The sequence below is a fragment of the Paraburkholderia sp. GAS38 genome (genome assembly GCF_050434965.1).
GTDB classification, from domain to species: Bacteria; Pseudomonadota; Gammaproteobacteria; order Burkholderiales; family Burkholderiaceae; genus Paraburkholderia; species Paraburkholderia phenazinium_A.
The window spans coordinates 859,339-917,009 of record NZ_JBNDJO010000001.1; the positions used below are offsets into that span (position 1 = coordinate 859,339).

Sequence of the window (57,671 nt, forward strand, 5' to 3'; positions counted from 1 at the left end):
GCCGGGTGACCGGCAATTGGGAGACGCAACATGGCAGTTCGCACGACAGGCCGGCATACCGGCGACACGAAGTCACGCATCCTCGACGCCGCAGAAGCGCTTTTTATCGAATGCGGCTATGAGGCCATGTCGTTGCGCCAGATCACCTCGCGTGCCGAGGTCAATCTCGCAGCGGTCAACTATCACTTCGGCAGTAAGGAAGCGCTGATTCACGCGATGCTCGCGCGCCGCCTCGATCATCTCAACCAGGAACGGGTCAAGCTGCTCGATCGCTTCGATGCGATGCTCGGCCCGCGGCTCACCTGCGAACACGTGCTCGGCGCGATGTTCATTCCGGCGTTGCGCCTCTCGCGCGACCCGCGGGTGGGCGGCAAAGCGTTCCTGCGACTGCTCGGGCGCGCTTACACCGATCCGTCGTCGTTCATTCGCGACTTCCTGAACGGGCACTACGCACTGGTGGCCGAGCGCTTCTTCGATGCGTTCCAGCGCGCGCTGCCGCATCTACCGCGCGACGAACTCGGCTGGCGTCTGCACTTCGCCATCGGCGCGCTGTCCGGCGTGCTGGCCGGCACGGACACCGACAGCCTCATCACTGAGTTCTCGCAGGGCAAGTCGATGAACGATCTGCAACTGATCGCACGGCTTGCGTCGCTGATGGTGGCAGCGCTCAAGGCGCCGCTGCCCGACGCCAACCAGTTGGCCGCTTTCGCGGCCGTGCTGGGCGACGCCACCGACGGTACGGCCGACGGCGCAGCCGACGGTCAGGACGGTGCTTGCGGCGGCCTGTCCGGCGCCGAGGCGAGCGCCGCGGCGTCCAACGTTCAGTCGCACGAACCGGAGCGTCACGGCGGTATCGGCAGCGGCTCGGTGCCCTTGCGGCACCTCGCACACGGCGCAGCCTGAACCGGGCGTGCCTGGGTGGCTTAGAGGTTGCCACCCAGGCACCGCGGTGCACCTGGCACCGCACGTGCTGTCAAACAATCAAGGCGAGCCTTCCGCATCCAGCGGAAGCGTCCGCACGCACCATGAAAACAGGAGGAAGGGTTATGTCGTGGTTCTTCTTAGTGCTGATCATCGCCGCTGCGGCGCTCGTCTACGTTCAGGCTCGCGCCTCATGGTGGCTCGCCTTCCTGATCGTCTGGGTCGCGGCCGCGCATCTGAGCGGCGCGGCAGGACCGCTCGCCACCGCCCTCCTCGCTATCGTCCTTGTATTGCCTGCGCTGGTTCTGACGCTTAGGCCGCTGCGCCGCGCGTGGCTCGCCAGGCCCGTGCTCGAAATCTTCCGCAAGATCCTGCCTGAGATGTCGCCGACCGAGCGCGATGCCATCGAAGCCGGCACGGTCTGGTGGGACGCCGCCTTATTCTCGGGACGTCCGCATTGGGACACGTTGCTCGGGCACGGTCCCGCCAGGCTCACGGCGGAAGAACAGTCGTTTCTCGATGTCGAATGCCAGCACCTGTGCGATCTCGCCAACGACTGGGAAACCACCGCCGTATGGCAAGACCTCTCGCCGAAGACCTGGCAATACATCAAGGAGCGCGGCTTCCTCGGCATGATCATTCCGAAGCAGTATGGCGGCAAGCAGTTCTCCGCCTACGCGCATTCGCAGGTCATCATGAAGCTCGCCACGCGCTGCTCGGCGGCGGCCGTCTCGGTGATGGTGCCGAACTCGCTCGGCCCGGCCGAGTTGCTGATGCACTACGGCACCGAAGAACAGAAGAACTACTATCTGCCGCGTCTCGCGCGCGGCGTGGAGATCCCCTGCTTCGCGCTGACGAGCCCCTATGCCGGCTCGGATGCCGCGGCGATTCCCGATATCGGCATTGTCTGCCAGGGCAGCTTCGAAGGCCGCGAGACGCTCGGCTTTCGCGTGACGTGGGACAAGCGCTACATCACGCTGGGACCGATTGCGACCGTGCTAGGCCTCGCGTTTCGCGCGCTCGATCCCGATCACCTGCTCGGCTCCGCGGACGAGCCCGGCATTACCTGCGCACTGATTCCCACCTCGCACCCCGGCGTGAACATCGGCCGCCGTCACTGGCCGCTCAACGCGGTGTTCCAGAACGGTCCGAATTCAGGCAAGGACGTGTTCATCCCGCTCGACTGGGTGATCGGCGGACGCGCGCAAGTGGGCAACGGCTGGCGCATGCTGATGGAGTGTCTCGCTGCCGGCCGGGCTATTTCGCTGCCGTCGTCGAACGTGGGCATGGCGAAGATCGCCGTGCGCGGCACCGGTGCGTATGCCGCCGTGCGGCGCCAGTTCCGCACCGCCGTCGGCAAGTTCGAAGGCGTGCAGGAAGCGCTCGGCCGCATGGGCGGCAACCTGTACGTGATGGACGCGGCGCGGCGGCTCTCCGCGCATGCGGTCGACCTTGGCGAAAAGCCCTCGGTGATCTCCGCGATCGCGAAGTATCACATCACCGAGCGGGCCCGCAAGGTCATCAACGACGGCATGGATGTCGCCGCCGGCAAGGGCATCTGCATGGGCCCGTCGAACTTCCTCGCGCGCGCTTATCAACAGGTGCCGATTGCGATCACCGTCGAAGGCGCCAACATTCTGACGCGCTGCCTGATCATCTTCGGCCAGGGGGCGATCCGTTGCCATCCGTATGTGCTGAAGGAAATGGCCGCGACGCGCGAAGCCGATCGCGGCAAAGCCCTGCGCGATTTCGACGCGGCGTTCTTCGGCCATGTCAGCTTTACGCTGTCGAACGTGGTGCGCAGTTTCGTCTACGGCATCACGGCCGGCGCCTTCATCCGCCAACCGCAGCGCGCCTATGCGCCGCTCCTGCCGTACTACCGCGCGGCGACACGCATCTCCACCGTGTTCGCGCTGCTCGCCGATGTCTCGATGTTCGTGCTGGGCGGCGATCTGAAACGGCGCGAGCGGATTTCCGCGCGCCTCGGCGACGTGCTGTCGCAGCTCTACCTGATCTCCGCGACGCTCAAGCGCTTCGAAGACGAAGGGCGTCAGGAAAGCGATCTGCCGCTCGTGCGCTGGGGTGTCGAGGATGCGTTGCATCAGGCGCAGGAAGCCATCGACGGCGTGCTCGTCAACTATCCGAACCGGCTTGCGGCGGGTCTCGTGCGAGTGCTGGCGTTTCCGTTCGGCCTGCCGCATCGCGCGCCGTCGGACCACCTCGGCGGTGCGATTGCCGAGTTGATGCAAACGCCGGGCGCCGCGCGCGAGCGGCTCGTGTCCGATTCGTATGTGCCGCACCCGGACGTCGATCCGCTCGGCTACGGCGAACTGCTGTTCGCGCTCAATCCGCGCATCAATGCGATCGACCAGAAACTGCGCGAGGCGGTCAAGCAAGGCTTGCTCACACCGATGCCGCAAAGCCTCGCGCACCTCGCCGCGTGGACGGAACAGGCGCAACAGCAGGGCCTGATCGACGCCGACGAGCGCCAGGTGCTCGACGACTATGCGCGCTATGGCGCCGAGGTGGTGAAGGTCGACGACTTCGCGTCCGACTTCGGCATGCTCGAGGATCTGCAACAGCGCAAGGAGGCGCTCGAAAAAGCGATGCAGCTTGCGGCCTGAGTGTCGCGCCGTGCACACTGAGGCAAGGCCGCCGTGCATACTGAGGCAAACCCTTGAGACGCCCCTGATGCACCCTTTGATGCACCCCTGAAACCCTACGACGCAACCCCGACCGGCCAGCGGAGCAACCGACGATGAAAGACACCTACCTGAACTTCGTCAACTCGCCGTTCGGCGCGCGCCTCGCGCATTCGATCGGCTTGCCGAAGCCCGAGGTATTGCGCCGCTATCGCGCGGATCAGCCCGAGTTCGACGGGCTCGTCGCGATCGGTGCGGGGCGCGAGCCGCATCTGCTCGATGCGCTGGCGGGTGTGATCGCACGCAGCGGCTTCACTAGCGTCGCACATGAAAGCGCCGGCCTGTGGATACCGCTCGCCGCGCGCCACGCTCTGATGACAGGCCGCTTCGAGCCGGCCGACGCCGGGCCGCACGGACGGCTCGCCGCGCTGATCTTCGACGCGAGCGGCATCGAAGACAGCAGCCAGCTCGATAGTCTGTTCGCGTTCTTCCACGACACGCTGCGCTCGCTCGGCAAGTGCGGGCGAATTGTTGTATTGGGGAGGCCGCCCGAGGCCTGCGCGAGTCCGCGGCAATGGACCGCGCAACGGGCGCTCGAAGGACTGACCCGTTCGCTCGGCAAGGAAGCGCGGCGCGGGATCACGGCCAATCTGGTGTATGTCGCGCAAGGTGCCGAAGACGAGGCCGAAGCGACGTTGCGCTTCTTTCTGTCGCCGCGTTCGGCGTATGTCTCGGGGCAGGCGGTGCGGATTGGCGCGCATGGTCATGCGGACCCGGATGCCACCGCCGGCGCCGGTGCAGTTGCCGCCTCTGGCACAACCACCCTCAACTGGTCCCAACCGCTCGCCGGCAAACGCGCCGTCGTCACAGGCGCGGCACGCGGCATCGGCGCGGCCATCGCCAACGCGCTCGCCGCCGAAGGCGCGCATGTGATCGGCATCGATATCCCGTCCGCCCGCGAAGCGTTAGAGACGACGATCCGGCCGCTCGCCGGCACCGCCCTCGCCTTCGATATCGCCGCTCCCGAAACGCCCGCGCAAATCGCCGCCGCACTCGACGAACTCGGTGTCGACATTGTCGTGCACAACGCGGGCATCACCAAAGACAAGACCATCGCGCGCATGACCGAGGCCGCGTGGCACAGCGTGATCGACATCAACCTGTCCGCGCAGGAACGCCTGGACGAGGCCTTGCTCGCCGCCGGCACGCTGCGCGACGGTGGCCGCATCGTCTGCGTATCGTCGATCAGCGGCATCGCCGGCAACCTGGGCCAGACCAACTATGCGACCTCGAAGGCCGGCGTGATCGGCCGCGTGCAAAGCATGGCGGCGCAGCTCGCCGCACGGCGCATTACGATTAACGCCGTCGCACCGGGGTTCATCGAAACCCAGATGACCGCGAAGATTCCGCTGGCGATCCGCGAAGCCGGCCGCCGCATGAATTCGATGAGCCAGGGCGGCCAGCCGGTGGATGTAGCCCAGACCATCGCATGGCTCGCGCATCCCGGTTGCGCAGGCATCACCGGCCAGGTGGTGCGCGTGTGCGGCCAAAGTCTGATCGGAGCATGAGCATGGGCGAGCCCTCCGGCATCGGTCAAGCCTACGGCGCGGCGCGCCCCCGCACCGTGGTGGTCGAACAGTTGCCCGCGCCCGCCAGGCTGTATGCGCGCGCCTTGTCCGGCGTGATCAAGCGCGGCCGCCCCGCGCAGTTGCCCGCGCTGCGCCTCGTGCGTCCCGCGGCGCCGCTCGAACCCGCGGCCATCGAACGCTATGCGCGCGTCTGCGGCTTTATCCCGGAGCACGGCGTGCCGCTGACCTTTCCGCATCTGCTCGCCTTCCCGCTGCATCTGCTGATGCTGACCGACCCCGCCTTCCCGTGGCCCGCGCTCGGCCTCGTGCACCTCGCCAATCATGTGCGCATGCGACGCCCGCTCGCGTACAACGAAGTGCTGCGCGTCGAGGTCGAATTCGGCGCCTTGCTGCGTCATGACAAGGGCCAGGCGTTCGTGCTGCACACGCGCCTGTATCGACGCGGCGAAGCCGTATGGGACGGCGACAGCGTGTATCTGAAGCGCGGCGCCGCGCCGGTGGGCGACCCGCTGGCCGCGCTCGAAATCGAACGCGGCGCGTTGCAGCGCGTGGCGCGCTGGCAGCTTCCCGCGCAACTCGGGCGCGACTACGCGCACGCGTCCGGCGACTACAACCCGATTCACCTGACGACACTGTCCGCCAAGGCGTTCGGCTTTCCGCGCGCGATTGCTCACGGCATGTGGACCCTCGCACGCGCGGCCGCCGCGCTGCAACCGCCCAAGCCGCTCGCCGAAGCGGTAATCAGCGCCGAGTTCAAGCTGCCGATGCTGCTGCCCGGCGACGCGTCGTTATGGACCAACATCCCCGCAACGGCCGCGGCAGCGATCGCCGCGACGACCACGCGCGAACTCGAAGTGCGCGACGCGGCCGGCGACAAACCGCATTTACGCGGCCGGTTTCAGTGGACCACGCTATGAACCCACGCCCCTTCACGAGCTGGCGCGCGCCTGCGTTCATCCCGTAACGCACGGCGCCAAAGCACCCACCCTCAACCCGCCTCGCCCTCAAAGGAGTTACGCATGTCCCACCCGCTTCCCGCTGTGCGGCGCGTCGCCATCATCGGCGGCAACCGGATTCCGTTTGCGCGTTCGAACACGGCCTACGCGAACGCCTCGAATCAGGACATGCTGACCTTCACGCTGCAGGGCTTGATCGACCGCTTCAACCTGCACGGCGAGCGTCTCGGCGAAGTGGCGGCGGGCGCGGTCATCAAGCATTCGCGCGACTTCAACCTCACGCGCGAATCCGTGCTCTCGACCACCCTCGCGAAGGAGACCCCCGCCTACGACGTGCAGCAGGCCTGCGGCACTGGTCTCGAAGCGGCCATTCTGGTAGCCAACAAGATCGCCCTCGGGCAGATCGAAGCGGGCATCGCAGGCGGCGTCGATACGACCTCGGACGCGCCGATCGGCGTCAACGAGCGGATGCGCAAGATCCTGCTCGAAGCGAATCGCGGCAAGACCGCCGGTCAGCGCGTCGGCGCGCTGACCAAGCTGCGGCCGGGCATGTTCTTCAAGCCGCTGTTGCCGCGCAACGGCGAACCGCGCACCGGCCTGTCGATGGGCGAACACTGCGAACTGATGGCCAAGCGCTGGGCAATCGCGCGCGAAGCCCAGGACGAACTGGCCTACGAAAGCCATCGCAAGCTCGCCGATGCCTACACACGCGGCTTCCTCAACGACCTGATGACGCCGTACCGCGGCCTCGCGCGCGACAACAACCTGCGCGCCGACCTGACGCTGGAGAAGCTCGCGGGCCTGAAGCCCGTATTCGACCGCGACGCCGGCACGCTGACCGCCGGCAATTCCACGCCGCTCACCGACGGCGCCTCAGCCGTCCTGCTCGCCAGCGAGGCGTGGGCCGCCGCTCATGGTCTGCCGGTGCTCGCGTACCTCACCTGGTCGGAAACGGCCGCGGTCGATTTCTTCGACAGGAAAGAAGGCCTGCTGATGGCCCCGGCCTACGCCGTGCCGCGCATGCTGGCGCGTGCTGGCCTCACCCTGCAGGACTTCGATCTTTACGAAATTCACGAGGCGTTTGCGGCCCAGGTGCTGTGCACGCTCACCGCCTGGCAGGACGACGAGTATTGCCGCACGCAACTTGGCCTTGCGGGTCCGCTCGGCGCCATCGATCATACAAAACTGAATGTCAACGGCAGTTCGCTCGCCACCGGGCATCCGTTTGCCGCGACCGGCGGACGGATCGTCGCCGGACTCGCGAAGATGCTGGCGCAACTCGACAAACCCGCCGGCACCGCGCGCGGCCTGATTTCGATTTGCGCCGCGGGCGGCCAGGGGGTCGTCGCGATACTTGAGCGCTAGCGCGCCAGCGGTATTTTTTATGCGTCATCGCAGCATCGATACAGCAGCATATAAACAGACACAGACGAAGCGTTGCGCTTCAGGAGACATGCAATGAACCAGCCTACCCAATCGGCGCCGATTCCATCCGTCGAAGCCAAACCGGCGCCGCGTGCGCCGAACACCGACGGCATCTGGTACGCCTCGTATCCGCCTGACGTGCCGCACGAAATCGACGTGCGGCAGTACGAGTCGATCGTGCAGTTCTTCGACGAATGCACTGCACAGTTCCGCGAGCGGGTCGCCTATGTGAGCGTCGGCGCCAACCTGACCTATGGCGAGCTGGCGCGCAAGGCCACCGCCTTCGCGGCGTATCTGCAGAGCATCGGTGTCAAGCCGGGCGAACGCGTCGCCATCATGCTGCCGAATACGTTCCAGTATCCGGTTGCATTGTTCGGCATCCTGAAAGCCGGCGCGGTGGTGGTCAACGTGAACCCGCTCTACACGGTGCGCGAACTCGCGCACCAGCTGAAGGACAGCGGTGCGCAGACCATCATCGTGTTCGAAAACTTCGCGAAGACCGTCGAAGATGCGTTGCCGGGCACGCGCGTGCAGAACGTGATCGTCACCGGTCTCGGCGACCTGCTCGCCGACGGGCTGAACCTGAAAGGACGGATGCTCAATTTCGTGCTGCGGCACGTGAAAAAGATGGTGCCGAAGTACCATTTGCCGAAGGCCGTGCGCCTGCTCGATGCGCTCGCCACTGGGTACAACAGGCCGCTGACGCCAGTGCGCCTGACGCATGGCGACCTCGCGTTCCTGCAATACACGGGCGGCACCACCGGCGTCGCCAAGGGTGCGATGCTCACGCACCAGAACATCATCGCCAACCTGCTGCAGGCCAAGGTGTGGTCGCAGGGGCAACTGACCGGCGACATCGAAACCGTGCTCACGCCGTTGCCGCTTTATCACATCTATTCTCTCACCGTGAATGCGATGATCTTCATGGGACTGGGTGGGCGCAACATCCTGATCGCCAATCCGCGCGACACAAAGCGCGTGATGATGATCATCCGTCACGAGAAATTCACCGGCATCACGGCGGTCAACACGCTCTACAACGCGTTCCTCGAAAACGAAGAGTTCAGGAAGCGCGACTTCTCGGACCTGAAACTCGCGATGGCCGGCGGCATGGCCACGCAGAAGGCCGTCGCCGAACGCTTCAAGGCCGTCACCGGACAGCCGATTATCGAAGGGTATGGGCTCACGGAGTGCTCGCCGATCGTGTCGATGAATCCGGTCGACCTGAAAAACATGCGCGATTTCGAAGGCTCGATCGGCCTGCCCGCGCCTTCCACCCAGGTGCGCTTCAGGAAGGACGACGGTAGCTGGGCCAATATCGGCGAGCCGGGCGAATTGTGCGTCAAGGGTCCGCAGGTGATGAAGGGCTACTGGAACCGTCCCGACGAAACCGCCAAGGTCTTCGACGAGGACGGCTGGCTCGCCACCGGCGACATCGGCGTAATGGATTCGCGCGGCTTCATGCGGCTTATCGACCGCAAGAAGGACATGATTCTGGTGTCGGGCTTCAACGTCTATCCGAACGAGATCGAAGACGTGATCGCCATGCACCCCGACGTGCGCGAGGTGGCGGCCATCGGCATTCCCGATGTCGCGCAGGGCGAACGCGTCAAGGTGTTCGTCGTCTCGCGCAATCCGGCGCTCACCGCCGAGCAGGTCATCGAACACTGCCGCAAGAATCTGACCGGCTACAAGGTGCCGAAGGTGGTCGAGTTCCGCGACGAGCTGCCGCAAACCAACGTCGGAAAAATTCTGCGGCGTGCGCTGCGCGACGAGGAACTCGCCAAACAAAAGCCTGCCTGACAAGCAGCACCTATCGAGCACCCGTCGAACGGCGACAGTGCGGTCGGTTCCGCCGATTCTGGATCTGGAGGGCAATGAATGAAGCATCGTCTGTTCACGCGTTCGCAAGCTGCGCCGGCCTTCGTGCGCTTGAAGCGCTCAATGCGCCCGATGCGCTTTGGCAACCTGAACCTGTTGCGGCCGTGGCTCGCGGGCACGGTCCTCGCCTGTGCGTCGGCGGTGGCATTCGCGCAAGCCGGCTCGCAGCCGGCCAGTGTGGTCTCTGCTGCAGAGGCAGCGGCAAACCCCGCGGCAAACCCCGCAGCCGACACCGAGGCCGCCAGCGCCGTGCAGGCGCCGTCCACGCCACCGGCGCAGGCGGGCAAGCTGACGCTCGACCAGCAGGTGCATTGGCTACGGCAAGCGCAGCAAAGCGGCGCGCTCGAGAAACTCGACGATGCGCAGCTCACGGCTCTCTTCCAGTCGCTCGATCCGCTTACGCTGCCGCGCTATATTCAGGAAGGGCCGAACGGCTATCCGTCGTATGAGTTCAGGATGTTGCGCTGGGAACGCATCAAGGGCGAGTGGCCGGACAAGCCCGATCACATGCTGGTGCGCATCGCCCACGATCCGCTGCGCATCTACGCCAGATGGCTGCCGGATGGCGCGCACGCCGGCCAGGAAATCATCTACGACGAATCCAAACGGACCGACGAAATGTACGGGCACCTCGGCGGCCTGCTCGGCGTCGTGCCCATCTGGACCTCGACGACCGGCGCGCTGGCCCGCGCACAGTCGAACCACCAGGTGCGCGACCTCGGCACCGGCTACATCGCCAACCAGTATCTCGCCGAGGGCAAGAAGTACGTCGAAGCCGGCGTGCCGCGCTCGACGCAGATCGCCGTGCAGACCATCGAAGGCGTGCGGGTCGTCACCTTTACGTACGAAACGCCGATCGGCCAGCCGCAGTTCTACGCGAAGAAGGAAACGCTCGGGCTCGATCTGCGCCATCCGTATTTCCGCACGGTCGAATCGTACGCGAACGACGGCAAGATCTTCGAGAAGATCGTGTTCGAAAGCGTCACGCCGAAGACCCTCGACGATGCGACCTTCGATCCGAAGAATCCGGCGTACAAGTTCTGAGCGACGTTGTTCTTCAGGCCCCGGACGTGCTTCGTATGACGCGGGTCCCGCGGGACCCACGCGTCGCCTTCGTGGCAGGTCCAAGCAGGAATGCCACTGGCGTGCGCCGGCCCGCGCATCGTTCGCAGCGGTGTTCGACCAGGCCCGTTGAACGCAACGCGAGTTCTCCAAGCACAAAGTAATCGGACGCACGCACGACGCCAATCACGAGACCGGGTGCCGCAGCGAGGCGCGGCGCCAGGGTCGTGTACCAGAGCGTGCCGATGTCGTTGCCGGCGTCGTGGTCGATTTCGAAGACGGCTATCCCCCTGCGCGCGGCATCGCGAGAGAACGCGCGTGCCGATGCGAGGCTCGTGTCCACCAGCGCCATCGTATTGCGCGTCGTGGCGGCGTGCGTCTGCGTCGGCGTTTGCGTCGTCCACGGCAACGCGCCGGTCGTCGCCGAAAACCACGCACCGGTCATCATAAAAGCGCGTCTGTCCATGGGCTGTTTTCGGCTCTCTCAATCGCAAGTCAGAACATCATCGCCGTCCATCGCAACACACCACACCACACCGCGTCACGTATAACCGCGCCGATCGCGCCACGCTGCCGGCCACACGCCCTGTTTGCCCGGCGACAGGATGCCGGCCGGGTCGAGCGCATCCTTGATCGTCTCCGACAAGCGCAGCAACGCACCGTCGTTGAAACTGTACTGCGCGGCCGCGAAATCCATATACGCCAGATGCGCCCGATATTCGCCGTAACCGGCCGCACGCGCATCGCTCATCAGCGCGCGCAGCAGATCGCCCGCCAGCTCCGCCTGCCCGGCGTTGTCGCGGTCGAAAATAGCCGCAAAGATATGATTCAGATGACGCGTGCCGGCCGTGAAGCCGCCGTAGTAATCGAAGCCGTATTCGGCGGCGCGGGCCTTCGCCATCGTGTACTGGCGTATCGCATCGCGCCCGGTCGCCGGACACACCGGCGAAAAATCGACGTGCGCGCCCGCGCCGCCGCGCCAGTCGAGCATCCGGAAGGCGCTCATGGCGGGAATGCCGGCCATGTTGCGATCGCCGCCGCCAGCGGGCTGCTCGTCGCCGCGATAGAGACGCGCGAGCAGCTTCGCCTGCGGCACCCGCGCGAACGCCTGTTGCACGATCGCGTAACGCGCGTCGATCAATTCGGGCGTACCGTATAGCGCGAAATGCAGATTCCACCGCCCCACTTCGAGCTTCTTCAGCATCGCCTCGATCGCAGGCTCCGGCATCGGTCCCGTCCCCTCGTACCATTGCGCCCGCGGCGTCAGACCTGCCGCGCGGCGCAAGCCACCCTCGATCACGGCATTGTTGCGGATGGTTTCGTCCAGCCGCAGCGGCCGCAGAATCTCGACGATCGCTTCCAGATCCTCCTCGCGGCGAAACTGGATTTCGCCGAGCAGATACGCCGGCGGCGCAGGCATCAGCCACACGCCCATCTTCGTGACCACGCCGTAGTTCGACTGCATGAACATCGCGTCGAACGACGGGCCGTAGCCCGGCTGAAACGCCTGCCATGACGTGCCGATCTCGATCGCCCCCATCCCCGTGCGCACGACCTCGCCATTGGCCAGCACCACTTCCATGCCGCACTGGCTGGCCGCATGATCGCCATACGACGTATAGCCGAAACCGCGCTCCAGCGTATTGCCGATCACGCTGCCCCAACCGGCCGCCGGCGGATCGACCCACAAGCGATGACCGTTGTTGCGCAGGTACGCATACAGGTCGAAGTAACTGACGCCGGGTTCGACGAGGGCGTAAGCCAGCGTTTCGTTCACCTCAAGAATGCGGTTCATCCGCTGCAGATCGAGCACGACGGAACCCGTCAGCCGCGGCGCGGCGCCGCCGTACGCAAAGTTGCGGCCGGTGGAAACGGTCCAGAGCGGAATGCGGTACTGCGTGGCGATGCGCAACACGGCGCGGATAGCCTCGACCGAGTCCGGCCGCAGCGCGGCGGACGCGGCGAACGCCGCGGCCTGGCCCGGCGCAAACGGATCGCGATACGAGGCCAGTTCGGACCCGGACGACACCACATGCTGCTCGCCCAGCACCGCGCTCCATGCGGCGAGCGCCCGGTCGAACTGCGCTTGCGAAACGTTCGGCGGCAAGATACGTGTCAAGGCGACTCCTTTGACTGCGACGGCCGGGGGACGGCCACCCGGAGTGCGGCCGCGCTCAACGATGCATCCCGCCCCCACCGCCCCAGCCGCCATGCATTCCGCCGCTGCCCTGCCAGGTGCCGGCACCCCCGTGCCAGCCGCCCGTGCGCACCCGCGCGCCGTACGACGCACGGCTGAAATGCACATAACCGATCGGATAGCGATGATGAAAGCGGTCGACGAAAACAAACGTCCCGCCGAATCCGACTGAAACGACACCGCCCCAATACCATGGATCGTAGTACGGATAGACCGGCGCCGGATACAGCGCCACGGTATTGTCGGCGCCCTGCACGATCTGCCAGGTACCGTCCGGTTGCTGGCACGCGAGGCCTGTGATCTGCTGCATCGTGCCGTCGATCTCGGCCTCACCCGCGATCGTCTGGCACGGCGGCGCGGCATTCGCCACGCTGTCCGCGGCGGACTGCGCCGCCACCGGCGCCGCACACGCCAGACACAGGCATAGTACGGTGCAGCGCCCTTTGATATTACGCATGATTCGTCTCGCCCGACGGTCCGGCGTCGCAACCGCCCACGCGGTCGTCACCGTGAAGACCCCATCGTTTGCCTCGCATCCGTCCGCTCCGCCGTCTGCGTGAAAACGCAGCAGCAGCACGGACCCGCACTATCTAAACGAGGCGCCGCACCGCACTATTCCGGCTGCGCGTCAGTCACACGACGCGTGTGCGTTACAGCATGTTTCAGCGCGCGACATACCCGGCAGAATCCGGGCAGCACGCTGACGGGGACCTACTGCCAGGACTCCGGCTTGCCGCCGAGCGCGCTGCACACGTCAATGGCCATCGTGCGCAGCTTGCCCTCCGAGATCGGCCCGGACAACGCATAGCCCATGTGATCGCTGACCCAGTAGAAGGTGCGGCGATTGCCGTCGCGAAACAGACGGAAGGCGGTTTCGTCGTCGGGAATGCCGGTCACGTAGAGCGTGAGCCGCGAACCCGTGGGGTTCTCGTACATGAACTGCGCCGCCGGCCCCGCTTCGCCCGGCAGCAGACGTCCGCCCACCAGCGAATAGCCGTACTCCTGCAACGACGGCACCGAGAGCGGCCGGTTCAGGCGTTTGGACAACCAGGTAATCAGATGTTGTTCCTCGCTCGCGGCAACCTCGACCGGATGGCGCTGCTCCGGCGTATAGACGGCGTAGGCGATGTCGGCGCGCTGCGCGAGGCCCATCGGATCATGGCCGATCAAGCCGCCCGAGAGGCGCGGCGCGAGCGGCCCTAACACCAGCGCGAGACCCGCGCCGGCAACGAGCCAGCACGCGGCGAGGCCGGCACGCCGCCACCATGGCACCGGCGCACGCAACACGATGAACGACGGCTCGTGAGCGAGCGGCGCTCCGCACAAGGCCTTGAGCGCCGCCTTCTGCGCGCGCCACGCCGCCGCCTGCGCGGCGGCCTGCGGATCGCGCGCGAGATGGTCGAGCACGACGGCGTCCGCCTCGTCCGGCAACTCGCGGTCGACGAACGCCGACAGCGCCTCCAGGTCAGGCGGCTTGGGCACAGCGGGATCGTGGTCGTCGTGGCTCATCACGGATTTCTCACTACTTTGAGCGGCGCGGATTTGCGCGTCGGCCCTTCGATCAGAAGCACACGCATGTGCTCGCGCGCACGCGACAAACGCGACATCACCGTGCCGACCGGCACGCTGAGCGCAACCGATGCTTCCTGATAAGTCAATTCCTCCACGCAAACGAGCAGCAGCACTTCGCGCTGCTCGAGCGGCAGACAGTACAACGCCCGTTGCAGATCGCGCAGCACGAGGCCGTCGACTTCGCCCGGCGGCGCTTCCAGATTGCGCCACGGTGCGCTCTCGTCGTCAACCGCGATCTCGCGGCGGGCCCGCAACTGGTCGATGTAGAGATGGCGCAGAATCGTCAGCAGCCACGCCCGCAGATTGCTGTTAGGACGAAACGCGGCCCAGCGCGCCAAGGCGCGCTCCGCGGTGTCCTGCACCAGATCGTCCGCCCATGCGGAATCGCCCGTCAGTGCGCGCGCATAGCGGCGCAACTGCGGGAGCCATGAAATCACTTCCGCTTCGAACTTCACGCGGCAAACGCGACGCGCGGGCGGTCAGTAACCGCCAGTGCTGCTGGTCGAGCCGGTGCTGCTGCTGTTGCTGGAACCGGAGTCGCCGGGCGAGGTGCAGCCGGTGACGGCGAGTGACGCCAAACCGAGCGCCACGAGCATGCATGCAGTCGAAAAAATACGGAATAATTTCATAGAATGTCTCCTGGAGGCGCTCGGCGTCGCCGGCGTGGCGTATTGCCGCGCAGCGGGCGCAGCAAGCCGTCGCAGCCTGCGTGTCCGGCGGCTCGCCCAACGTGGGCCGCCAGACAGTGCGAAGCCGAATTGCAGCCCACGATATGTGCGCTGCTATAAGGGATAAACGTACCCAGGAGAGGTTTTATTCCGCGCCCTTACAGATATCTCTGACCCCGGCGCTGAACGGTCAGCGTTTGTCGGCCAGATCCCTAGCCAGATTCGTAACTCAACGTTACGAGGGCCAGTTATCAGATGCTTCCAGGCGCGCAAGCCGTTATAGTGGACCCACATCGCTCCCCCCCGCGCGCTTTTCCCCGAAAAGGGTAGAATCGCGGCGAGCAACTGTCCTTCTTACCTGACTTGTCCATGGCATCCGCAGAATCGCATCCGCAAAACGACTTCATGAACGCAGCGCGCAAAGAACGAAAGCGCGTCGAAATCTATCTTGTCAATGGCATTCGCCTGACGGGATGCATCGAGTCGTTCGATCAATACCTGGTGATGCTGCGCACGCCGGTCGGCTTGCAAGGCATCTACAAGCGCGCCATCTCCACCGTCCAGCTGGACACCGGCACCCGGCCCGCGCCGCGCGCCGGCCGGCCGTCGCACGGCGAACACACCACGCGGGGCCCGCATGGTTCGCGCGAACCGCGTGAGCATCGCGAGCCGCGTGAACCCCGTGAACCGCGCGAGTCGTACGGCGCCCAGCCGCCTGCCGAACGTACGCCGTCGTCCGAGCGCACGCCGTCGGACGGTCCGGTGGTCGTCACGCGCCGCCGGCGCCTGTTCGGCACCGGCAATGGCAATGGCGACGGGAATGGCCACGGTAACGGCGGCGGCAACAACAACGGCCACGAATAAGGCCTGGAAGCGCGGCGGGCTACTCCACCGGGTCGCCCAGCCGCTGCAGGATCTGTTCGATACGCACCCCCTGCTGGTGCGTCAGTTCGTAGGCGGCTTTCACCGCCAGCACGCGGCGCCGCCAGTAGTCGGCGCTGAACATGCGGACCATCGGTTGCCGCGTGGCCCAGTCAAGATGTTCCAGTTCCGCCTCCACGACGTGTGACGCGTTAAAGCGTTGCGCCTGCCGCGACCCGTTAGATTCCATAGCTGCGCCACCTCGTCTCGTTGCCGCCCGGCGGCGGCCCGTGCAGGCCATCTCCCGCGACACACCCAAGACGAGTCAATCACCGTCAATTTCAAGGAATTTTGTGGCGTCGTGTGGCTCGGCGCGGCATGCGCGCAGGCAGGGGTGCGAGCGGCGGCAGGATTGCGCTATCCTGACTGCTCGATACCCTATGCGGAGGACCCCATGACCAAGCCGAAGCCCCACGCGCCGCCCCCCGGTGAAACGGCCGAAGACCGTCTCGACGAGGCCCTCGACGAAACCTTCCCCGCCAGCGACCCGATCGCCGTCGATCCGACCGAACGGCCGCATCCCGACAAGGCACCGCACTCGCCCGCCAAAGAAAAGAAACATCCTTAGACGCATTACCTGAACGACACGCTACGTCACACCACGCGGTGTGACGTAGCGTGACCGTAGCAAGCACGCCGACCCCTGCCCGCTCCCGCCAGAAGGAACGACAGCATGCCCAGCGACACCCCCCGCCCGCTCGCCCCCACCTCTGCGCGCTACCTGCGCGAACGCGACGGACACGAAGCCCGTGTCACCAACGTCGAACTGTTCTTCGACCTGATCTACGCGTTTGCGGTTACGCAACTCTCGCATCGACTGGTGCACAACCTGACTGCATTCGGGGCGCTGGAGACGCTGGTGCTCTGGTTCGCGGTCTGGCTCGGCTGGCAGTACACCTGCTGGGTGACGAACTGGTTCAACCCCGAGCGCATCCAGGTGCGGCTATTGCTGTTCGGCGTGATGGTGATCGGCATGGTAATGGCCGCGAGCCTGCCGCTTGCCTATGGCGAGCGCGGGCTCGTCTTTGCGATCAGTTACGTGGCGATCCAGGTGGGCCGCAGCCTCGTGGTGCTGGGGTTTCTCGGCCGCCATCATGCGCTTACTGCAAACTTTCGCCGCATCTGCGGATGGCTCGCAATCTCGGGCATCGCGTGGATCGCGGGCGGCCTGCTGGACGGGCTGCCGCGCTTCGCCTGCTGGAGCGTGGCGGTGCTGTGCGAGTACATTTCGCCGATGTTCGGCTTCCCGTTGCCCGTGCTCGGCCGCTCGGGCGCCGCCGACTGGCGCAGCACCGAGGGCGGCCATATCGCCGAACGCTGTCAGGCCTTCGTGATCCTCGGGCTCGGCGAGTCGGTGGTCGTGACGGGCGGCACGCTCTCGGATCTGGGCACGTGGAGCGCGCCGTCGATCATTGCGTTTCTGGTGTGTTTTGCCGGCAGCGTCGCCATGTGGTGGGTCTACTTCGACACCAGCAGCAGCGCCGGCAGCCGCGCTATCGCGCGCGCCCGCGAGCCTGGTCTGATGGCGGCGTATTTCCACTACGTGCACGTGATCCTGGTGGCCGGCGTGATCGTGTCGGCGGCCGCCGACGATCTCGTGATCCTGCATCCGCCCGAGCGCATCGACTGGCCGACGGCCTGGCTGCTGCTCGGCGGTCCGGCGATCTACATCGCGGGCAACGGGCTGTACAAGCGCGTCGTCTACGGCTGGTTTCCGCTGTCGCACTGGATCGGGCTTGGACTCCTCGCGCTCGTCGCGCCGTTCGCGTTCCACACCGATCTGCTGATGACGGGCGGCCTCACCACCGTCGTGATGATCATGGTGGCCGCGTGGGAAAGCGTCTCGCGGCGCAGGTCGGCGCAAGCCGAGGGACCGCTCGGCGCGGAGTAGCCGAACTCGCTGGAAACGACAAAACCTCGCGCGGCGAACCGGGCGAGGTTTTGGGTCTGCCGCCAGCCGTGCTGGCGACGCAGACTGGCTGCTGCCTTAGTGCTGGGTAGTCGGCAGACCGCTATCCAGCTGACGTTGCAGCTCCTGCACCTGACGTTGTGCTTCGCGCAACTGGGCCTGAGCGGCAGTCTTCTGCTGCGCAAGCGCCGTGGCTTCCGCGCGCGTCTGCTGCTGCTGGCTGTTGACGATGTTCTGTTGCTGATGGGCGACGTCGAGGTCGGCCTGCAGACGATTCGCACGGTCCTGCGACAGGGCGATCATGCGCTCCGTGAAGGCCTTTTGCGCCTCCAGGCGGGTGCGGCGGATTTCAACGTCCGACAACTGCATGGTCTGACGGACGAAGTCCTTGTAGATCATCTCAGCGCGCGTTTCGTCCTCGGTCTTGACGACCCGCCAGAAGGTCTTCTGCTGGAACAGCGCGACGTAGTACGTCATCTCCTTCGGGTAGAACAGCATGCTCGCGCCGTAGCTACCGTTGTACGTCGTGCGCAGCTCCTTCAGATCCGACCCCCGGATCATCTGCTGCAGTTCCGCAACGTTGCCGGCGGCGGATTGCTTCGCCTCGTCGGGCGTGAGCGCCGTCGACTGTCCCGCCTGGTCCTGCGTCGTGGCCGGCAGTGCTGTCGTCGTACCCGGCTGGGAAACAACGGCTGCGCTTGCCCCGCTATCCGTCAGAGCCTGCGCATAAACGCCCTGCACGGTCCCCAGCGCCACCAAAGCGCCCAAGGCAATCTGTCGAAGTTTCGACTTGTGGTCCATGTAAATCCTGCTTGAACAGTTTTTGTTTTAGTACATCTGTCTCATTATTACTCACTTTCGCGTGTTTCGGGCTCTTCGTCGAAAATTTGGTACTTACGCATTTTCTCCCATAACACCTTCCGGCTGATGCCTAGCGTACCAGCGGTATCCTGCCTGCGCCAACCGTTTGCGTCGAGTGCCGCGAGCACGCGGCTGCGTTCGGCCATGTCCCATTTGCTGCGATCGACCAGCACCTCCGCCGCACTCTCGGCGGGCACCGGCTGATTGCTGCGCGCGAGCGCCAGCAGCCGTTGCAGCCGCGCCGCGTCCCACGCGCCGATCTGCCGCACCGTCACGCCGATCCGCTCGGCAAGGTTGCGCAGTTCGCGCACGTTGCCGGGGAAATAGGTGTCGGCGACGGCGTCGGCCAGCCAGTAGGGGATGTCGGGCAAGGTCTCGAGCCGCTCCTGACCGACCACCGACGCGATGAACGCCTTGAAGATGGCGATCTTGTCGACCGCGCCGCGTTCTTCGAGCGACGGAATTTTCAATTCGATCACCGCAAGCCGGTAGTAAAGATCGGCGCGGAACGTGCCGTCCTTGACCAGTTGCGGCAGGTGCTTGTTGGTGGCGGCGACCAGACGGAAGTCGAGCTTGATGGGCGTCGCCGAGCCGATCCGCGTCACCGCGCTGTCTTCCAGCACACGCAGCAGTTTGACCTGCTGGTAGAGCGGCAGGTCGCCGATTTCGTCGAGGAACAGCGTGCCGCCGTCGGCCTGCTCGAAATAGCCCTTGTGGGCCACCACTGCCCCGGTGAACGAGCCTTTCGAGTGGCCGAAAAAGAGCGACTCGAACAGGCCGTCCGGAATCGCGCCGCAGTTGACCGGCACGAACGGCCCCTGACCGTAGCGGCGGTGCTTTTCGTGCAGCAGTTGAGCGATGCGCTCCTTGCCGACACCGGTCTCGCCATGCACGAGCACGCTGGTGTCGCAGTCGGCGAACGTGTCGACTTCGTGCAGCAGCGCCTGCATGCATTCGGAGTTGGCGACCAGCGCGCTCGACTCGAGCGTCTGCGCCGTGTGCGCGCGGATTTGCAACACCAGCTTGGTGACCATCCCGCGCAGTTCGGCGCAGGTGAAGTCGAGCGGCAGGATATGGGAATACTCGGACGGGTACATGGCGGGATCGTGATCGCGCGGCGCCGCGCCGACCCACACGACCGGCATGCCGTGCGCGGCCTGCCAGTCGCGCAGGATCAGCGCGCCGCTATCGATCACGGAAACGCTGATGATCGCAAGCGACGGCCGTAGCGCGGTGCGTTCGGGCGAAATCGCGATGTCGTCCGCGCGGATCACCTCGACGTCGAAGCTCGCCATGCAGCGCGCGACGCGGTCGACGATGTCGGCCTTGCCTTCCCAAACGTAGATATCGAGTTCGTCGATTTTGGCGGTGGTTCTCATTGGCGAAGAATCAGTAAACCAGTTGGGCCTGACCGCAGGCGAGTCCGAGGTCGTGGACCGTGACTTCGCCGATCTGGACCCCCAGCAGTTGGAGTAAAGGCACGAGCAGTCCGTCGAGTGCAGTCAGTAGCGGACTCAGCAACGTATCCACCGCAGTCAGCAAGGGCTGTAGCAGCGCCGCGACGATGGGGCCAGGATTCACACCGCCCACGGTGAGATAGAGCGACGAAAGCAAGCTGTTATTTATTTGCGTCAGGAGGTTGATCGCCACCGAGCCCACTGCGTTCGAGTTGGCGGTCTGATAGTCGTCGGAATCGCCCGAGATACCGTTGAACGTCAATGGGGTCGCCGCAGGAGGCTGTACCTTGAAGGACAACCCGGCATTGGTGGTGGGATTGCCGGCGTAAATACTGATCAACGAATACGTCCCCACCGTGGCATTGGTCACCAACGCCGCCTGATTGCACGTGGCTGTCGTCGTAGTATTGGTAAAGTTACTGATCGCGTCGTTACCGACGCAAACATAAGCGAGGCCAGGCTGCGCCGAGATCACGCTCTGGCTCGTGGCCTTGCTGGTGGTGCATTGCGTGCTCTGCAGCCACGCCGTGCCCGTTCCCACTTCGATGTAGATGGGCAGGTTTAACGCAGTCACCGTAGCCAGTCCCAGGTTGATACTGAGCAGATTGATGTTCAGGTAGAGCCGCACGTCTGCCGAGTGCGCGCTGGTGCGCCACGTGCCGTCTGCGTTCTGCCCTGCCTCGCCAACCGCAATCACCGGCGGTTCAATGATCTTCACCTGCGCCGTCACGTTGGCAAGCGGGCTCAGATTGAGCGCAGTGCCAAGGTTGACCGCGGATTGCCCCTGCGCGACCTCAGCGGCCACCAGCAACGTATCGAGCAGGTTCACGGTGGCGTTGACCGCCGCCTGTGGATCGTCGAGCGCCACCGTCAACAGACCGTTGGTAGTCGAGTTCGCGCCGAGCGCGACGTTCAGTCCGGATGGGATGGCGGCCTGGATCGTGCCCAGATCGGTAATCGCGGTCACCCCCACCGTCGCACTCTTGCCCGCAGCGGTAATCATCGCCGACACGAGTTTCGCGAGCGACACTTGCGTCCCGAGCAACTGGCTCATCGATCCGACGCCGAGTGCGGCCGCCAGATCGCCCAGCTTGATCTGGGTCGTGGCCAGACCTTGATACGACGCCACACTAAGATTCAGGTTGGCGCCAGGCAGCAAACCGTTCAATAGTCCATTCAGGAGGCCGCCCGACAAGCTCGCCACGGTTGGGGTCACCGAGAACGAGCGGACATTGGTCGCCTGCGCCGTGCTCACCGCCTGGATCACCCGCGCCGGCCCGGCGAAAAAATACGGCACGGTCTGGCTGACGGTGACCTGCACGGCATTCATCGGCGCACCGCTGGTCGCGAAATACGATTGACCGGCATTGACCGTCGGATCCCAGCGGCCGCACACCACCGTGACGGTAGCGCCGGTCGACAGACCGTTGCCTTTCACGGCATTGTTGTTCGCCGAGTTGGTGGCCGACGTGCAACCGCCGCCGTTGCTGATGGTCTGCGCGCCGGCCGCCGCCGCCAGATCGGCGGTCCGCTGCATCTCGCGACGCGCGAAATAGTAGTTGCCGACGTCGATCACCCCCAGCGCCGCGATCGCGAGGCCAATGCAGACCGCCGCCAGGATGGCGGTCACGCCGCGCTGGCGGCGCACGGACACATGGCCCGCGCGGCGCCGCTGCGCGAAGCGCCCAATCGTCGAGGAGGATGATTCGGAGACCGACATATCAGTTCTCAATTCTGCGGCAACGTGCCGCCCTGTGAACTGCCGCTGCTCGACTGCCCTATCGCGGAACCGTAGTAATCGGGGATCTTCGAATTGAACGACTCCAGGTAGCGCTTGTAGGCGAGGCTTGCTTCCGCGCCCAGCATCGGCTGGGCCGGTGCGGCCATTGCATTGCTGCGCTGAAGCGCGAGCCACTGGCTCGTCGCGTGGTCGATTTCGCTGTTCGGCACAGGCGGTTGGCTGGCGTCGTTCTGCGCGCGGGCCACGTTCGCGCCACCGGCCAGCGCAAGCGCGGCCAGGGTCAGCACGAGGCTCGCCAGACGGCCCTTGCTTCGATTGATGGATTGGTTTGTCATGTTCGCCCCCTTCTGCCACCCTGCTATTGTGAGAATCGCTGCAACAGGCGCGGCGCTGGTCCGGGCGCCGACGCGCTCGCGACCGGCGCGTTACGGGCATCCTGCTGCGTTTGCGCCACGCCCGGCCGCGCCATGCCGGCCACCGCAATCTTGGCCGCGTCGCGGCGGATCGCCGCGCGCACGTCCGGCGAGAATTTCTGCTGATCCATCAGCGTCGCCGCCCGCACGTTGTCGCCGTCGGCGAGCAGATACAGCGCGACGTTGCTGATGATCTTCGGATTGTTGTGATCGAGTTCCGCGGCCTTCATGAGCGGCACGCGCGCGCCGTTCACGTCGCCCTCGCGCAGGCGCGCGTAACCGAGATCCGACAGGGTCGGCGCATCGGTCGGCGCGAGCCGCGCCGCTTCCTGCAACTGCTGGGCGGCCCGCGGAAAATCGCCCGCCGCGCCCGCGATCAAGCCCAGTCCGCGATAGCCGCGCGCCGCGAGCGGCGTGGGCAGCAGTTTCGTATAGGCATCCGCGGCTGCATCCGGTTGATCGGTCATGCGCAGCGCGTCTGCGCGCATCAGGATTGTCTCCGGTCTCACGCCGTACTGCTTCTCGAAGGCGTCGATGTGGGCAAGCGAGGCGTAGTAAAGCCCCTCCGACTGCATCCGTCCGATCAGGTCGAGGTACACATCCGGCGTGTCGGGCGCCGGGTCGCGGCCCGCCTGCTGGATCTCGGCTGCGCGTTCGGCCTGCGGCCCCACGCCGTAACCCGACTCCTTCGACGCGCAAGCGCCGAGCAACGCGAGCGCCAGCACAGCGGTCGCGCGCCGGACCAGCCGCGCCCTGCGTGCCCCGCGCGCTGTGCGTGCTGTACGCACCGACGCCGCCTGCCATGCAGGAGCGGCGCCATCGAGGGTTAGGTCGTACGTCATTAGCATGGCTTACCGTCTCATTGAATTGAGCGAATGCGTCACCGCGAGTACGCCCGGTCCCGCGGTCACGATCAGAAGCGCCGGCAGCAGCGTCAGGATCATCACGCCCGTCATCTTCACCGCGAGTCGCCCGACCCGTTCGCGCAACATCGAGCGCCGCGTCTCGCGCAAGCGGTCGCCGAACTGCTTGAGCGGCTCCTGCACCGCGCCGCCGTGGCGGTCCACCTGCACCAGCAGCCGCACGATCGCGCGCATGTCTTCGTTGTCATAGCTCGAGGCCAGCCGCTGCAGCGACTGCTCGCGGGTGCGGCCCGCCGCGAACTGCCGCTGGGCGATTTCCAGCTCGCTCGACAGCACCGGCAGCACGCCGCGGAAATCGCTCACCATCACCTGCAAGCTCTGGTCGAGCGACAGGCCCACCCCTTGCAGCAGGCGCAACAGGTCGACCAGCATCGGCAGTTCTTCGATCACCCCGCGCCGGCGTGCACCCGCGCGGCGCTGGATAAAGAATTTCGGCAGCATGAAGCCGACGATCATCGCGCAGATCACCAGCGCGACATAGCGCTTGCCGTCGACATGCCCGCCTGCGAGCGTGCCCGCGAGCAACGGCAGGACGGCCGCGAGGCCGACCCGCGCGATCAGGAACAGTCCGCGTGTGCGAGTGTCGACGAAGCCGCATTGTTCGAGCAGGCGCCGGTCTTCATCGGCGACCAGTTGGCGCCCGAACGGCGTATCGAGCCAGCGGATGCCGGTGTGCGCGAAGCGCTCCACCAGGGCCTTGATACCGGTGGCGTGCTCCGCCTTCGTCGTCCTGGCAGCCGCGTTCGGGACGGCGTCCGTCCCCCGCGCCGTCGCACTGGCGGCCGCGAGCGCAGCACTTTGCAGCGCGCGTTCATCGAGTGCGTGGGCCAGCGTGCGCTCGCTGCGCCGCGCGGCGGCGAGCCGCGCCAGCAACACGCCGGCAATCAGCAGCAAGGCGAGCGCACCGAGTCCCAGCGCGATGGCGGCAACGTGATCGGCTTGCATCATGTCGCCCTCAGCCGCGTGAGGCGGTAGAGCAACCAGGCGCCGACCAGCTGCAAGCCGAACGCGAGATACACGAGCTCGCGGCCGGTCGGATCAAACCACATGGCGCCGAAGTAGCGTGGATTGGTGAGGATCAGAAAACCGCCGATACCAACCGGCAGCAGCGCCAGAATCCATGCCGACAGGCGCGTCTCCGCAGACATCGCGGACAGTTCGCGCTCGGCCTGTTCGAGATCGCGCATGAACGAAGCCATGCGGTCGAGCATCACATCCGCGCGGCCGCCGTACTTCACCGACAGGCGCAACACCGCGCCGACCAGTTCGAGCTCGCGGGCGCCGTACAGCACGGCCGCCTGCGAGAGCGCGCGGTCGATCTCGACGCCGGTGCGCAGCATGCGCGAGACGTGATCGAGACAATCGCGCAACGGCGCATCGGTGGTTTGCATCGCTCCCTGGAATGCCGCCGGCACGCTGTTGCCCAACGTGATGAGCCGCACGATGCCGTCGAGAAACGACGGCAGTTGCCGCACGATCGACTGGCGGCGCTTTTGCGTGCGCATCGACACCAGGAAGAAGACGAAACTCAGGCACGCGAGCAGCGTCACGGCCCCGGCCAGCACCCCGCCCTCGCGAACCGCCCAGAAGCACAGCACCGAGGTGGCAACCAGCATGATGAGCGCCGGCGTGCGGGCGTTCGCGATGCCGGCGCGACTCATCGTGTTGTCGATGGCAAAGCCCACTCGCGCTTTCAGGTAGGTCCATTGCACGCGCGAACCGGCGCCCTCCTCAGGGGCGTGCGGGGCCATACCGCCATGCGCCGCCGTGGCTTGCCGCAGCGGCGCGGTGCGCGCCGCGCTGACGCCGCCCGGCATGGTCGGCGCCATCCGGCTGTCGATAAAGCGCTCCGTGCTCGCCCGCTCCTCGCGTTGCGCCCCGCGCTGCAACAACAGCAGCGCGCCGGCCGCACACAGCACCGCGAGCGCCGCGATGAGCACGATCGCACTAGACATTGAAGCCCCCGCCGAACCCGCCACCGCCAAAACCGCCGAACCGGCCGGTCTGCTCCGGCGCGCCGCCGAGCGCCTGCCTGAAGCGCGAAAGCTTGGGCGAATGCGGGTGAATGCCGAGCGAGACCCATTGGTCGATTTCTTCGCCGTCCTGAGCAAGCACCGGCTCGTAGCGATACAGCTCCTGGGTGGCGATAATGTTGTCGGACAGGCCCGTCACTTCGGTGATGGACAGAATGCGCCGCCGCCCGTTCGAGAGACGGCCAATCTGCACGATGAAGTCGATCGCATTGGCGATCTGTCTCCGCAGGCTCGATTCGGTGCCCTGAAAGCCCGCGAAACCCGCCAGCATTTCGAGCCGGTACAGACACTCGCGCGGCGAACTGGCGTGCACCGTGCCCATCGAACCGTCGTGGCCCGTGTTCATGGCCTGCAGCATTTCCAGCACCTCGCCGCCGCGCACTTCGCCGACGATGATGCGATCGGGACGCATCCGCAAGGTATTGCGCAGCAGGTCGCGGATCGTCACCACGCCCGCGCCGTCGAAGCCGCCCGGGCGGCTTTCGAGCCGCACCACGTGCGGGTGGTTCAGCGACAGTTCGGCCGTATCCTCGATCGTCACGACCCGCTCGGGCTCGGGAATATGAAACGCCAGCGCGTTGAGCAGCGAGGTCTTGCCCGAACTCGTGCCGCCCGACACCAGCACGTTGCAGCGTGCCGCCACCGCCGCTTCGAGCAGCGCGCCGATCTCCGCGTTGTAGGTGCCGTTGCCGAGCAGATCCTCGGGACGCATCGGGTCCTTGCGGAATTTGCGGATCGAGACGATCGGCCCGTCGATCGAGAGCGGCTCGATCACCACGTTGACGCGGCCGCCGTTCGGCAGCCGCGCGTCGACCATCGGATTCGATTCGTCGAGGCGCCGGCCGATCGGCGCGAGAATGCGCCGCACGATGCGCAGCAGATGCGCGTTGTCGGCGAAGCGCACGGGGATCTTGGTCAGAATGCCGTGGCGCGAGACGTAAACGTCGTTGTAGCCGTTGATCAGGATGTCTTCGACCGCCGCGTCGTTGAGCAGGTCCTCGATCGGGCCGAAGCCCGCCAGTTCCTTGGTCAGCGCTTCGGCAATCAGCCGCACCTCGCTCTCGTTGATCGGAATCCGGCGCAGCCGCACGAAGCTGTCCATTTCCAGGTCGACGAACTGGTTGATCGCATTGCGCGACCAGCGGCCGAACTCCGCGCCGAGTTCCTCGATACGCGTGAGCAGATGTTCGTGCGCCGCGTTCTTGATGTCCTGGAACTGCTGGCTATGCGCGAACGAAGGCGCGTCGTCGGCAAATTCGATGTCTTTAGCCATCGTCTATGACCGCTTGTTGGAGGTTGGAATGAAGCGCTTGAGCGCACCGAGCGCGGACTTGCCGCGCGCCTGCGCCGCAGCGCTCGCCGCTCCGCCGAGCCGCTCGACCAGCGGCTCGAGCGCACGAACGAACGGGTCGCGCGGCGACGCGTCGATCAGCAGTTGCCCCTGATTGACGGCCTGCCCGAGCGGCACGCGCCGCTCGGGCAAGGTGCCGAGCAATGGAATATCGAGGCGTTGCGCGATCTGCGCAGCGGTAAGACCCAGATCCGGATCGAACTTGTTGACCAGCAGGCGCACCTGGCTCACGTCCACGCCCTCTTCCCGCAAGGCGTCGAGCACGCCGACCGCCGAGACGATCGACGCCACGCCCTGATCGCACAGCAGCCAGGTTTCGTCCGCGGCCTGCACGACATGCGCGATGAACTCGCTGTTGCTGAAGCCGCCCAGATCGACGATCTGCTGGTCGAAGAACGCCCGCAGCCGGTTGAACAGGCTGATCGAACTGGAGTAGGACACCTCGCGCATGTCGGCCAGATTCGGCGGCAGCGACGTGAGCGCGAGCCCGCTCGCATGATGCGACAGCGCGGTGTGCACGAAGGTCTGGTCGAAGCGGCGCAGATTGCGCACGGCTTCGACGAAGTTGAATTCGCTGCGTGTGTTGAGCAGCAGCGAGCCGTCGCCGGCCGGCAAGCCCAGGTCGAACAACGCGGTCTGCCGACCTTGCGACGCGTCGCGCCGGTGCAGCATGGCCGACAGGTTGGCGGCCAGCGTGCTCACGCCCATGCCCACCCGCGCACCGAGCAGCACCACCACATGGCCGTGCCGGCTGACCGGCTCGACCAGGTTGTCGATCACCTGGCGGGTGATGCGCAGCGCGTCTTCCGCCGGCGCCGACAAATCGATGAAATCGCGCACGCCGACGCGCAGCGCGGCGAGCGCACCCTCCGGCTCGGAGAGCGAACCGACCGCGACGATCTGCAGGCCCGGATAAGCGGCCCGTGCCGCACTCGCCGCGGCACTCGCCGCCGCGGCGCGGCCGCCGGAAAAGTCGACAAACACCAGCGACGGGTTGAGCGTCGCGATGCGCTGAGTCAGCATCGACGGATCGAGCGTCGCCTGTTCGACCGCACCGGCTGCCACCAGGGTATCGGTCAGCCATTGGACGTGTTCGTCGGCCAGCGACGCGAACACGAAGTAGTCGGTGATCACCCGTTCAGTCAATGAATGCGTTCTCGCGTTCATAGTGGACATCCCTTTGCAGCCTGAACTTCGCGGCCGCCGAATCGTACTGCGCACTGCTGCGGTTGGCCTGCGCCCATGCGCCGTCCTGCCCGCCCTTCCGGTTCGTCGCGCCGCGCGGCATCGGCCGCGCCGCGCGACGAACCACGTTCACTTCGAGAACCCCGGCGCCGCATCCGGCGACACGATGCCGCCCAGTACCGAACGCCACACCGCACCGTCGCGCTGCTCGGACTGCTCGCCGGGCGTCGTGGGCAATGCAGCGCCCTTGGCGATCGGCGAAACCAGATGCGGGGTCACGATGATGACCAGCTCCTTGTCGTTCTGCGAATAGCTCACCTGCTTGAAGAACGCGCCGATGATCGGCAGGTCGCCGAGCAACGGCACCTTCGACACATTCGAAATCGTCTCGCGGTCGATCAGGCCACCGATCAGGAAGCTCTCGCCGTCGCCCAGTTCCACGGTGGTATCGGCACGCCGCGTCGTAATGGCCGGCACCGACACGCCGTTGATCGTGATGGCGTTGGTAAAGTCCAGTTCGCTCGCCTCGGGCGCGACCTTGAGCGCGATCCGCTGGGGGCTCAGCACGGTGGGCGTCAACATCAGACCGACGCCATACGGCTTGTATTCGATCGACACCGTGCCGAGTGCCTGCGGCACCGGCACCGGAATTTCGCCGCCGGCCAGAAAGCTCGCGCTCTGTCCCGACAAGGCGACGAGTGTCGGCTCCGCGAGCACCCGTGCGAGATTGTTGCTCTCCATCAGGCTCAGATCGGCGCTGATGCCATGCGTGACCGAGTTGAACACCAGGTTGAAGGCCGATGAGATCGGCATGGTCGAGTTGAACGACGGCGACGCGCCGAAGGTCGCCGAACTGAGCGCCGAAGGGGCAAACGAGCCGAACGTGAAGCCGTTGTTCTGCTTGAGGATGTTCAGCCCGATCTGCTTTAACACCGAACGGCTGAACTCGACCACCCGCACGTCGACCTGCACCACCGAACGGGTCGCCACGGTCGAGGCGTCCACCACATTCGCGTCGGTGTCGCCCGCCGCGCCACCCGCCGCGGAGCCGCCCTTGCCGCCCGCGCCGCCACCCTTGCCGCTATCCAGACCGCTGCCGAGCGCGGCAGCGTGAGCGCGCGCCTCAACTTGCGCGACCGCCACGGCCCGCTGGTGCTGTTCCATCGTCGCGGCCGACCCGGAGATCAGCGCCGTATCGCCCGCCGTCTTCACCGACGGCGCGCCCGGCCCCAGCAACGCACCCGCTGCCGCACTCGTCACGTTGACCGTGTAGGACATCGGCGTGTCATGGTTGCGCTCCCACAGCATCAGATTGGTGCTGCCCGGCGATTTGCCGATCAGCAGCACGCCACCGCGCTTGTCGCCACGGATGATCAGCACGTCCGCGACCGTCGGGTCGCCAATCGCGATCCGCGTCAGGGTATGGCCGAGCGCCAGCGGCTGCTGCGAGCCCACCGTGATGTCGACAGTCTGCGGCGCATCGGCCGCCTCGCTAGCCGGCGCGACGGCCAGCGAGGCCATGCACAGCCACGCGGCCAACCCGCAAGCAAAGATCCGTTTTTTCATATTCTTATGGGCTCAACCGCCCGCCCGTTCCCTGAAACTGCTATCGAGCGACCGTTTCGGCGCGCCCACCCCGTATCACTTCAATACCGTCGTTCGCCGCACCCGCGACCCGCGTGACCGGCCGGGCGATGCGCGGCGCCGCCTGCGGATGCGCCACTGGATTGCCCGTGCTGCCGGACAGTTCGTCGAGCGCCACGCCGGCCGCGGCGCGTGTCGAGTCCTGTGCGGCGTCGCCCGCCGGTGCGTTGGCGGCGATCTTGAGGACGCCTGCCGTCGGCGCAAAAGCGGCCGGATCGATCACTTCGTCGTCCTTCGGATTGCGCAGGGCGAAGACAAGCCGTCCTGAGGTTTCAGCCAGGGTGAGCTTGTCGACGTCGGCAACCGGTACGGCAAGCACGGCGGTCCGCACCATGCCGTTCGCATCGCCCGGGCTGTCGGCTGCCGGCGTGGCGTTGCCGAAAGCCAGCACACGGACCTTCGACATCAGGAGGCGCGCCTGGCTGCGCTCGACTTCGGCGCCGTTGCCCAGGTTGCCGTCGCGTTTTAGCGTGAAGAACACGTCGACCAGATTGCCCGGCCGCAGCCGGTTGCCGACTGCGTTGCTTTCGTCGACGCGGACCGCGATCGCCCTCTGACCCGGTTCGACACGCTCCGCAATGCCCGACGACAACTGGCCTTCGAGCACCGGCGAATCCGCCCCGATGTCCGAGGTAGGTACGCGCCCGGCCAGTTGCGATGGGTCGCCGAATGCGCCGTTCGGATTGATCGGCAGCGTCTGCACGCGCAGCGCATCGACGGTGATCGGTTTGCCGGCGGGCAGCACGCGCGCCGCTACCACCACGGGGAAGGTGGCTTGCGTCACCGGCACGACCGGATGCGGCGCGGGCCGGCGCGAGAGCGTCCACGCAAAAACGCCCAGCAGCAGCGCGAGCGCGATCAGGACGCCGGCTAGGATGCGGGTCAGATTCGGCATGATGCGTCGCCCTGTGGTGTGAACGCGGCCCGGCAGCGGACCCGCTCAGGCGAATCCTGCGCAACCGGAAAGCGAGAAACGAATGCGTACGTCACAGTATGTTTTCCGGGTTGAGTTGCACCATCGCACTGCTCACCAGCGAGGCGGGCAAGACGAAATTCAGCAGCGGCAAAGTCGGCACCAGGGGTGCGCTGGCGTACTTGTAGGTCAAGGTCACCTTGATGCAATCCATCGTGGCGTCGTAACTGCAGGTCGTCGAACTCGATACACAGGTCGCGCTACTGATCAGCGAGGTCACCACGTTGCTTGCCGCCGTGCATGCGGCAGTCGTGCGTGCAGCAAGCGCGTTAGTCGTGCTCGTTGCCGTCTGGTAGTTCAGCGCGGCGCGGGCCCCCTCTTCAGCGGCCAGGGTCAGGTTCTGCTGTGCGACGAAGATCAGGCTGAAGGTCACAATCCCGTACAGGATCATGAAGAACAGCGGAAAAATCATCGCGAATTCCACGGCCGCGGTGCCACGCTCGCGGCGCCGGCGCAGCAACGCAACCCGCGGATGCGAGCGCGGAGCCGATTGGTAAGCAGTCCGGTTCATTTCATACCCGCAGCAAAGACATGCCACCCCAGCCACGCGATGGCCGGCACCGTCAGGCAGGCCGCGTACGGCGTAGAACGCCTTGCACCCAACTCGAAGGTCGGCCCACCCTGGCGTCCAACCGCCGCGAGCCGGGTATGCGTAGCGATCAGCAACCAGACCGCGTGAACGCCTGCTGCGAGGCTCGCGACAACCCATAGGCCAAGCAGCGCATGCACGCCGCACCAGGCGCCAAGCACCGCGAACACCTTGACGTCTGCGGCACCCATCACCCCGAGTGCAAAGAACGGCAGCAACGCCACCAGACCCACGAGCGCGCCGAGTGCCGCAGCCCCAGGCGAAACGCCAAAAGGACTGCATTGAAATAGCGCGCAGGCGAATGCCGCCACCAATCCGGTAGCGACGAGCGAATTCGGAATGCAGCGAGTACGGCAATCGCACACAGCGATCGCCAAGGCCCATGCGGCAAACAGAAACTGAGCAGTTGGCAAGTTCATATGGGACTCGACCGGCAACAAGAGTACCTGCGGACTGCAAAGCAGCCCGCATACGCTCTATTCGATCAGTGCTCTTAAAGGTGCTGGCTAACCGGCAAGCATGCCAATAGCCATCGCTCGCACCTAAACGAGCTACGTCGCCAACTACTTAGGAAGGTTGCTAGCGATGGTACTGAACAAGCCGCTCAGATCGGTACCCAGAGTCGTGACCGTGCCGACGATCGCAACCGCGATCAAACCGGCAATCAGACCGTACTCGATTGCCGTCACCCCTTTGTTATCTCTCAGGAATCTTGTAGTGAACTTTTTCATTTTCGCCCTCGGAACTTGCGGTATTCATTCGTATCTGCGCTGCATGTGATGAGGGTGTCGTCAGTGCCGTGGCCGATGATTCTCTCGTTCATCGACACGGGTCTTTTGCACTGCCACACCTTGTTCATCGCAGCCGGCTTCAAAGCGGTAAATTACATTTGGCCGTCTGTTCGATATCGCACCTCCCTCGTCAATCTTCGATGCTTTCGGCTTTTATAGCGTATCAATCGTATTTAAGCAATTGTCGGCTGTTGCGCGGGCGCTATTTTGTTTGAAGCCGTCTGTCTACGTAGATTAACGGCAGTTCGTGCGTTGCAGCACATAGGACTAACCATAGGTTAGATTCGCTCCACTAATTATCCGTTTGAACAAACCGTTTCAAGCAACACGCCCCCTCACGTTACGCACCCCACCGTAACGCCCGGTCCGGCTCGTTACGTTACGCCCGGCGCGGAACCGTTTTCAATGGCCGTCATTCACGCCTGATTCCGATTCGATAAGCGCTACATCAATCAGCCGCAAATCCATACCGCGTCTCGCTTTGCGCCATTCAAACAGAATTCATTGCGCATTCTCCAGTGGAAATGGCACGGGTGTTGCAGAGATAGGCACGCAGCACTATCCAACAACACATGCGATTCGAGGGCGACATGAACATTCAAACGGCTAATCTCACGGTACGGGCAACATTGATCGCGGCAACGGTGGCAGCGATGCTGTCGTTGAGCGCTTGCGGGGGCTCGGGAACCTTGAGTTCGGGGACGGGGGGCAGCGGTAGCGGCAGTGACGGGGGCGCACTGTCGACGACCAGCGGTGGTATGGGCGCAACATCCGGCGGCTCGGACGGTTCGGGTTCGGGCTCGAGTTCGGGGACGACCACGAGCAGCAACACCGGCGGCGGCACCACCACGACGGGCGGCGGTTCGACCACCACTGCAACCGCAAATGCACTCGGCACCGTAGCCGGCAACACGGGCAATATCGTCAGCAACGTTGGCTCGACGGTCTCGGGCATCGGCTCGGTGATCGGCTCGCAATCTCTTCCGGGCGTCAGCACGGCAACCACTCAAGCGGCTGCCGGCATCGTGGACAACGTGGGCGCAGCCGTCTCCACGCTCGGCAATGGTCTCACTGCAGGTCTCGGCCAGCTCGGCACCGGCGGCAACGCGATCGGCACCACGGTATCGAGCCTCGGCGGCGTGGTCGGCAATGTCGGCGGCGCGGTCACCAGCACCGGCAATCTTGTGACGAGCCTCGGCAGCGGCGCACTCGCCCCGCTCGCACCCGTGACGTCGCCGCTCGGCGGCGTGATCGACACACTCGGCGGCGCCGTCACCAACGGCGGCAGCACCCTGACCACGGCACTCTCGACCGGTCCGGTCGAGCAGGTCACGCAAACGCTCAGCACGGCCATCACGCCGATCACCTCGATGGTTGCGTCCACAACCGAAACCGTCGGCACGGCTACCGGTCTCGGCGCACCGCTCAGCGGCCTGCTGTCGACCGTCGGCAACGGCCTCGGCAAGGTCGGCAGCACGATCGCCTCGGCCGGCGGCAACCCGGTCACGACCGGTCTCGGCGGTGTCGTCACCAGCACCGGCACAACGGTGACCTCGGTGGGCGGTCTGCTGACGGGCGGCAGCACGAACCCGCTCGCCCCGCTGACCGGCCTGCTCGGCAGCCTCGGTTCAGTGGCCGGCGGCACCTCCAGCAGCAGCCCGCTCGCCCCGCTGACCGGCCTGCTCGGCAGCCTCGGTTCAGTAGCCGGCGGCACCTCCAGCAGCAACCCGCTCGCGCCCGTCACCGGTCTCCTCTCGAGCCTGACCGGCACGCTTGGCGGCGCCAGCGGCGGCAGCGGCAGCCCGCTCGCGCCCGTCACCAGCCTCGTCTCGAGCCTGACCGGCACGCTCAGCAGCGCCAGCGGCGGCAGCAGCAGCCCGCTCGCTCCGGTCACGGGCCTCCTGTCCACGGTCACCGGTACGCTCGGCAGCGCCACCACGACCGCCAGCAACGCGACCAAGAGCACCACCACCACCGCATCGACCGGCCTCGTCAGCGGCCTGACGTCGACAAGCGGCGGCGGCGCGGTGGGCAGCCTGTTGTCGCCCGTGACGTCGCTGGTCGGCGGTCTGCTCGGCGGGATTGCGAAAAAGTAACCAGGCAGATGGGCGGCCGCGCCTGCGCGGCTTCCCGCTTGACCTGACCTGAGCCGCGCCGCTCAGAAACGGTTGCACCGGCGCGTGGAGACCATCCAGTCAGACTCACAAGAGACGGAGGAGCACCCTATGTCCACCCCACGTTTTTTTGTTCACGAGGCGGCCCGCGCAACACTGTCGTCGCTGCGCGTACCGCTCACCGCCCTCGCCGTCGCGTGCCTCCTCGCCGCTTGTGGCGGCAGCAGCGTCAACGCGCCGCCCTCCACCTCAAACACCGGTAGCGGCTCGAGCGGCGGCACGACCACCACCACCGGCTCCGGGGGCGGCACGAGCACCACCGGCTCGGGCGGCAGCACGACGACCACCACCAGCGCAAGCGGCACCGCGGGGACGGTGACGACGGCGGCGAAGACCGTCAACGATCTCGGCACGACCATCTCGTCGCAGACGCTGCCCGGTCTGAATTCGCAGGTGACGCAAGGTCTCGGCAACACGGTGTCGGCCAGCAGCGGCACGCTCACGGCGCTCGCCAATGCGGTCAGCAACGGCGTCGGCCAGACCGGCTCGACGGCCAATCCGGTCGGCACGACAGTCGCGGGTCTCGGCTCGGTGGTCGCGTCGACGAGCGGCGTGGTGCAAGGCCTCAGCACGACCGTCGGCGGCCTCGGCACCGGCACGCTCGCGCCGCTGGCGCCGCTCACGACGCCGCTCGCCAGCACCCTCAGCACCGCGGCCGGCGCACTCAGCTTCGGCGGCACGACGCTCGGCAACGTGCTGTCGTCGGCGCCGGTGCAACAGATCACCCAGCCGGTCAGCACCGCCATCACGCCGCTCGTGCAGAGCGCGGGGATCCTGACGCAAACGGTCGGCACCACGACCGGCCTCGGCGTGCCAGTCTCGGGCGTGCTGGCGCAAGTCGGCGGCGCGCTGGGCTCGGCCGGCTCGACCATCGCCTCGACGACGCAGAATCCGCTCGGCACCGATGTCGGCAACCTCGTCGGCTCGCTCGGCAACACGGTCACGAACGCCGGCGGTCTCGTCAATCCGAACGGCCCGAACGGCGCCGCGCCGATTCCCGGTCTGATCACGAGCCTGTTTGGCAGCACCACCGCAGTCGTGGCCGGCGGGCCGCCGACCGGCGCCTCCGCCAACGGCCTGCTGGGACCGCTGAACGCCACGCTGACGAGCCTCGGGCTCGGCGCCAATCCGCTCACCTCGGTGACCTCGCTGCTCGGCAGCACGCCGTTGTCGGCGCTCTCGTCGGCCACCGCCGGCACGCCGCTCGCGTCGGTGACCGGTCTGCTCAGCGGCGTTCCGCTCGGCTCGGTCACCTCGACGCTGGGCAGCGCAACCAGCAGTTCCAATCCGCTCTCGGCGCTCACCGGCGTACTGGGCACCGTCACCAGCGCGGCCAACGGCACGCCGGCCGGTTCGCTGCTGACACCGGTCACAGGTCTCGTCGCGACGGTCACCGGCACGCTCACCAACGCGACGAGTTCGTCGAGCAGCGCCACGAGCGGCGTGACCTCGCTGCTCGGCGGACTGCTGCCCACGCAACATAAGTAGTCCGCATCACTGGGTGAGCAAGCCGTGAGAGATCTCAGTTCGCACAGGCAGTTCGCATGAGCCACGTGCTCCGCAACGCACGGAGCACGTGGCATAACACGCGCAGGCATGGCAGTATGCGCGAAGCCACACACAAGCGTTCACGATCAGCCTGGCCGGGCGACGCGTCCGCACGATAAGAACGGCATACGAGGGAATACCGATGAAACTCGGGTACGGCAGATGGACACTTCTGCTCGCGGCGATGGCCGCGGGCGCAGTGCAGGCGCAATCGCGTCCGGCGGTCGGCGGCAATCCCGTGGGGGGCAATCCGCTCGATTCGATCCCGCAAGTCAACGCGCCCGACAAAGGGCCCAACGTCACGCTGCAGGTCCAGCCGCAGGCGCCGCAATTGCAGGCCCTGCTCGCGACCCACGTGACGCCCACCAAGTTTCAGGTCGAGGGCGTGAAATCGATTCCGTTCGACGACGTCGCGCAACGCTTCACCCCGCTCGTCGGCAAGGACATCACCATCGCCGACCTGATCCAGGTGGCCGACGGCGTCACCAAGCTGTACCAGGCGCGCGGCTATGCGCTGTCGTTTGCGTTCGTGCCGGCGCAGACCTTCGAGAACGGCGTGGTGCGCGTGACGATCGTCGAAGGCTATGTGTCCGAGGTCAAGGTCACCGGCAATCCGGGCAAGGAAGAAGAGAAGATTCGCGCGATCGCCGAACACATCCGCGACGACCGGCCGCTGCGCCGCGCCACCTTTGAGCGCTACATCAACGTGCTGGGCATTCTGCCGGGCATCAAGGTCGCCGCCAACGTGCCGCCGCCGCAGAACACCGACGGCGCCACCACGCTCGAACTCAAGGTCGAGCACAAGGCCGTCAACGTCAGCACCGGGGTCAACTTCAACCAGCCCGGCGTGCAGGGGCTGCTGACCGCGACCGAGAACGGCCTCACGTCGCTGGGCGAGCAACTGAGCATCTCGGCGCTGCTGCCCAAAGGCCGCGACAACGTTACTTACCTCGCCGCCCACGGCGCGCTGCCGATCGGCAGCGACGGCCTGGTGGCGAAGATCGATGCGTCGCACTATCGCGGCAATCCGGTGGACAACCCCGGCCTGCCCTCCTACGTGGAGCGCACCGTGATCAACGACAAGCTCGGCGGCTCGCTGTCGTATCCTCTGCTCCTGAGCAACAGCCAGAGCGTGCTCGGCACCGTGTCGGCCTACGCCTCGCACGACGAAGACGACTATCACAACACGATCAACGGCGCGCAGATCGGGCTGCGCTCGCAAGTCCGCGTGCTGCAGTTGCAGGCCGACTACACCAGCGTGCAGACGGGCCAGGTGCGCAAGGCGAGCGTCAACGTCGCGCAGGCCTTCAACATTCTGGGCGCGTCGAAGTCCGGCGATTCGAACATCCCTGGCGTGGTGGAAACCAATCCCGTCTCGCTCAACTTCACGCGCACCGGCGCGAGCTTCTCGCAGACCAACGAGTGGCCGCTCAAGATCGGCACCGCCATCGCCATGACGGGCCAGTACAGCCCGGATTCGCTGCCGACCTCGGAGCAGATCTCGTTCGGCGCGCAGCATTTTGCGCAGGGCTATGAACCGGGTGAGGCGTCGGGGGATTCGGGCTGGGGAGCATCGGTCGAAATCAATCGCGGCTTCACGCCGGGCTACACCTATCTGCAAAGCGTCACGCCGTATGTGTCGTTCGACATGGCGCGCGTCTATCTGCACGCGGGCACGCCGTCGCCGTCGAAGCTTTCTTCGATCTCGTTCGGTTTCCGCATTTCCGATTCGAAGTACTACACGCTCGATCTGTCGGTGGGCAAGGCGGTCGGCGATGCGCCGGTTGAAAGTGCCTCGCGCAGCCCGCGGATCAACGCCACTTTCTCGTATCAGCTGAATTGAACGGCGTGTGAGGTTCGTGCGGCGCGTTGCGCCTGGGCGTACCAGGCACGCGCCGCCGGTTTGACTAGAGGGTCCACTATCAAACGGACCGGGCACTTTCACGTATTCTGCGCTGACCAACCCGGCAACACCCCGGCATGAGGAGACCCCGCGTCGCCCGACATGCCAATAACGCCGCGCGACCATGATCGCGCCGACTTTTCTCAAGGAGGAAGACAATGACACCATTCACCCAACGCACCCGCGCCATGATGATGCGCACCGCCAGACAGGCCGCGCTCGCCGGCGTGCTGCTCGCCAGTGCCGTCACCGCGATGGCGCAGGCCGATAGCCCGGTCGGCACGTGGCAAACCATCGACGATCACACGGGCCAGCCCAAGGCGCTCGTGCAGATCACCCAGGACAGCAGCGGCGCGCTGGACGGCAAGGTGATCAAAGGCCTCGGCCCGAACGACCAGCCCGAGCGCCGCTGTACGGCGTGCACGGATGCGCGCAAAGATCAGTTGATCCTCGGCATGACGATCATCAACGACATGAAAAAGGTGGACGACGGCTGGGACGATGGACAGATTCTCGACCCGGAAAACGGCAAGATCTACAAGTGCAAGATGCACCTGGAAGACGGCGGTCAGAAACTGGTGGTGCGGGGGTATATCGGCGTTTCGCTGCTGGGCCGTTCGCAGACCTGGATTCGCCAGCAATAAGCTTTAAAGGCCTGCGCGTGGATCACCGCGCGGGTCACTGCACCTGCCTGCGGCGCATCGCGCAGCGCCGCAGCGCAGATAAAAAAACCGGCCGACGATTTTCTCGTGCGGCCGGTTTTTTATGCCTGGGTGGGATCCATTCATTGGACTCGTCATGCAGCGTGCTTGAAGGATCCCGCGAGGCTGAATACCGAGGGCAGCGCCGACGGTGAAGACCCCGGGCCAAACACCGGCGGCCTCGTCGGCGCGACGGGCTCCGCGGCGGTGCGCGCGGCCCTCTCTTCCGGGCTGACGTGGATACGCATGCGCGCTTCCATCATGCCGCACAGTTCTGTGCCCGCTTCGCCGAAGAGTTGATCCATCACGCGCTTGAGCACGCCCGACTCATGCCACGCCTTGAAGCGCCGATGACAGGTTTGATACGACGGGTATTTGCGCGGCATGGCGGACCAGGTGGCGCCGCTGTACATCACCCACAGCACGCCGTTGAGCACGGAGCGTGTGTTGGCGAGCGGCCGGCCACGCAATTCGGAACGCGGACGCAGCTCGGGGAGCAGCGGTGCAATGCGCTGCCATTCTTCGTCATTGATATCGCGGTACGGGGTCATGGACTTCTCCTTCGTCAAAATGTATGACTAAGAAGATATCGGCTTGCCCCCGGACCGAATATAAGATCAATCTGAATCTTGAAAATGCGCCCGCGACCGCCCGGCATTGGCCCGCAGACCCTGATCTATCGCAAAAGAACGCGGTTCCGGGTGAACCGCGCGATCAGCCGGTGTCGCGAGAAGCGCTTGAGCGCCCCTCGCGCACCTCTGCGCTAACGCTCAGGTCAGCGACGTATCGACGATCCGGCGCGGCGCGTCGAGATACTCCTTCGATTGCATCTCGACAATGCGCGACACCGTCCGGGTGAACTCGTTGGCCATCGGGCCGTCGGTATACAACTGCTCGGGCGGCACGGCTGCGGACATCAGCAGCTTGACCTTGTGGTCGTAGAACACGTCGATCAGCCACGTAAAGCGCCGCGCTTCCGAGGCCATCCGCGCGCTCATCTGCGGCACGCCCGACAGCACCACCGCGTGAAAGCGGCTCGCCAGTTCCAGGTAGTCGTTCTGCGAGCGCGGGCCGCCGCACAGCGTGGCGAAGTCGAACCAGACCACGCCATCCGCCTTGCGCAGCGCTTTGAGCTCGCGCTTCTCGATGTGCAGGATCGGGCTTTCGTCGGGCACCGCGGCGAGGCGCGCGAAAGCGTCGCGCAGGGCCTTGTCCGAGGCCGCGCCAAGCGGCGTGTGATACACCTCGACCTGGGCCAGCGTGCGCTGCCGGTAGTCGATGCCCGCGTCCACGTTGACCACGTCGAGCTTGCTCTTGATCAGTTCGATTGCCGGCAGCATGCGGTCGCGGTGCAGGCCGTCCGGATACAGCAGATCCGGATCGTAGTTGGACGTCATCACGAACTGCACGCCGTTCTCGAACAGCTTGTCGAGCAGGCGGTACAGAATCATGGCGTCGGCGATGTCGGAGACGTGGAATTCGTCGAAACAGATTAGCCGGTAGCGCCTGGCAATGCGCCGTGCGAGTTCGTCGAGCGGATCGGCCGTGCCTTTCAGCTCTTCGAGTTCGCGATGCACTTCACGCATGAACTCGTGAAAATGCAGACGCGTCTTGCGATACAGCGGCACCACCGTAAAGAAGCTGTCCATCAGGAAGCTCTTGCCGCGCCCGACCCCGCCCCACATGTAGACGCCGCGCGGCAGGTCCGGATGGATCAGCAGTTTCTTGAACGCGTTCGAGCGGCGCGATTTGTATTCGCTCCACTCTTCGTAGCACCGCTGCAGACGGTCCACGGCCGCGCGCTGCGCCGGGTCCGATTGATAACCCCGCGTCTGCAGTTCTTTTTCGTAGTATTCGGTGACGTTCATTTTCTGGCTGCAAAAAAGAAGGCGGGAGGGATGAAACCCGCCCGCCTTCGTCGTAAAACTAAGCTGCTGCGATCAGTCAGGCGTGCGCGCGTTTTACATGTTCAGCGCGCGCTTGTCCACGGCGAGTGCCGCTTCGCGCATGACTTCGGACAACGACGGGTGCGGATGGCAAATCCGGCCGATGTCTTCCGACGCCGCCTTGAATTCCATCGCCACCACGGCTTCCGCGATCAGGTCCGATGCGTTCGCCGAGATGATGTGCACGCCCAGCAGTTCGTCGGTCTTCGCGTCGGCGATCATCTTGACGAAACCATCCGCCTTGTTGATGCCGAGCGCGCGGCCGTTGGCCATGAACGGGAACTGGCCCGTCTTGATCTCGCGGCCTTCGGCCTTCAGCGCCTGTTCCGTCTTGCCGACCCATGCGATTTCCGGCTCGGTGTAGATCACCCACGGAATGCAGTTGTAGTCGATATGCGGCTTCTGACCGTCGATGATTTCAGCGACCAGCACGCCTTCGTCTTCCGCCTTGTGCGCGAGCATCGGGCCACGCACCACGTCGCCGATCGCGTACACGTTCGGCACGGCCGTTGCGCAGTGGTCGTCCACGTCGATGAAGCCGCGTTCGTTGGCCTTCAGGCCGATCGCTTCGAGGCCGAGGTTGTCGGTGTTGGGCACGCGGCCGATCGACACGATCAGGCGGTCCGCTTCCAGCTTCTGCGCGTTGCCGTCCTTGTCCGTGTAGTTCAGCGTGACGCTGTTGTCGGTCGTCGTCACTTCGCCGACCTTCACGCCCACGTGAATATCCAGACCCTGCTTCTTGAACTGCTTGGCCGCTTCCTTCGCCAGCGCCTGGTCAGCCGCGCCGAGGAATTCCGGCAGCGCCTCGAGCACCGTGACTTCAGCACCGAGACGACGCCACACCGAGCCCAGTTCCAGACCGATCACGCCGGCGCCGATCACGGCCAGCTTCTTCGGCACGGAGTCGAAGCTCAACGCGCCTTCGTTGTCGGCGACAATCTTGTTGTCGACCGGGATGTTCGGCAGGTGACGCGCCTTCGAACCCGTGGCGATGATCACGTTCTTCGCCGTGACCACTTCGGTTTCGCCTTCGCCGCTCACCTCGATCTGCACGCCGGCGTCCGTCTTGCCGGTGAACTTGCCATGACCCTTCAGCCATGTGATCTTGTTCTTGCGGAACAGGAATTCGATACCCTTCGTCATCTTCTCGACGATGCCTTCCTTGCGGGCCAGCATCTTCGCAATGTCGACCGACACGTTTTCCACGCTGATGCCGTGGTCGGCCAGGTGATGCGACGCGTTTTCGAACTCTTCCGACGACGCGAGCAGCGCCTTCGACGGAATGCAACCCACGTTCAGGCAGGTGCCGCCGAGCTTCAGCGCGCCGGCCGGGTTCTTCCACTTCTCGATACAGGCCACGCTCTTGCCGAGCTGCGCAGCGCGGATGGCTGCGATGTAGCCGCCGGGACCGGCACCGATCACGACGACGTCAAATTCTTTGGACATGACAATCCTTTTGATGACGGAGCAACGCGCAGCCACGCTTCGCGGCGCGCGTCGTTCCAGTACTACGGAGTGCTAGATGCTTGCGGCTTGCTTTATATGGCGCCGGCTCGTGCGATCACAAGCCGGCGCCTTTGCCGTACCGACGCTTACAGGTCGAGCAGCAGGCGTGCCGGATCTTCCAGCGCGTCCTTCATGGCAACCAGCGACAGCACCGCTTCGCGACCGTCGATGATCCGGTGGTCGTACGACAGCGCCAGGTAGTTCATCGGGCGGATCACGATCTGGCCGTTTTCGACCACCGCGCGTTCCTTGGTGGCGTGCACGCCCAGAATCGCGGATTGCGGCGGGTTGATAATCGGCGTCGACAGCATCGAGCCGAACACACCGCCGTTCGAGATCGAGAACGTGCCACCCGTCATTTCTTCGATCGACAGCTTGCCGTCCTTGGCCTTCTGGCCGAATTCAGCAATCTTCTTTTCGATGTCGGCGAGGCTCAGCTGATCGGCATTGCGCAGGATCGGCACCACCAGGCCACGCGGCGAACCGACCGCGATACCGATGTCGAAGTAGCCGTGATAGACGATGTCGTTACCGTCGATCGACGCGTTCACCAGCGGGAACTTCTTCAGCGCGTGAACCGCCGCCTTGACGAAGAACGACATGAAGCCGAGCTTCACGCCATGTTCCTTCTCGAACTTGTCCTTGTACTTGTTGCGCAGGTCCATCACCGGCGCCATGTTCACTTCGTTGAACGTCGTGAGGATGGCATTGGTTTGCTGCGACTCGAGCAGACGCTCGGCGATACGCGCGCGCAGACGCGACATCGGCACGCGTTGTTCCGGGCGGTCCTTCAGCCAGGCTTCGGCGGAAGCCGGCGCCTTCACGTCCGGCAGCGACGGCTTGGCGGCCTTCGCAGCGACCGGTGCCGGCGCAGCCTTGGCGGCCGGTGCCGGAGCGGCGCCGGCGGTCAGCACGTCACCCTTGGTGATGCGGCCGTCGCGGCCCGTGCCGGCGACGTCGCCCGAGGTCAGGTTCTTTTCCGCCAGCAGCTTGGCGGCGGCCGGCGAAGCGGCCGTGCTGGCACCCGTTGCGGATGCAGCTTGAGCAGCAGGTGCTGCTGCCGGTGCGGGAGCCGCAACCGGAGCCGGCTTCACTTCTGCTTCGACGGCAGCGGCGCCAGCCGTGCCTTCCGTGTCGATCTTCGCGATCACCTGGTCAGCGGTGACGGTGTCGCCGTCGTTGGCGATCACTTGCGCGAGCACGCCAGCCGAGGGGGCCGGCACTTCCAGCACGACCTTGTCGGTCTCGATTTCGATGAGGATTTCGTCCACGGCGACAGCGTCGCCGGGCTTCTTCTTCCACTGCAGCATGGTGGCTTCCGACACCGACTCCGAAAGCTGGGGGACCTTGACTTCTACAATAGCCATTGTGATTTTCCTGAATACGTATCTGGTGACTACGAACCGTCTGCGAACCGTGTATGAACCTTCAGACGCGGCGCGGGAAAGCGCCCTGCGCTTTCCCGGTTCGGTTCTGGTGGTTATTTAGCGATCGATGCGCTCTTGAGACGGCCGAATGCCCCTTCGACCAACGCCTTCTGCTGCTCGTAATGCTTCGCGTAGTAGCCGACCGCAGGCGAAGCCGACGCCGGACGGCCGCTGTAGGCCAGCTTCTGGCCGTCCTTCATGCCTTCCTTCAGGTGATGCTCGATGTAGAACCACGGGCCCTGATTCTGCGGCTCGTCCTGCACCCAGACCACTTCGGTTGCGTTGTCGTACTTCTTCATTTCCGCTTCGAACTGCTTGTGCGCGAACGGATAGAGCTGTTCGATACGGATGATCGCGACGTCGTAGGCCTTCGCTTCGCGGCGATGTGCGACGAGGTCGTAGTACACGCGGCCCGAGCAGGCCACCACGCGCTTGACCTTCTTCGCTTCGACCGCTTCGTCCACTTCGCCGATGATCGGCTGGAACGCGCCCTTCGCCAGTTCGGACAGGTCCGACACGGCTTCCTTGTGACGCAGCAGCGACTTCGGCGTGGCGACGATCAGCGGCTTGCGGAACAGGCGGATCATCTGACGGCGCAGCAGGTGGAAAATCTGCGCCGGCGTGGTGGGCTGAACGACCTGCATGTTGTGGTCTGCGCACAGTTGCAGGAAACGCTCGATACGCGCCGACGAGTGCTCCGGACCCTGGCCTTCGTAGCCGTGCGGCAGCAGCATCGTGAGACCCGAGACGCGGCCCCACTTCACTTCGCCCGACGAGATGAACTGGTCGATCACGACTTGCGCGCCGTTCACGAAGTCGCCGAACTGCGCTTCCCATGCGACGAACGTGTTCGGTTCAGCGGTCGAGTAGCCGTATTCGAAGCCCAGAACGGCTTCTTCCGACAGCACCGAGTCGATCACCGTGAACTTCGCCTGACCTTCGGAGATGTTCTGCAGCGGCACGTACGTGCCGTCGTTCCAGCGTTCGCGGTTCTGGTCGTGCAGCACCGCGTGACGGTGCGTGAACGTGCCGCGGCCCGAGTCCTGACCGGTCAGGCGCACGGCATAGCCGGACGCGACCAGCGACGCGAATGCCAGATGCTCGCCCATGCCCCAGTCAAGCTTCGCTTCGCCACGGCCCATCGCGCGACGGTCGTTGATGACGCGTTCGACCAGCGGGTGAACCTTGAAGTTTTCCGGGATCGTGGTGATGCGCTCGGCGAGGCGCTTCAGTTCGGCGAGCGGCACTGCGGTGTCCGCAGCGTCGGTCCACTTGCGGTTCAGGAACGGCACCCAGTCGACCGCGTACTTGCTCTTGTAGTTCGACAGAACCGGGTCCACGGTGTGGTGGCCTTCGTCCATCGCCTTGCGGTACGCCTTGACGAATTCGTCGCCTTCCGCGGCCGTGATCACGCCTTGCTGCACCAGCTTTTCAGCGTACAGCGCGCGCGTGCCCGGGTGCTTCGCAATCGTCTTGTACATCAGCGGCTGCGTGACCGCCGGCGTGTCCTGCTCGTTGTGGCCCAGCTTGCGGAAGCAGACGATGTCGACGACGACGTCCTTGTGGAACTGCATCCGGAAGTCGATGGCGAGCTGCGTAGCCAGCACCACCGCTTCAGGATCGTCACCGTTCACGTGCAGCACCGGTGCTTCGATCATCTTGACGACGTCCGAGCAGTACAGCGTCGAGCGCGAGTCGCGCGGATCCGACGTGGTGAAGCCGATCTGGTTGTTGATGACGATGTGCAGCGTGCCGTGCGTGCCGTAACCGCGCGTTTGCGCGAGGTTCAGCGTTTCCATCACGACGCCCTGGCCCGCGAAAGCCGCGTCGCCGTGGATCTGCACCGGCAGCACTTGCAGGCCGCTGTCGTCGCCGCGACGGTCCATCCGGGCCTTGGCCGAACCTTCGACCACCGGGTTGACGATTTCAAGGTGCGACGGGTTGAACGCGAGCGACAGGTGAACCGGGCCGCCTTCGGTCGAGACGTCCGACGAGAAACCCTTGTGGTACTTGACGTCGCCGGCCGGCAGGTCGTCCACGTGCTTGCCTTCGAATTCGGCAAACAGGTCAGCCGGCATCTTGCCGAGCGTATTGACCAGCACGTTCAGACGACCACGGTGAGCCATGCCGATGACGATTTCCTGAACGCCGCGAGCGCCGCCGTGGCGCACGACTTCGTCCATCGAGGCGATGAAGCTTTCGCCGCCTTCCAGCGAGAAGCGCTTCTGGCCGACGTACTTGGTGTGCAGGAAGCGCTCGAGGCCTTCAGCGGCCGTCAGGCGATTCAGGATGTGCTTTTTCTTGTCGTTCGAGAAATTCGGCGTCGAACGGATCGACTCGAGCTTCTCTTTCCACCAGCGCTTCTGTTCCGGGTCGCTGAGGTACATGTACTCGACACCGATCGTGCCGCAGTACGTGTCGCGCAGCGCCTTGACGATTTCCCGCAGCGAGGCGCGCTCGAAACCGAAATACAGATTGGTCGCGCTGAACTCCTGGTCCATGTCGGCTTCGGTGAAGTCGTAGAACGCGGGTTCAAGTTCGGGAATGGCGGGACGTTCGCGGCGCTTCAGGGGATCGAGATTGGCCCATTGCGTGCCAAGGAAGCGATATGCGCCGATGAGGGACTGTACGTAGACCTGCTTGCGTGCGGTAGCGAGATCTTCGCCGCCGGCTGCGGTGCGCGGGATGAAGGCGTTGGCCTTGGCCCGTTGCGCAAACGATTCGACGATCGGGCCATGGGCCACGTCGTTGGCATTGCTGCCATCCGATGCAGGAACGTTCTGCAACGCGTCGAAATAGCTGCGCCAGTTCTCGGGCACTGACGCCGGATTATCGAGATACGCTTCGTACATTTCTTCTACGTACGGAGCATTGCCGCCGAACAGATAGGAGTTCGACTGGAATTGCTTCATCATTTTTACGCTCACCTTTCTTCGAGTTTCTCGAGAAATAGCGGGTTACCGAAACCTTCCGCGACACGGCCTGACCGTTTGGCGGATTGCGCGAATCAAGTCTTGCTTGGAAGGACCTTAACTTGCATCCGCGGAAGCATATCACATAACAGATAGTGCAGATAGCAGACACAGCGCCGCAAAGGCCCGCCGCAACAGGCTTTCAGCCACCTTCACAAAGCGCGCAATACTGTTCTGCAAATCTCAAAATGGGACCGGGGCGGCGCCTGTTGCGCTGCACCAGCGAACTTCTTCCCACGCAATCAACGCTGTACGCCTGCATCCATCTACGTCTGATGCAGGCCCCGCGTTCGCGTCCAGATCGGCCCCACTGCTTCTCCACCCTATCTATTCAACACCTCGCCCGCAGCCATTTGCTCACACTAGCTCTACGCAACACGGCCGCGGGATTGGCGCTCACAGGCGCCGAACGGTCGGCCCCGCTGTCGGGTTGCGTGCAGTCGGTCTGTATGCATTTTTTACTTTAGAAGGATCAGCAAATGGAACTCACTTCCCAATACACGAGCACTTCTGTCGGAACCCTACCCCAGGACACACGCGCCGACGCGGTGCAGTCCGCGCTAGCGCAGCGGGGTCAGCCGAGAATGTTCGCAGAATCGGACACCCCGCTTCAGTTTGCAGCGGGGCGAGATGACCAGCGACACTACGCGGCCAAAGGCGACACGCAGAGCCGGGAAAAGCGCGGCGGAGTACTAGGAGCGTGCGCGCGATCGGAGTTTCGGGAATGTCGAGGCGGCGACGCTCTCAAGGACGGCAGTACGTCGTACGTCAAATTCGATCAAAACGACCGCGCAGAGACCCGAGGCAACGAAGGGAAAGGATTATGCGAAGGCATCGTTCGCGACGCGATGCGTCGCATCGACCGCAACGCTGGCATCCCCGGGGGAACGGCAGACTTGCCAACTGCGGTCCGCAGCATGATCACCGATATGAAGAGTAGCCACAAGGCGGACGCAGAACAGTTCTACAACAATATCGAGTCATTCCAGGACAACCCAACCAACCTCGGACTAACGAATTACCGCCTTTCCTCTACCTCGTTTTTCAATGCGGACGGGTTAACGCCGCGTACCGGGCGCATAGCTGGCCTTATGAGCAGCATGCGCAATATGCCTCCGGGGGGGCTCGCATTGATACACGCGTCCATTCAACCCGCCGAGGCGATGGAGCCACCGATTAACGGTCACGCGTTGATGGTACAGCGGCTTCCCGAGGAGGCAGGCGCTCACGGAAGCTCGGCCCCGGCGCGGTATGCCATCTTCGACCCGAACAACGGTGTGTTCACCTACGAGAATCAGGACCGAATGGAAACCGCCTTGCGACAATATATGGATTCAGCTTTCTCCGAGATCGGCGACGGTGCTGCGCCGGACAGCGTGTCATTTTTTAGTCCGCCCAATTCGGGCAATTGGGCCGCACTACCTCAAACACTTACGGTCCCTGCCCCTGACAGAATGCTTCCCGAGCCTAATCTCTCCGTCCCCCCTCATATTGAGCTCAAGCGAGGAGCGTCGTCGACCAGCTAGGATAACTGACCGGGCGAAGGAGTCCGGCATGAACCACTAAACAAAAAGCCGTTCCGGGCATGCCCGGAACGGCTTTTTTGTTCATACAAACCGCGGCGTTGAAGTCAGAAAAAACCTGCCTCGACGCGCCCGGCACACGCTCAGTCCACTGCGCCCTTACGGCTCGCGCTACGACGCTCATGTTCCTTCAGATAGCGCTTGCGCAGACGGATGGATTGCGGCGTGACTTCGACCAGCTCGTCGTCGTCGATGAATTCCACCGCGTATTCCAGCGACATCTGGATCGGCGGCACGAGGCGCACCGCTTCGTCGGTACCCGACGAACGCACGTTGGTCAGCTGCTTACCCTTGATCGGGTTCACGACCAGGTCGTTGTCGCGGCTGTGGATGCCGATGATCATGCCTTCGTACAGCGGCTCACCCGGCGACACGAACATACGGCCGCGATCCTGCAGCTTCCACAGTGCGTAGGCCACCGCGGCGCCGTCGTCCTGCGAAATCAGCACACCGTTACGACGCTCGCCAACCGCGCCATCCTTCACCGGCTGGTACGAGTCGAACGTGTGGCTCATCAGACCCGTGCCGCGCGTGAGCGTCAGGAATTCCGACTGGAAGCCGATCAGGCCACGCGCCGAAATGCGGTACTCAAGACGCGTACGGCCACGACCGTCCGACGCCATGTCGAGCATTTCGCCCTTGCGGCGGCCCAGCTCTTCCATCACGCCACCCTGGTGGCCGTCTTCCATGTCGACCGTCAGGTTTTCGTACGGCTCGTGCTTCACGCCGTCGATTTCCTGCATCACCACGCGCGGACGCGACACGGCCAGCTCGTAACCTTCGCGGCGCATGTTTTCCACCAGAATGGTCAGGTGCAGCTCGCCGCGGCCCGCCACTTCAAACGTGGTTTCGTCGCCGGTTTCCTTCACGCGCAGCGCGACGTTGTGGTTCAGTTCCTTGAACAGACGGTCGCGGATCTGGCGGCTCGTCACGAACTTGCCTTCACGGCCAGCCAGCGGCGACGAATTCACGAGGAAGTTCATCGTCAGGGTCGGCTCGTCCACCGTGATCATCGGCAGCGCTTCCGGCTGTTCCGGTGCGCAGATGGTCACGCCAATGCCGATTTCTTCGATACCGTTGATCAGCACGATGTCGCCGGCTTCAGCGGAATCCACCTGGACGCGCTCGAGGCCCTTGAACGACAGCACCTGGTTGATCTTGCGGTTGAGGATCGCGCCGTCCGGACCCGAACGCACGGCCACAGCCATGCCCGGCTTGATACGGCCACGCGTGATACGGCCCACGCCGATACGGCCGACGTACGACGAATAGTCCAGCGAGGTGATCTGCAACTGCAGCGGCGCTTCCGGATCCGCCGGGCGGACCGGCACGTGCTGCAGCACGGCTTCGAACAGCGGACGCATATCGCCTTCGCGCACGTCGGCGGTCAAGCCCGCATAGCCGTTCAGGCCCGATGCGTAGACGATCGGGAAATCGAGTTGTTCGTCGGTTGCGCCCAGCTTGTCGAACAGGTCGAAGGTCTGGTTGATCACCCAGTCGATCCGCGCGCCCGGGCGGTCCACCTTGTTGATGACCACGATCGGCTTGAGGCCGAGGGCCAGCGCCTTCTTCGTCACGAAGCGCGTTTGCGGCATCGGACCTTCAACGGCGTCGACCAGCAGCAGCACCGAGTCGACCATCGACAGCACGCGCTCCACTTCGCCGCCGAAGTCGGCGTGGCCCGGTGTGTCGACGATGTTGATGTGCGTACCTTCGTATTCGACCGCGCAGTTCTTCGACAGGATCGTGATGCCACGTTCCTTTTCGATGTCGTTCGAGTCCATCACGCGCTCGACAACCTGCTGGTTGTCGCGGAACGTGGCAGTCTGACGGAGCAGCTGGTCGACGAGTGTGGTCTTGCCGTGGTCGACGTGGGCAATAATGGCGATGTTGCGTAGGGCGCGAGTCATAGGAACCTGAAGACAGTTGAGTGCGCCAGCTGCAGCATTGTGTACAAAGCCAACAAAGCCCAAAGCGCACTTTTGGGAACCCAATATTGTAGCACGCGCAGATTAAGGTTCTCTGGTATTCCCTTACTCGCCGTCATCCACCCCTGCCTGCCCCCACCGCGGCACACCCCTCGCCTGACAGACTGCCTTTCATTTCCTCACCCCAACCACCTGCCCTGAGGGCCCGTGCGGACGGCCCTGCCGGCCCGAGTCTCGCACAAAGATGCCGTCTATTTAATAGCTTGAGTGACTAAGGATCCTTGCCTAAGCTGCAATAACGCTTGCCGCGTCAACTAACCGGCCCTTATAATCCTGCTTAGTCAACCATTGCAATCGCATGAGAATCATGACGGATCAGACCTCTACGTCACCGCCGGAAATCAGCGCCTATCAGCTAGGCGAAAGCGTCGGCTATCTGATTGCGCGTACGAGATCGACCATGGCGGGCCTCGTCACCCAGCGCACCATGGCCGAGCTCGGCATCACCAGCCAGCAGGCCAGCATCCTGTTCATGGTAGCGAGCGGCAAGTGCCTGCTTGCCGCGGAACTGGCCCGTGAATACGGTATCGACGCCAGCGCTGTGACCCGTCTGGTGGACCGGCTGGAAAAGCGCGGCCTGCTTACCCGGGTGCGCAGCATCGAAGACCGGCGGGTCGTACGGCTCGCGCTGACACCGGAAGGCCGGGACATTGCGGTACGTATGCCGGCCATCTTCAACAGCGTGACCGACAACCTGCTGTCGGGCTTCACACCGGAAGAAGTCGGTTTTCTGAAGAGCATGCTGCGCCGCGTCCTGAGCAATAGCGGCTGCGATCTATCGGGCATAACCCGTGACACGACAATAAATCCCGACGGCAAATCGTCATAGACTGATTGCAGCGTCCATCATTACATTCCACTCACACGCAAAGAGTCGAGCGATGAAATCCCTTTCCCTGTCCGCGCCCGCGCTGTCGTGCCGGGCCGCCGTCACCGCAGCGGTGGCGGCGCTCGCCCTCACGGGGTGCGCGAACTACATCGGTATCAAGAGCGACAAGCAGATGTCGTCGCCGGCGCAGTACGAATCCAGCCAGAGCCTGCCGGCGCAGGGCGGCCAGTGGCCGTCGCTCGACTGGGCCAACCAGTTCGGCGACCCGCAACTGCCTCAACTGATCGCGGAGGCGCTGGAAGGCAGCCCGTCGATCGCCCAGGCGCAGGCGCGCCTCGCCAAGGCCTCGTCGTACATCGAAAGCTCGCGCTCGGCGCTCTATCCGAAGGTCAACGGCAGCTATTCGTGGAACCGCGAGATCTTCTCGACCAACTCGATCTATCCGCCGCCCTACGGCGGCACCTGGTATAGCGAGAACAACGTGCTGGCGAGCGCCTCGTGGGATCTCGACCTGTGGGGCAAGAATCGCGAGCGCCTCGGCCAGGCCGTGTCGCAGGAAAAAGCCGCCGAAGCGGACATGCAGCAGGCCCGCGTGACGCTCGCGGCGTCGGTCGCCAGCACCTATAACCAGCTCGCGCAGTTGTACGCGCTGCGCGACATCGCCGCGCGCGAAATCGCCAACCGCCAGGATATCGGCCGGATCACCAATGGCCGCGTTCTCGCCGGCCTCGACACCAATGTCGAGCGGCAGACGGCGAACGGCAACATTGCCACGAGCCAGTCCAACCTGACCGACCTCGACGGCCAGATCACCACCGTGCGCTACCAGCTCGGCGCGCTGCTAGGCAAGGGGCCGGATCGTGGGCTGCAGATCGCCAAGCCGGTTCTGACGGCCGGCAACGTGGTCACGCTGCCGGACAACGTGCCTGCCGATCTGGTGTCGCGCCGCCCGGATATCGTGGCCGCACGCTGGCAGGTCGAAGCCGAGATGCATGACGTGAAGGAAGCCAAGGCGGAGTTTTTCCCGGACATCAACCTGTCGGCCGGGCTCGGTTTCGATGCGTTCGGCTGGGGCAAATTCCTCACGGCATCGAGCCGTAACATGCAGCTCGGGCCGGCCATTCACCTGCCGATCTTCGACGCCGGCGCCTTGCGCTCGCAGCTGAAGGGCCGCTACGCCGACTTCGACCTCGACGTGGCGAACTACAACCAGACGCTGATCAACGCGCTGTCGGATGTGGCCACGCAGATCACCTCGATCCGCTCGATCGACCAGCAGTCGGGCGACGCGCAGCGCGCACTCGACGCGTCGACCAAGGCTTACCAGCTGGCCGTGATCCGCTACAAGGCCGGCCTCTCTGAGCAATTGCAGGTACTGACCGCCGACCAGAATCGCCTTGCCGCCGAACAGACGGTGACGAACCTGAAGATGCGCCGCCGCGACCTGCAGATCGGCCTGATCAAGGCGCTGGGCGGCGGTTTCGACGCCACCCAGACCGGTCTCGTGGTGCCGACCGATGCACCGGCCGGCGCGTCCGCGGTGCCTGCGGGCCAGGCGGCGCCGGCAGCACAGGCAGCACCCGTAACGCAGACCACACAAGCAGCGGCAGCGAACTGAATCCGAATGCCCACCCGAATAAACGACGCAGATTGAGAGAATACGGAGCATATCAATGAGCACCCCCCAGCAACCCGCTGCCAGCGCACAACCGGCGAACAACGGCAAACGCAAGCGCATGATGACGCTCCTCGTCATCGTGATCCTGATTGCCGCGATCGCCTACGGGCTGTACTACTTCCTCGTTGCGCGCTTCCACGAGTCGACTGACGACGCGTATGTGAACGGCAACGTGGTGCAGATCACGCCGCAAGTCACCGGCACGGTCATCGCGGTCAATGCCGACGACACCCAGACCGTCAAGGCGGGCGATCCGGTCGTCGTGCTGGATCCGGCCGATGCGCGCGTCGCGCTGCAACAGTCGGAAGCCAATCTCGGCCAGGTCGTGCGTCAGGTGCGCGGCCTGTTCGCCGACGACAACCAGTACCAGGCGCAGGTTGAAGTGCGCGAGGCGGATCTGTCACGCGCCCAGGACGACCTGCGCCGCCGTATGACGGTGGCCCAGACCGGCGCCGTGTCGCAGGAAGAAATCTCCCACGCCCGCGACGCCGTGAAGAGCGCCCAGGCCGCGCTCGACGCCGCCAAACAGCAGCTCGCTTCGAACCGCGCGCTGACCGCCAACACGACGATCGCCGATCACCCGAACGTCGAAGCGGCTGCCGCCAAGGTGCGCGACGCGTACCTCGCGAATGCCCGCAACACGCTGCCGGCGCCGGTCACCGGCTACGTCGCGAAACGCTCGGTGCAGGTGGGTCAGCGCGTCTCGCCGGGCAACCCGCTGATGGCGGTCGTGCCGCTGAACGGCGTGTGGGTCGACGCCAACTTCAAGGAAGTGCAACTGAAACACATGCGCATCGGCCAGCCGGTCGAACTGACCGCCGACGTGTACGGTTCGTCGGTGGTGTTCCACGGCAAGGTGGTCGGCTTCTCGGCCGGCACCGGCTCGGCGTTCTCGCTGCTGCCGGCGCAGAACGCGACGGGCAACTGGATCAAGGTCGTGCAGCGCCTGCCGGTGCGGGTCCAGCTTGATCCGCAAGAGCTCGAAAAGCATCCGCTGCGCATCGGCCTGTCGATGAATGTCGACGTCAGCATCAAGGACGAAAGCGGCGGCCAGTTGGGCGACGCACAGAACACGGTGTATCAGACCAACGTGTTCGACAAGTACGGCGACGAGGCCGACGCCGAGATCGCCCGCGTGATTGCTGAAAACGCCGGCCCGAACGGTGGTGCCCAGAAATCGGCCGACCACGACACGAAGGCGCCTGCCAAGGCGATGTAAAGCTGCGCCACGTTTAAACAAGGTTTCTCATACATGGCTCAGGCTCAAGCGCAAATCCCTCATCCGCCGTTAGAGGGTGCGCAACTGGTGATCGGCACTATCGCGGTGTCGCTCGCCGTTTTCATGAACGTGCTCGACACCTCGATTGCGAACGTGTCGATTCCGTCCATCTCCGGGGACCTCGGCGTCTCGTCCGATCAGGGCACATGGGTGATCACCTCGTTCGCGGTGGCGAATGCGATCTCCGTGCCACTGACCGGCTGGCTCACCGAGCGCATCGGCCAGGTGCGCCTGTTCATGGCGTCGATCGTCCTGTTCGTGATCTCGTCGTGGATGTGCGGCCTCGCGCCCACGCTGCCCTTCCTGCTCGCCTCGCGCGTGCTGCAAGGCGCCGTGGCCGGCCCGATGATTCCGCTGTCGCAAACCCTGCTGCTCGCCAGTTACCCACGCGCGAAGGCGCCCATGGCGCTCTCGATGTGGGCCATGACCACGCTGATTGCGCCGGTGGCGGGCCCGATTCTGGGCGGCTGGATCTCGGACAATATCTCGTGGCCGTGGATTTTCTACGTCAACATCCCCGTCGGCGCGGTCGCCGCGATCGCCACGTGGGCGATCTTCCGCAAGCGCGATTCGGTGATCCGCAAGGCGCCGATCGACGGCGTGGGACTCGCCCTGCTGATCATCTGGGTGGGCTCGCTGCAGGTGATGCTCGACAAGGGTAAGGACCTCGACTGGTTCGCCTCGACCACGGTCGTGATACTGGCGCTGACGGCGGTGATTGCGCTCGCGTTCTTCATTGTCTGGGAACTGACCGCGGAGCATCCGGTGGTCGACCTGTCGCTCTTCAGCAGGCGCAATTTCACCGGCGGCACGGTGGCGCTCTCGATCGGTTACGGGCTCTACTTCGGCAATCTGGTGTTGTTGCCGCTGTGGCTGCAAACCGATCTGGGCTACACCGCCACCAACGCCGGTCTCGTGATGGCGCCAGTGGGCTTTTTCGCGGTGCTGCTCTCGCCGATCACCGGCAAGATCCTGCCGCGTACCGATCCACGCTACATCGCCACGGCCTCGTTCCTGGTGTTCGCGCTGTGCTTCTGGATGCGCTCGCGCTATACGACCGGTGTCGACACCTATTCGCTGCTGCTGCCCACCTTGATCCAGGGTATCGGCATGGCCGGGTTCTTCATTCCGCTGGTGTCGATCACGCTGTCGGGCCTGCCGGGCAACCGGATTCCGGCGGCGTCGGGGCTGTCGAACTTCGTGCGGATCATGTGCGGCGGCATCGGCACGTCGATTTTCCAGACCGCCTGGGATCACCGCACCATCATGCATCACGCGCAGTTGACCGCTCAGGCCAATGCGTACAACCCGGTATTCGATCAGTCGATTCGTCAGATGGGTGCGGCCGGCTTGAGTCAGCCGCAAGCGTACGGCCTCTTCAACAACATGGTGACGCAACAGGCGGCGCAGTTGGGGGTGAACGATCTGTTCTTCATCTCGGCGGGGATCTTCGTCGCGCTGATTGCGCTGATCTGGATCACGCGGCCCGAGCGTGCGGGTGGCGACGCAGGCGCGGCAGCGGCGGCGGCGCACTGAGTTGAGGGAAGCAGTCACGAAGTGACGGTGCGTGAGTCAGTGTTTGGCGCACCGTCTTCGAAGCAGGCAGGCTCGCAGCAAAGAAAAAGGCGGTACCGCATCACTGCGGTACCGCCTTTTTTGTCTCTGCGCGTGGAACGACGCTATTCAGGTCCCCGCGGTCTCTGCGGTCACCACCAACCGCTCCGGCGCCAACACGCCCTCGCCCAGTTTCGCGACGCCCAGCAATCGGCCGTCTGCCGCATAGACTCGCACGCGTTCGGCATTCGCCGCCTCGGCGCTCAGAATCAGATCGGCAAGACGCAGCCGCTGGCCATGCAGAAACCGGCGTGTCGCCTCGGCATCGAGCGCCACCGGCGGGAACGTCGACAGCAACGCGTCGACCGGCTGCAGCCATCGATCGCGCTCGCCTTCCGCAGCGTCGGACAGCGCATCGAGCGTCACCGCATTCTCCAGCGTCAGCGCACCGACGCCGGTGCGCCGCAACGCCACCAGATGCGCGCCGCAACCAAGCGCTTCGCCGATATCCTCAGCCAGCGTGCGGACATACGTCCCCTTGCTGCAGGTCACGCGAAACGTGACGTCCGGCAAGGCGCAGGCCAGCATCTCGAGCACATGAATCGTCACCGGGCGCCCCGCCCGCTCCACCACCTGCCCAGCGCGTGCGTATTCGTACAAGGGCTTGCCGTCGCGCTTGAGCGCCGAATACATCGGCGGCACCTGCACGATATCGCCGCGAAAGCGCGCCATTGCCGCTACGACCGCGGGCTCGTCGCACGTGACCTCGCGCGTCTCGATCGCTTCGCCTTCGGCGTCGCCGGTGGCCGTGCGGATGCCGAGGCGCATCGTCGCCTCATAGGTCTTATCGGCTTCGAGCAGATCCTGCGAGAACTTGGTCGCCTCGCCGAAACACAGCGGCAGCAAACCGGAAGCGAGCGGGTCGAGCGTGCCGGTATGGCCGGCCTTCTTCGCCAGATAGAGACGCTTGGCCCGAATCAGCGCGTCGTTACTCGACAGGCCGATGGGCTTGTCGAGCAGCAACACGCCGTCGAGCACGCGACGCGGCACACGGGGCCGTTGAGGTGCGGTCATGTCAGAAAATTGAGGACGAACGGAGAGTCGGCAACGCAGCTATAGATTCGCGCGAAAGCGATCAATCTTCTTTCGCGCGGCTCGCGTTCGCTTCGTCGATCAGGCGCGACATCTCCACGGCCTGTTCGATGGTCTTGTCGTAATGGAAATGCAGCGTGGGCACCGTGTGGATATGCAGGCGCTTGAAGAGCTGATTGTGCAGATGACCGGCCGCGTGCGTCAGTGCTTCCAGCGTCTGCTGCGGGTCGCCCGTCAGCGTGGTGAAGAAGACCTTGGCATGTGCGTAGTCCGGCGTCAGCTCGACGCTCTGGATCGTGACGATACCGATGCGCGGGTCCTTGACCTCGCGCAGCAGATCGGACAGGTCGCGCTGGATCTGATCGGCGATCTGCACGTTGCGATTGGGGGAAGAACGTTTCTTAGGCATGGTGAATCCGTAATCCGCTCTGGCGGATAGCAATGAGGTTCGCGTCTGCTTCAGCGGGAAATCACGAACAAACGCGAGCAAACACAGGCACAAGCACGAGCGCACACAAACGGCGCAGGCAAAAAACAAGGGGCGGCGCAAGGCGCCAAGCGCCCGCCCCGCCCCTTTAGCGTTGCGCCTGAATTACAGCGAACGCGCGACTTCGGTGACTTCGAAGACTTCGAACTGGTCGCCTTCGACGATGTCGTTGAAGTTCTTGATCGACATACCGCACTCGAAGCCTTGACGCACTTCCTTGACGTCGTCCTTGAAGCGCTTGAGCGAATCGAGCTCGCCCGTGTGAATCACGACGTTGTTGCGCAGCACGCGCACCGACGACGAGCGCTTGACGAAGCCGTCCGTGACCATACAGCCGGCCACTGCACCGATCTTCGGTACCTTGAAGACCTGACGCACTTCGACCATACCGGTCACGACTTCGCGCTTCTCCGGCGCCAGCATGCCCGACATCGCGGCCTTCACTTCATCCACAGCGTCATAGATGATGTTGTAGTAGCGAATGTCGATACCGTTGGACTCCGCCAGCTTGCGCGCCTGAGCATCCGCCCGGGTGTTGAAGCCGATGATGACCGCCTTCGAGGCCGTTGCCAGGTTGACGTCGTTTTCGCTGATGCCGCCCACTGCGCCGTGCACGATCTGCACGCGCACTTCGTCGGTAGACAGCTTTTGCAGCGATTGCACCAGCGCTTCCTGCGAACCTTGCACGTCGGCCTTGACGATAAGCGGCAGGTACTGCACTTCGCCTTCGCCCATCTGTTCCAGCATGTTCTCGAGCTTGGCGGCCTGTTGCTTGGCCAGCTTGACGTCGCGGAACTTGCCTTGACGGAACAGTGCGACTTCACGCGCCTTGCGGTCGTCCGGCATGACGATGACTTCTTCGCCAGCCTGCGGCACTTCCGACAGACCTTGAATCTCAACCGGGATCGACGGGCCGGCCGACTTGGTCGGCTTGCCGGTTTCGTCGAGCATGGCGCGCACGCGGCCATACGCGCTACCTGCGAGCACCACGTCGCCGCGGTTCAGCGTACCGGACTGGACCAGGATCGTTGCCACCGGACCCTTACCCTTATCCAGCTTCGCTTCGATAACCAGACCCTTGGCCGGTGCGTCGACCGGTGCCTTCAGTTCCAGCACTTCGGCTTGCAGCAGCACGTTTTCGAGCAGGTCGTCGATACCCGCGCCGGTCTTGGCCGACACCGACACGAACGGCGAATCGCCACCGTACTCTTCCGGCACGACACCTTCCGCGACCAGTTCCTGCTTGACGCGTTCCAGATTCGCATCCGGCTTGTCGATCTTGTTGATCGCGACGACGAGC

50 protein-coding genes (1 of these 50 running past the window's edge) are annotated in these 57,671 nt (G+C 64.7%); 19 read left to right on the forward strand and 31 right to left on the reverse strand.

The annotated features are described in order from the left end of the window. The first annotated feature begins 30 nt into the window (after window positions 1–30). The 7 genes from P3T42_RS03690 (at window position 31) to P3T42_RS03720 (ending at window position 10,458) form a co-directional block, all read left to right on the forward strand. Complete coding sequence (locus P3T42_RS03690) at window positions 31–903, forward strand: TetR/AcrR family transcriptional regulator (RefSeq protein ID WP_429305197.1); 873 nt, start codon at window positions 31–33, stop codon at window positions 901–903. Window positions 904–1,046: 143 nt separating this feature from the next. Beyond that, window positions 1,047–3,545: an acyl-CoA dehydrogenase gene (locus P3T42_RS03695; RefSeq protein ID WP_429305198.1), complete on the forward strand. Its 2,499-nt coding sequence runs from the start codon at window positions 1,047–1,049 to the stop codon at window positions 3,543–3,545. A gap of 134 nt (window positions 3,546–3,679) precedes the next feature. Continuing rightward, entirely contained in the window at window positions 3,680–5,131 is a 1,452-nt protein-coding gene (locus P3T42_RS03700) for a 3-oxoacyl-ACP reductase (protein WP_429305199.1), read from the forward strand. 2 nt (window positions 5,132–5,133) lie between these two features. Continuing rightward, complete coding sequence (locus tag P3T42_RS03705) at window positions 5,134–6,069, forward strand: MaoC/PaaZ C-terminal domain-containing protein (RefSeq protein ID WP_429305200.1); 936 nt, start codon at window positions 5,134–5,136, stop codon at window positions 6,067–6,069. 102 nt (window positions 6,070–6,171) lie between these two features. Beyond that, window positions 6,172–7,473 (forward strand): acetyl-CoA C-acetyltransferase, encoded by a 1,302-nt coding sequence (locus P3T42_RS03710; protein ID WP_429305201.1) that lies wholly within the window; start codon window positions 6,172–6,174, stop codon window positions 7,471–7,473. Between the two features lie 93 nt (window positions 7,474–7,566). Continuing rightward, entirely contained in the window at window positions 7,567–9,336 is a 1,770-nt protein-coding gene (locus P3T42_RS03715; protein ID WP_429305202.1) for an AMP-binding protein, read from the forward strand. Window positions 9,337–9,414: 78 nt separating this feature from the next. Next, window positions 9,415–10,458 (forward strand): DUF1571 domain-containing protein, encoded by a 1,044-nt coding sequence (locus P3T42_RS03720; protein ID WP_429305203.1) that lies wholly within the window; start codon window positions 9,415–9,417, stop codon window positions 10,456–10,458. A 13-nt stretch (window positions 10,459–10,471) separates the two neighbouring features. Here the strand turns inward: P3T42_RS03720 and P3T42_RS03725 are convergent, their stop codons facing one another. From P3T42_RS03725 to P3T42_RS03750, 6 genes are all read right to left on the reverse strand, one after another. Continuing rightward, window positions 10,472–10,942, reverse strand: coding sequence for a hypothetical protein (locus P3T42_RS03725; RefSeq protein WP_429305204.1), 471 nt, complete (start codon window positions 10,940–10,942; stop codon window positions 10,472–10,474). A 75-nt stretch (window positions 10,943–11,017) separates the two neighbouring features. Continuing rightward, window positions 11,018–12,595: an FAD-binding oxidoreductase gene (locus P3T42_RS03730; RefSeq protein ID WP_429305205.1), complete on the reverse strand. Its 1,578-nt coding sequence runs from the start codon at window positions 12,593–12,595 to the stop codon at window positions 11,018–11,020. A gap of 55 nt (window positions 12,596–12,650) precedes the next feature. After that, a complete protein-coding gene (locus P3T42_RS03735; RefSeq protein ID WP_074298215.1) occupies window positions 12,651–13,130 on the reverse strand; it encodes a hypothetical protein in 480 nt (159 codons plus the stop codon). 254 nt (window positions 13,131–13,384) lie between these two features. Continuing rightward, window positions 13,385–14,182 (reverse strand): anti-sigma factor, encoded by a 798-nt coding sequence (locus tag P3T42_RS03740; protein ID WP_429305206.1) that lies wholly within the window; start codon window positions 14,180–14,182, stop codon window positions 13,385–13,387. After that, window positions 14,182–14,700: a sigma-70 family RNA polymerase sigma factor gene (locus P3T42_RS03745; RefSeq protein WP_429305207.1), complete on the reverse strand. Its 519-nt coding sequence runs from the start codon at window positions 14,698–14,700 to the stop codon at window positions 14,182–14,184. The genes P3T42_RS03740 and P3T42_RS03745 overlap by 1 nt, the downstream gene beginning before the upstream one ends. Window positions 14,701–14,724: 24 nt before the next feature. After that, window positions 14,725–14,874, reverse strand: a complete 150-nt coding sequence (locus P3T42_RS03750) for a hypothetical protein (RefSeq protein WP_429305208.1) — start codon at window positions 14,872–14,874, stop codon at window positions 14,725–14,727. Window positions 14,875–15,282: 408 nt separating this feature from the next. Between P3T42_RS03750 and hfq the strand changes: the two genes are divergently transcribed. Next, window positions 15,283–15,777 carry an RNA chaperone Hfq gene (gene hfq / locus P3T42_RS03755; protein WP_074298209.1) on the forward strand — a complete coding sequence of 165 codons (495 nt, stop codon included), beginning with the start codon at window positions 15,283–15,285 and terminating at the stop codon, window positions 15,775–15,777. Window positions 15,778–15,796: 19 nt separating this feature from the next. On the opposite strand, the gene P3T42_RS03760 is transcribed toward hfq, so the two are convergent. Then, on the reverse strand, window positions 15,797–16,024 hold the full coding sequence (locus P3T42_RS03760; protein ID WP_074298208.1) for a hypothetical protein: 228 nt from the start codon (window positions 16,022–16,024) through the stop codon (window positions 15,797–15,799). 204 nt (window positions 16,025–16,228) lie between these two features. Here P3T42_RS03760 and P3T42_RS03765 point away from each other — a divergent pair, with 204 nt between their 5' ends. Together P3T42_RS03765 and P3T42_RS03770 are read left to right on the forward strand one after the other, a co-directional pair. Continuing rightward, window positions 16,229–16,402, forward strand: coding sequence for a hypothetical protein (locus P3T42_RS03765; RefSeq protein WP_429305209.1), 174 nt, complete (start codon window positions 16,229–16,231; stop codon window positions 16,400–16,402). A 105-nt stretch (window positions 16,403–16,507) separates the two neighbouring features. Continuing rightward, entirely contained in the window at window positions 16,508–17,725 is a 1,218-nt protein-coding gene (locus tag P3T42_RS03770; RefSeq protein ID WP_429305210.1) for a low temperature requirement protein A, read from the forward strand. Window positions 17,726–17,821: 96 nt separating this feature from the next. Here the strand turns inward: P3T42_RS03770 and P3T42_RS03775 are convergent, their stop codons facing one another. From P3T42_RS03775 to P3T42_RS03845, 15 genes are all read right to left on the reverse strand, one after another. Then, window positions 17,822–18,544, reverse strand: a complete 723-nt coding sequence (locus P3T42_RS03775) for a DUF2968 domain-containing protein (protein WP_074298204.1) — start codon at window positions 18,542–18,544, stop codon at window positions 17,822–17,824. 47 nt (window positions 18,545–18,591) lie between these two features. Next, on the reverse strand, window positions 18,592–19,983 hold the full coding sequence (locus tag P3T42_RS03780; protein WP_074298202.1) for a sigma 54-interacting transcriptional regulator: 1,392 nt from the start codon (window positions 19,981–19,983) through the stop codon (window positions 18,592–18,594). A 10-nt stretch (window positions 19,984–19,993) separates the two neighbouring features. Then, window positions 19,994–21,781, reverse strand: a complete 1,788-nt coding sequence (locus P3T42_RS03785; protein WP_429305211.1) for a TadG family pilus assembly protein — start codon at window positions 21,779–21,781, stop codon at window positions 19,994–19,996. 8 nt (window positions 21,782–21,789) lie between these two features. Continuing rightward, the gene (locus P3T42_RS03790) at window positions 21,790–22,137 is read right to left on the reverse strand and encodes a DUF3613 domain-containing protein (RefSeq protein ID WP_074298198.1); all 348 of its coding nucleotides are present in this window, start codon (window positions 22,135–22,137) and stop codon (window positions 21,790–21,792) included. Window positions 22,138–22,160: 23 nt separating this feature from the next. Beyond that, complete coding sequence (locus P3T42_RS03795) at window positions 22,161–23,063, reverse strand: tetratricopeptide repeat protein (protein WP_429305212.1); 903 nt, start codon at window positions 23,061–23,063, stop codon at window positions 22,161–22,163. A gap of 3 nt (window positions 23,064–23,066) precedes the next feature. Next, window positions 23,067–24,083 carry a type II secretion system F family protein gene (locus P3T42_RS03800; RefSeq protein WP_074301577.1) on the reverse strand — a complete coding sequence of 339 codons (1,017 nt, stop codon included), beginning with the start codon at window positions 24,081–24,083 and terminating at the stop codon, window positions 23,067–23,069. Next, the gene (locus P3T42_RS03805; RefSeq protein WP_074298195.1) at window positions 24,083–25,093 is read right to left on the reverse strand and encodes a type II secretion system F family protein; all 1,011 of its coding nucleotides are present in this window, start codon (window positions 25,091–25,093) and stop codon (window positions 24,083–24,085) included. The genes P3T42_RS03800 and P3T42_RS03805 overlap by 1 nt, the downstream gene beginning before the upstream one ends. Beyond that, the gene (locus P3T42_RS03810; RefSeq protein WP_074298193.1) at window positions 25,086–26,444 is read right to left on the reverse strand and encodes a CpaF family protein; all 1,359 of its coding nucleotides are present in this window, start codon (window positions 26,442–26,444) and stop codon (window positions 25,086–25,088) included. Before P3T42_RS03810 ends, P3T42_RS03805 begins: the two co-directional genes overlap by 8 nt. 3 nt (window positions 26,445–26,447) lie before the next feature. Beyond that, entirely contained in the window at window positions 26,448–27,689 is a 1,242-nt protein-coding gene (locus P3T42_RS03815) for a fimbrial protein (protein ID WP_074298191.1), read from the reverse strand. Next, window positions 27,661–27,840: a hypothetical protein gene (locus P3T42_RS03820; RefSeq protein WP_429305213.1), complete on the reverse strand. Its 180-nt coding sequence runs from the start codon at window positions 27,838–27,840 to the stop codon at window positions 27,661–27,663. The genes P3T42_RS03815 and P3T42_RS03820 overlap by 29 nt, the downstream gene beginning before the upstream one ends. Beyond that, on the reverse strand, window positions 27,837–29,273 hold the full coding sequence (locus P3T42_RS03825) for a type II and III secretion system protein family protein (RefSeq protein ID WP_429305214.1): 1,437 nt from the start codon (window positions 29,271–29,273) through the stop codon (window positions 27,837–27,839). The genes P3T42_RS03820 and P3T42_RS03825 overlap by 4 nt, the downstream gene beginning before the upstream one ends. A 40-nt stretch (window positions 29,274–29,313) precedes the next feature. Beyond that, entirely contained in the window at window positions 29,314–30,249 is a 936-nt protein-coding gene (gene cpaB / locus P3T42_RS03830) for a Flp pilus assembly protein CpaB (RefSeq protein WP_253190253.1), read from the reverse strand. An 88-nt stretch (window positions 30,250–30,337) separates the two neighbouring features. Beyond that, window positions 30,338–30,835: a TadE/TadG family type IV pilus assembly protein gene (locus P3T42_RS03835; RefSeq protein WP_083640516.1), complete on the reverse strand. Its 498-nt coding sequence runs from the start codon at window positions 30,833–30,835 to the stop codon at window positions 30,338–30,340. Continuing rightward, on the reverse strand, window positions 30,832–31,332 hold the full coding sequence (locus P3T42_RS03840) for an A24 family peptidase (protein ID WP_074298185.1): 501 nt from the start codon (window positions 31,330–31,332) through the stop codon (window positions 30,832–30,834). The genes P3T42_RS03835 and P3T42_RS03840 overlap by 4 nt, the downstream gene beginning before the upstream one ends. 144 nt (window positions 31,333–31,476) lie before the next feature. Beyond that, a complete protein-coding gene (locus P3T42_RS03845) occupies window positions 31,477–31,644 on the reverse strand; it encodes a Flp family type IVb pilin (protein WP_429305215.1) in 168 nt (55 codons plus the stop codon). A gap of 650 nt (window positions 31,645–32,294) precedes the next feature. Here P3T42_RS03845 and P3T42_RS03850 point away from each other — a divergent pair. The 4 genes from P3T42_RS03850 to P3T42_RS03865 all read left to right on the forward strand — a co-directional run bounded on the left by P3T42_RS03850 (window position 32,295) and on the right by P3T42_RS03865 (window position 37,973). Continuing rightward, complete coding sequence (locus P3T42_RS03850) at window positions 32,295–33,800, forward strand: collagen-like triple helix repeat-containing protein (RefSeq protein ID WP_429305216.1); 1,506 nt, start codon at window positions 32,295–32,297, stop codon at window positions 33,798–33,800. Window positions 33,801–33,929: 129 nt separating this feature from the next. Next, complete coding sequence (locus P3T42_RS03855; RefSeq protein ID WP_074298182.1) at window positions 33,930–35,366, forward strand: collagen-like triple helix repeat-containing protein; 1,437 nt, start codon at window positions 33,930–33,932, stop codon at window positions 35,364–35,366. A gap of 202 nt (window positions 35,367–35,568) precedes the next feature. Then, window positions 35,569–37,269, forward strand: a complete 1,701-nt coding sequence (locus tag P3T42_RS03860) for a ShlB/FhaC/HecB family hemolysin secretion/activation protein (RefSeq protein WP_074298180.1) — start codon at window positions 35,569–35,571, stop codon at window positions 37,267–37,269. Window positions 37,270–37,487: 218 nt separating this feature from the next. Continuing rightward, window positions 37,488–37,973, forward strand: coding sequence for a DUF2147 domain-containing protein (locus P3T42_RS03865; protein ID WP_074298179.1), 486 nt, complete (start codon window positions 37,488–37,490; stop codon window positions 37,971–37,973). A gap of 152 nt (window positions 37,974–38,125) precedes the next feature. Here the strand turns inward: P3T42_RS03865 and P3T42_RS03870 are convergent, their stop codons facing one another. The 5 genes from P3T42_RS03870 to P3T42_RS03890 all read right to left on the reverse strand — a co-directional run bounded on the left by P3T42_RS03870 (window position 38,126) and on the right by P3T42_RS03890 (window position 45,824). Beyond that, on the reverse strand, window positions 38,126–38,581 hold the full coding sequence (locus tag P3T42_RS03870) for a transposase (RefSeq protein ID WP_074298177.1): 456 nt from the start codon (window positions 38,579–38,581) through the stop codon (window positions 38,126–38,128). A 219-nt stretch (window positions 38,582–38,800) separates the two neighbouring features. Beyond that, entirely contained in the window at window positions 38,801–39,898 is a 1,098-nt protein-coding gene (gene zapE, locus P3T42_RS03875) for a cell division protein ZapE (protein ID WP_074298175.1), read from the reverse strand. A 93-nt stretch (window positions 39,899–39,991) separates the two neighbouring features. Beyond that, window positions 39,992–41,422 carry a dihydrolipoyl dehydrogenase gene (lpdA, locus tag P3T42_RS03880; protein ID WP_429305217.1) on the reverse strand — a complete coding sequence of 477 codons (1,431 nt, stop codon included), beginning with the start codon at window positions 41,420–41,422 and terminating at the stop codon, window positions 39,992–39,994. 146 nt (window positions 41,423–41,568) lie between these two features. After that, on the reverse strand, window positions 41,569–42,849 hold the full coding sequence (odhB, locus tag P3T42_RS03885; RefSeq protein WP_074298172.1) for a 2-oxoglutarate dehydrogenase complex dihydrolipoyllysine-residue succinyltransferase: 1,281 nt from the start codon (window positions 42,847–42,849) through the stop codon (window positions 41,569–41,571). A gap of 113 nt (window positions 42,850–42,962) precedes the next feature. Next, window positions 42,963–45,824, reverse strand: a complete 2,862-nt coding sequence (locus P3T42_RS03890) for a 2-oxoglutarate dehydrogenase E1 component (protein ID WP_074298170.1) — start codon at window positions 45,822–45,824, stop codon at window positions 42,963–42,965. A gap of 536 nt (window positions 45,825–46,360) precedes the next feature. Here P3T42_RS03890 and P3T42_RS03895 point away from each other — a divergent pair. After that, window positions 46,361–47,407 (forward strand): hypothetical protein, encoded by a 1,047-nt coding sequence (locus tag P3T42_RS03895; RefSeq protein WP_429305218.1) that lies wholly within the window; start codon window positions 46,361–46,363, stop codon window positions 47,405–47,407. A 140-nt stretch (window positions 47,408–47,547) separates the two neighbouring features. Here the strand turns inward: P3T42_RS03895 and typA are convergent, their stop codons facing one another. Beyond that, window positions 47,548–49,374 carry a translational GTPase TypA gene (typA, locus tag P3T42_RS03900; protein WP_074298166.1) on the reverse strand — a complete coding sequence of 609 codons (1,827 nt, stop codon included), beginning with the start codon at window positions 49,372–49,374 and terminating at the stop codon, window positions 47,548–47,550. Between the two features lie 385 nt (window positions 49,375–49,759). On the opposite strand from typA, the gene P3T42_RS03905 reads away from it, so the two are divergent. Genes P3T42_RS03905 through P3T42_RS03920 form a run of 4 tightly spaced genes read left to right on the forward strand, consistent with a single transcriptional unit; the run spans window position 49,760 to window position 54,774 of the window. Then, entirely contained in the window at window positions 49,760–50,281 is a 522-nt protein-coding gene (locus P3T42_RS03905) for a MarR family winged helix-turn-helix transcriptional regulator (RefSeq protein ID WP_074298164.1), read from the forward strand. Between the two features lie 52 nt (window positions 50,282–50,333). After that, on the forward strand, window positions 50,334–51,899 hold the full coding sequence (locus tag P3T42_RS03910) for an efflux transporter outer membrane subunit (RefSeq protein WP_429305219.1): 1,566 nt from the start codon (window positions 50,334–50,336) through the stop codon (window positions 51,897–51,899). Between the two features lie 55 nt (window positions 51,900–51,954). Next, window positions 51,955–53,178 (forward strand): EmrA/EmrK family multidrug efflux transporter periplasmic adaptor subunit, encoded by a 1,224-nt coding sequence (locus P3T42_RS03915; protein WP_074298160.1) that lies wholly within the window; start codon window positions 51,955–51,957, stop codon window positions 53,176–53,178. Window positions 53,179–53,211: 33 nt separating this feature from the next. After that, a complete protein-coding gene (locus P3T42_RS03920) occupies window positions 53,212–54,774 on the forward strand; it encodes a DHA2 family efflux MFS transporter permease subunit (protein WP_074298158.1) in 1,563 nt (520 codons plus the stop codon). Between the two features lie 147 nt (window positions 54,775–54,921). On the opposite strand, the gene truB is transcribed toward P3T42_RS03920, so the two are convergent. The 3 genes from truB to infB all read right to left on the reverse strand — a co-directional run. Continuing rightward, entirely contained in the window at window positions 54,922–55,866 is a 945-nt protein-coding gene (gene truB, locus P3T42_RS03925) for a tRNA pseudouridine(55) synthase TruB (RefSeq protein WP_429305220.1), read from the reverse strand. A 61-nt stretch (window positions 55,867–55,927) separates the two neighbouring features. Beyond that, the gene (gene rbfA, locus P3T42_RS03930) at window positions 55,928–56,293 is read right to left on the reverse strand and encodes a 30S ribosome-binding factor RbfA (protein ID WP_074298154.1); all 366 of its coding nucleotides are present in this window, start codon (window positions 56,291–56,293) and stop codon (window positions 55,928–55,930) included. A gap of 183 nt (window positions 56,294–56,476) precedes the next feature. Beyond that, window positions 56,477–57,671 carry the 3' end of a translation initiation factor IF-2 gene (gene infB, locus P3T42_RS03935; protein ID WP_429305221.1) on the reverse strand. 1,754 nt of this gene lie beyond the right edge of the window, so 1,195 of the gene's 2,949 nt are visible here — the last part of the coding sequence; its start codon lies off the right edge, out of view; its stop codon occupies window positions 56,477–56,479.

Coding starts and splice junctions, on each gene's coding strand:
- P3T42_RS03690 (WP_429305197.1), top strand. CDS start 31: ATGGCAGTTCGCACGACAGGCCGGCATACCGGCGACACGAAGTCACGC.
- P3T42_RS03695 (WP_429305198.1), top strand. CDS start 1,047: ATGTCGTGGTTCTTCTTAGTGCTGATCATCGCCGCTGCGGCGCTCGTC.
- P3T42_RS03700 (WP_429305199.1), top strand. CDS start 3,680: ATGAAAGACACCTACCTGAACTTCGTCAACTCGCCGTTCGGCGCGCGC.
- P3T42_RS03705 (WP_429305200.1), top strand. CDS start 5,134: ATGGGCGAGCCCTCCGGCATCGGTCAAGCCTACGGCGCGGCGCGCCCC.
- P3T42_RS03710 (WP_429305201.1), top strand. CDS start 6,172: ATGTCCCACCCGCTTCCCGCTGTGCGGCGCGTCGCCATCATCGGCGGC.
- P3T42_RS03715 (WP_429305202.1), top strand. CDS start 7,567: ATGAACCAGCCTACCCAATCGGCGCCGATTCCATCCGTCGAAGCCAAA.
- P3T42_RS03720 (WP_429305203.1), top strand. CDS start 9,415: ATGAAGCATCGTCTGTTCACGCGTTCGCAAGCTGCGCCGGCCTTCGTG.
- P3T42_RS03725 (WP_429305204.1), bottom strand. CDS start 10,942: ATGGACAGACGCGCTTTTATGATGACCGGTGCGTGGTTTTCGGCGACG.
- P3T42_RS03735 (WP_074298215.1), bottom strand. CDS start 13,130: ATGCGTAATATCAAAGGGCGCTGCACCGTACTATGCCTGTGTCTGGCG.
- P3T42_RS03740 (WP_429305206.1), bottom strand. CDS start 14,182: ATGAGCCACGACGACCACGATCCCGCTGTGCCCAAGCCGCCTGACCTG.
- P3T42_RS03750 (WP_429305208.1), bottom strand. CDS start 14,874: ATGAAATTATTCCGTATTTTTTCGACTGCATGCATGCTCGTGGCGCTC.
- hfq (WP_074298209.1), top strand. CDS start 15,283: ATGGCATCCGCAGAATCGCATCCGCAAAACGACTTCATGAACGCAGCG.
- P3T42_RS03760 (WP_074298208.1), bottom strand. CDS start 16,024: ATGGAATCTAACGGGTCGCGGCAGGCGCAACGCTTTAACGCGTCACAC.
- P3T42_RS03765 (WP_429305209.1), top strand. CDS start 16,229: ATGACCAAGCCGAAGCCCCACGCGCCGCCCCCCGGTGAAACGGCCGAA.
- P3T42_RS03770 (WP_429305210.1), top strand. CDS start 16,508: ATGCCCAGCGACACCCCCCGCCCGCTCGCCCCCACCTCTGCGCGCTAC.
- P3T42_RS03775 (WP_074298204.1), bottom strand. CDS start 18,544: ATGGACCACAAGTCGAAACTTCGACAGATTGCCTTGGGCGCTTTGGTG.
- P3T42_RS03780 (WP_074298202.1), bottom strand. CDS start 19,983: ATGAGAACCACCGCCAAAATCGACGAACTCGATATCTACGTTTGGGAA.
- P3T42_RS03785 (WP_429305211.1), bottom strand. CDS start 21,781: ATGTCGGTCTCCGAATCATCCTCCTCGACGATTGGGCGCTTCGCGCAG.
- P3T42_RS03790 (WP_074298198.1), bottom strand. CDS start 22,137: ATGACAAACCAATCCATCAATCGAAGCAAGGGCCGTCTGGCGAGCCTC.
- P3T42_RS03795 (WP_429305212.1), bottom strand. CDS start 23,063: ATGCTAATGACGTACGACCTAACCCTCGATGGCGCCGCTCCTGCATGG.
- P3T42_RS03800 (WP_074301577.1), bottom strand. CDS start 24,083: ATGCAAGCCGATCACGTTGCCGCCATCGCGCTGGGACTCGGTGCGCTC.
- P3T42_RS03805 (WP_074298195.1), bottom strand. CDS start 25,093: ATGTCTAGTGCGATCGTGCTCATCGCGGCGCTCGCGGTGCTGTGTGCG.
- P3T42_RS03810 (WP_074298193.1), bottom strand. CDS start 26,444: ATGGCTAAAGACATCGAATTTGCCGACGACGCGCCTTCGTTCGCGCAT.
- P3T42_RS03815 (WP_074298191.1), bottom strand. CDS start 27,689: ATGAACGCGAGAACGCATTCATTGACTGAACGGGTGATCACCGACTAC.
- P3T42_RS03825 (WP_429305214.1), bottom strand. CDS start 29,273: ATGAAAAAACGGATCTTTGCTTGCGGGTTGGCCGCGTGGCTGTGCATG.
- P3T42_RS03835 (WP_083640516.1), bottom strand. CDS start 30,835: ATGAACCGGACTGCTTACCAATCGGCTCCGCGCTCGCATCCGCGGGTT.
- P3T42_RS03840 (WP_074298185.1), bottom strand. CDS start 31,332: ATGAACTTGCCAACTGCTCAGTTTCTGTTTGCCGCATGGGCCTTGGCG.
- P3T42_RS03845 (WP_429305215.1), bottom strand. CDS start 31,644: ATGAAAAAGTTCACTACAAGATTCCTGAGAGATAACAAAGGGGTGACG.
- P3T42_RS03850 (WP_429305216.1), top strand. CDS start 32,295: ATGAACATTCAAACGGCTAATCTCACGGTACGGGCAACATTGATCGCG.
- P3T42_RS03855 (WP_074298182.1), top strand. CDS start 33,930: ATGTCCACCCCACGTTTTTTTGTTCACGAGGCGGCCCGCGCAACACTG.
- P3T42_RS03860 (WP_074298180.1), top strand. CDS start 35,569: ATGAAACTCGGGTACGGCAGATGGACACTTCTGCTCGCGGCGATGGCC.
- P3T42_RS03865 (WP_074298179.1), top strand. CDS start 37,488: ATGACACCATTCACCCAACGCACCCGCGCCATGATGATGCGCACCGCC.
- P3T42_RS03870 (WP_074298177.1), bottom strand. CDS start 38,581: ATGACCCCGTACCGCGATATCAATGACGAAGAATGGCAGCGCATTGCA.
- zapE (WP_074298175.1), bottom strand. CDS start 39,898: ATGAACGTCACCGAATACTACGAAAAAGAACTGCAGACGCGGGGTTAT.
- lpdA (WP_429305217.1), bottom strand. CDS start 41,422: ATGTCCAAAGAATTTGACGTCGTCGTGATCGGTGCCGGTCCCGGCGGC.
- odhB (WP_074298172.1), bottom strand. CDS start 42,849: ATGGCTATTGTAGAAGTCAAGGTCCCCCAGCTTTCGGAGTCGGTGTCG.
- P3T42_RS03890 (WP_074298170.1), bottom strand. CDS start 45,824: ATGATGAAGCAATTCCAGTCGAACTCCTATCTGTTCGGCGGCAATGCT.
- P3T42_RS03895 (WP_429305218.1), top strand. CDS start 46,361: ATGGAACTCACTTCCCAATACACGAGCACTTCTGTCGGAACCCTACCC.
- typA (WP_074298166.1), bottom strand. CDS start 49,374: ATGACTCGCGCCCTACGCAACATCGCCATTATTGCCCACGTCGACCAC.
- P3T42_RS03905 (WP_074298164.1), top strand. CDS start 49,760: ATGACGGATCAGACCTCTACGTCACCGCCGGAAATCAGCGCCTATCAG.
- P3T42_RS03910 (WP_429305219.1), top strand. CDS start 50,334: ATGAAATCCCTTTCCCTGTCCGCGCCCGCGCTGTCGTGCCGGGCCGCC.
- P3T42_RS03915 (WP_074298160.1), top strand. CDS start 51,955: ATGAGCACCCCCCAGCAACCCGCTGCCAGCGCACAACCGGCGAACAAC.
- P3T42_RS03920 (WP_074298158.1), top strand. CDS start 53,212: ATGGCTCAGGCTCAAGCGCAAATCCCTCATCCGCCGTTAGAGGGTGCG.
- truB (WP_429305220.1), bottom strand. CDS start 55,866: ATGACCGCACCTCAACGGCCCCGTGTGCCGCGTCGCGTGCTCGACGGC.
- rbfA (WP_074298154.1), bottom strand. CDS start 56,293: ATGCCTAAGAAACGTTCTTCCCCCAATCGCAACGTGCAGATCGCCGAT.